At 61.0% G+C, this 54,330-nt stretch carries 61 protein-coding genes and 1 tRNA gene (2 of these 62 cut by a window edge); 27 read left to right on the forward strand and 35 right to left on the reverse strand.

Translation table 11 applies throughout. From position 1 onward, the window contains the following. The 3 genes from PSEST_RS14755 to ttcA all read right to left on the reverse strand — a co-directional run. A protein-coding gene (locus tag PSEST_RS14755; RefSeq protein WP_015277773.1) for a 3-deoxy-7-phosphoheptulonate synthase crosses the window boundary here: on the reverse strand, positions 1-321 show its start. 753 nt of this gene lie to the left of the window's left edge; 321 of the gene's 1,074 nt are visible here — the first part of the coding sequence; it begins with the start codon at positions 319-321; its stop codon lies beyond the left edge, outside the window. 265 nt (positions 322-586) lie between these two features. After that, positions 587-715 carry a hypothetical protein gene (locus PSEST_RS22495; RefSeq protein ID WP_017244708.1) on the reverse strand — a complete coding sequence of 43 codons (129 nt, stop codon included), beginning with the start codon at positions 713-715 and terminating at the stop codon, positions 587-589. 95 nt (positions 716-810) lie between these two features. Continuing rightward, positions 811-1,635 (reverse strand): tRNA 2-thiocytidine(32) synthetase TtcA, encoded by an 825-nt coding sequence (gene ttcA / locus PSEST_RS14760; RefSeq protein ID WP_015277775.1) that lies wholly within the window; start codon positions 1,633-1,635, stop codon positions 811-813. Positions 1,636-1,768: 133 nt separating this feature from the next. On the opposite strand from ttcA, the gene PSEST_RS14765 reads away from it, so the two are divergent. The 4 genes from PSEST_RS14765 (at position 1,769) to PSEST_RS14780 (ending at position 4,546) form a co-directional block, all read left to right on the forward strand. Further along, the gene (locus PSEST_RS14765; protein WP_015277776.1) at positions 1,769-2,362 is read left to right on the forward strand and encodes a DNA-J related domain-containing protein; all 594 of its coding nucleotides are present in this window, start codon (positions 1,769-1,771) and stop codon (positions 2,360-2,362) included. A gap of 139 nt (positions 2,363-2,501) precedes the next feature. Next, positions 2,502-3,101 carry a Yip1 family protein gene (locus PSEST_RS14770; RefSeq protein WP_015277777.1) on the forward strand — a complete coding sequence of 200 codons (600 nt, stop codon included), beginning with the start codon at positions 2,502-2,504 and terminating at the stop codon, positions 3,099-3,101. A gap of 187 nt (positions 3,102-3,288) precedes the next feature. Next, positions 3,289-3,990, forward strand: coding sequence for a Yip1 family protein (locus PSEST_RS14775; protein WP_015277778.1), 702 nt, complete (start codon positions 3,289-3,291; stop codon positions 3,988-3,990). A gap of 61 nt (positions 3,991-4,051) precedes the next feature. Beyond that, a complete protein-coding gene (locus PSEST_RS14780; protein ID WP_015277779.1) occupies positions 4,052-4,546 on the forward strand; it encodes a SprT family zinc-dependent metalloprotease in 495 nt (164 codons plus the stop codon). A 16-nt stretch (positions 4,547-4,562) separates the two neighbouring features. Here the strand turns inward: PSEST_RS14780 and PSEST_RS14785 are convergent, their stop codons facing one another. Next, positions 4,563-5,741: an MFS transporter gene (locus PSEST_RS14785; protein ID WP_015277780.1), complete on the reverse strand. Its 1,179-nt coding sequence runs from the start codon at positions 5,739-5,741 to the stop codon at positions 4,563-4,565. A gap of 198 nt (positions 5,742-5,939) precedes the next feature. Here PSEST_RS14785 and napE point away from each other — a divergent pair, with 198 nt between their 5' ends. Genes napE through PSEST_RS14810 form a run of 5 tightly spaced genes read left to right on the forward strand, consistent with a single transcriptional unit; the run spans position 5,940 to position 10,036 of the window. Further along, the gene (gene napE / locus PSEST_RS14790) at positions 5,940-6,119 is read left to right on the forward strand and encodes a periplasmic nitrate reductase, NapE protein (RefSeq protein WP_015277781.1); all 180 of its coding nucleotides are present in this window, start codon (positions 5,940-5,942) and stop codon (positions 6,117-6,119) included. A gap of 49 nt (positions 6,120-6,168) precedes the next feature. Continuing rightward, the gene (locus tag PSEST_RS14795) at positions 6,169-6,423 is read left to right on the forward strand and encodes a chaperone NapD (protein WP_015277782.1); all 255 of its coding nucleotides are present in this window, start codon (positions 6,169-6,171) and stop codon (positions 6,421-6,423) included. Continuing rightward, positions 6,423-8,927: a nitrate reductase catalytic subunit NapA gene (napA, locus tag PSEST_RS14800; RefSeq protein WP_015277783.1), complete on the forward strand. Its 2,505-nt coding sequence runs from the start codon at positions 6,423-6,425 to the stop codon at positions 8,925-8,927. The genes PSEST_RS14795 and napA overlap by 1 nt, the downstream gene beginning before the upstream one ends. Positions 8,928-8,940: 13 nt before the next feature. Next, positions 8,941-9,429, forward strand: coding sequence for a nitrate reductase cytochrome c-type subunit (locus PSEST_RS14805; protein ID WP_015277784.1), 489 nt, complete (start codon positions 8,941-8,943; stop codon positions 9,427-9,429). Positions 9,430-9,439: 10 nt separating this feature from the next. After that, positions 9,440-10,036 carry a cytochrome c3 family protein gene (locus tag PSEST_RS14810; RefSeq protein ID WP_015277785.1) on the forward strand — a complete coding sequence of 199 codons (597 nt, stop codon included), beginning with the start codon at positions 9,440-9,442 and terminating at the stop codon, positions 10,034-10,036. Positions 10,037-10,138: 102 nt separating this feature from the next. Here the strand turns inward: PSEST_RS14810 and dcd are convergent, their stop codons facing one another. Then, complete coding sequence (dcd, locus tag PSEST_RS14815) at positions 10,139-10,705, reverse strand: dCTP deaminase (RefSeq protein WP_003302346.1); 567 nt, start codon at positions 10,703-10,705, stop codon at positions 10,139-10,141. Positions 10,706-11,035: 330 nt separating this feature from the next. Here dcd and PSEST_RS14820 point away from each other — a divergent pair, with 330 nt between their 5' ends. Further along, positions 11,036-11,245, forward strand: coding sequence for a cold-shock protein (locus tag PSEST_RS14820; protein ID WP_003282211.1), 210 nt, complete (start codon positions 11,036-11,038; stop codon positions 11,243-11,245). Between the two features lie 104 nt (positions 11,246-11,349). Here the strand turns inward: PSEST_RS14820 and apbC are convergent, their stop codons facing one another. After that, entirely contained in the window at positions 11,350-12,444 is a 1,095-nt protein-coding gene (gene apbC, locus PSEST_RS14825) for an iron-sulfur cluster carrier protein ApbC (protein WP_015277786.1), read from the reverse strand. Between the two features lie 179 nt (positions 12,445-12,623). Here apbC and metG point away from each other — a divergent pair, with 179 nt between their 5' ends. The 4 genes from metG to PSEST_RS14840 all read left to right on the forward strand — a co-directional run bounded on the left by metG (position 12,624) and on the right by PSEST_RS14840 (position 15,778). Then, positions 12,624-14,666, forward strand: a complete 2,043-nt coding sequence (metG, locus tag PSEST_RS14830; protein WP_015277787.1) for a methionine--tRNA ligase — start codon at positions 12,624-12,626, stop codon at positions 14,664-14,666. Between the two features lie 63 nt (positions 14,667-14,729). Then, positions 14,730-14,942, forward strand: coding sequence for a cysteine-rich CWC family protein (locus tag PSEST_RS21850; RefSeq protein WP_015277788.1), 213 nt, complete (start codon positions 14,730-14,732; stop codon positions 14,940-14,942). Next, positions 14,932-15,624, forward strand: a complete 693-nt coding sequence (locus PSEST_RS14835) for a pseudouridine synthase (protein ID WP_015277789.1) — start codon at positions 14,932-14,934, stop codon at positions 15,622-15,624. The genes PSEST_RS21850 and PSEST_RS14835 overlap by 11 nt, the downstream gene beginning before the upstream one ends. An 80-nt stretch (positions 15,625-15,704) precedes the next feature. Then, positions 15,705-15,778: transfer RNA gene (locus PSEST_RS14840), tRNA-Gly, on the forward strand. A 95-nt stretch (positions 15,779-15,873) separates the two neighbouring features. Here the strand turns inward: PSEST_RS14840 and PSEST_RS14845 are convergent. From PSEST_RS14845 to PSEST_RS14905, 14 genes are all read right to left on the reverse strand, one after another. Then, positions 15,874-16,545, reverse strand: a complete 672-nt coding sequence (locus PSEST_RS14845; RefSeq protein ID WP_015277790.1) for a YkgJ family cysteine cluster protein — start codon at positions 16,543-16,545, stop codon at positions 15,874-15,876. Positions 16,546-16,607: 62 nt separating this feature from the next. Then, positions 16,608-17,597: a tyrosine-type recombinase/integrase gene (locus PSEST_RS14850; RefSeq protein WP_232422556.1), complete on the reverse strand. Its 990-nt coding sequence runs from the start codon at positions 17,595-17,597 to the stop codon at positions 16,608-16,610. Beyond that, positions 17,597-18,874 (reverse strand): hypothetical protein, encoded by a 1,278-nt coding sequence (locus PSEST_RS14855; protein WP_015277792.1) that lies wholly within the window; start codon positions 18,872-18,874, stop codon positions 17,597-17,599. Before PSEST_RS14855 ends, PSEST_RS14850 begins: the two co-directional genes overlap by 1 nt. Positions 18,875-19,021: 147 nt before the next feature. Then, entirely contained in the window at positions 19,022-20,206 is a 1,185-nt protein-coding gene (locus PSEST_RS14860; RefSeq protein ID WP_015277793.1) for a zonular occludens toxin domain-containing protein, read from the reverse strand. 12 nt (positions 20,207-20,218) lie between these two features. Beyond that, on the reverse strand, positions 20,219-20,545 hold the full coding sequence (locus PSEST_RS14865) for a DUF2523 domain-containing protein (protein ID WP_015277794.1): 327 nt from the start codon (positions 20,543-20,545) through the stop codon (positions 20,219-20,221). After that, entirely contained in the window at positions 20,545-22,038 is a 1,494-nt protein-coding gene (locus PSEST_RS22410) for a virulence factor TspB C-terminal domain-related protein (RefSeq protein ID WP_015277795.1), read from the reverse strand. The genes PSEST_RS14865 and PSEST_RS22410 overlap by 1 nt, the downstream gene beginning before the upstream one ends. Before the next feature lie 150 nt (positions 22,039-22,188). After that, positions 22,189-22,398, reverse strand: a complete 210-nt coding sequence (locus tag PSEST_RS14875; protein WP_015277796.1) for a major capsid protein — start codon at positions 22,396-22,398, stop codon at positions 22,189-22,191. 10 nt (positions 22,399-22,408) lie between these two features. Next, a complete protein-coding gene (locus PSEST_RS14880) occupies positions 22,409-22,624 on the reverse strand; it encodes a hypothetical protein (RefSeq protein WP_015277797.1) in 216 nt (71 codons plus the stop codon). Further along, the gene (locus PSEST_RS14885; RefSeq protein ID WP_015277798.1) at positions 22,621-22,800 is read right to left on the reverse strand and encodes a hypothetical protein; all 180 of its coding nucleotides are present in this window, start codon (positions 22,798-22,800) and stop codon (positions 22,621-22,623) included. Before PSEST_RS14885 ends, PSEST_RS14880 begins: the two co-directional genes overlap by 4 nt. A 15-nt stretch (positions 22,801-22,815) precedes the next feature. Next, on the reverse strand, positions 22,816-23,175 hold the full coding sequence (locus PSEST_RS14890) for a hypothetical protein (protein WP_015277799.1): 360 nt from the start codon (positions 23,173-23,175) through the stop codon (positions 22,816-22,818). Between the two features lie 681 nt (positions 23,176-23,856). Continuing rightward, complete coding sequence (locus PSEST_RS22320; RefSeq protein ID WP_080602182.1) at positions 23,857-24,195, reverse strand: DUF5447 family protein; 339 nt, start codon at positions 24,193-24,195, stop codon at positions 23,857-23,859. Positions 24,196-24,253: 58 nt separating this feature from the next. After that, complete coding sequence (locus tag PSEST_RS21865) at positions 24,254-24,397, reverse strand: Arc family DNA-binding protein (protein ID WP_041756723.1); 144 nt, start codon at positions 24,395-24,397, stop codon at positions 24,254-24,256. A gap of 4 nt (positions 24,398-24,401) precedes the next feature. After that, positions 24,402-24,545, reverse strand: coding sequence for a hypothetical protein (locus tag PSEST_RS22325; RefSeq protein ID WP_015277801.1), 144 nt, complete (start codon positions 24,543-24,545; stop codon positions 24,402-24,404). Further along, entirely contained in the window at positions 24,542-24,757 is a 216-nt protein-coding gene (locus tag PSEST_RS14905; protein ID WP_014819553.1) for a hypothetical protein, read from the reverse strand. The genes PSEST_RS22325 and PSEST_RS14905 overlap by 4 nt, the downstream gene beginning before the upstream one ends. A 127-nt stretch (positions 24,758-24,884) precedes the next feature. Between PSEST_RS14905 and PSEST_RS14910 the strand changes: the two genes are divergently transcribed. The 4 genes from PSEST_RS14910 to PSEST_RS14920 all read left to right on the forward strand — a co-directional run bounded on the left by PSEST_RS14910 (position 24,885) and on the right by PSEST_RS14920 (position 28,109). Further along, positions 24,885-25,160 (forward strand): helix-turn-helix domain-containing protein, encoded by a 276-nt coding sequence (locus PSEST_RS14910; protein ID WP_015277802.1) that lies wholly within the window; start codon positions 24,885-24,887, stop codon positions 25,158-25,160. Positions 25,161-25,236: 76 nt separating this feature from the next. Continuing rightward, on the forward strand, positions 25,237-26,277 hold the full coding sequence (locus tag PSEST_RS22150) for a hypothetical protein (protein WP_015277803.1): 1,041 nt from the start codon (positions 25,237-25,239) through the stop codon (positions 26,275-26,277). A 41-nt stretch (positions 26,278-26,318) separates the two neighbouring features. Beyond that, complete coding sequence (locus tag PSEST_RS14915; protein WP_015277804.1) at positions 26,319-27,029, forward strand: hypothetical protein; 711 nt, start codon at positions 26,319-26,321, stop codon at positions 27,027-27,029. Between the two features lie 114 nt (positions 27,030-27,143). Next, a complete protein-coding gene (locus tag PSEST_RS14920) occupies positions 27,144-28,109 on the forward strand; it encodes a hypothetical protein (RefSeq protein ID WP_015277805.1) in 966 nt (321 codons plus the stop codon). Between the two features lie 382 nt (positions 28,110-28,491). Here the strand turns inward: PSEST_RS14920 and pcaD are convergent, their stop codons facing one another. The 5 genes from pcaD to PSEST_RS14945 form a co-directional block, all read right to left on the reverse strand. Further along, entirely contained in the window at positions 28,492-29,280 is a 789-nt protein-coding gene (gene pcaD, locus PSEST_RS14925; RefSeq protein WP_015277806.1) for a 3-oxoadipate enol-lactonase, read from the reverse strand. 211 nt (positions 29,281-29,491) lie between these two features. After that, a complete protein-coding gene (pcaF, locus tag PSEST_RS14930; protein WP_015277807.1) occupies positions 29,492-30,697 on the reverse strand; it encodes a 3-oxoadipyl-CoA thiolase in 1,206 nt (401 codons plus the stop codon). Further along, positions 30,694-31,491, reverse strand: coding sequence for a CoA-transferase subunit beta (locus PSEST_RS14935; protein ID WP_015277808.1), 798 nt, complete (start codon positions 31,489-31,491; stop codon positions 30,694-30,696). Before PSEST_RS14935 ends, pcaF begins: the two co-directional genes overlap by 4 nt. Continuing rightward, the gene (locus tag PSEST_RS14940) at positions 31,491-32,348 is read right to left on the reverse strand and encodes a CoA transferase subunit A (RefSeq protein ID WP_015277809.1); all 858 of its coding nucleotides are present in this window, start codon (positions 32,346-32,348) and stop codon (positions 31,491-31,493) included. Before PSEST_RS14940 ends, PSEST_RS14935 begins: the two co-directional genes overlap by 1 nt. Positions 32,349-32,588: 240 nt before the next feature. After that, a complete protein-coding gene (locus tag PSEST_RS14945; protein ID WP_015277810.1) occupies positions 32,589-33,431 on the reverse strand; it encodes an IclR family transcriptional regulator domain-containing protein in 843 nt (280 codons plus the stop codon). 206 nt (positions 33,432-33,637) lie between these two features. Between PSEST_RS14945 and PSEST_RS14950 the strand changes: the two genes are divergently transcribed. After that, the gene (locus tag PSEST_RS14950) at positions 33,638-34,453 is read left to right on the forward strand and encodes a DUF1206 domain-containing protein (RefSeq protein ID WP_015277811.1); all 816 of its coding nucleotides are present in this window, start codon (positions 33,638-33,640) and stop codon (positions 34,451-34,453) included. Between the two features lie 102 nt (positions 34,454-34,555). Here the strand turns inward: PSEST_RS14950 and putP (PSEST_RS14955) are convergent, their stop codons facing one another. After that, on the reverse strand, positions 34,556-36,040 hold the full coding sequence (gene putP / locus PSEST_RS14955; RefSeq protein ID WP_015277812.1) for a sodium/proline symporter PutP: 1,485 nt from the start codon (positions 36,038-36,040) through the stop codon (positions 34,556-34,558). A 209-nt stretch (positions 36,041-36,249) separates the two neighbouring features. Then, entirely contained in the window at positions 36,250-38,265 is a 2,016-nt protein-coding gene (locus tag PSEST_RS14960; protein ID WP_015277813.1) for a TonB-dependent receptor, read from the reverse strand. Between the two features lie 228 nt (positions 38,266-38,493). Between PSEST_RS14960 and PSEST_RS14965 the strand changes: the two genes are divergently transcribed. Then, positions 38,494-38,718: a DUF3203 family protein gene (locus PSEST_RS14965; RefSeq protein ID WP_015277814.1), complete on the forward strand. Its 225-nt coding sequence runs from the start codon at positions 38,494-38,496 to the stop codon at positions 38,716-38,718. Between the two features lie 113 nt (positions 38,719-38,831). Here the strand turns inward: PSEST_RS14965 and putP (PSEST_RS14970) are convergent, their stop codons facing one another. The 3 genes from putP (PSEST_RS14970) to PSEST_RS14980 all read right to left on the reverse strand — a co-directional run bounded on the left by putP (PSEST_RS14970) (position 38,832) and on the right by PSEST_RS14980 (position 44,683). Next, positions 38,832-40,316, reverse strand: a complete 1,485-nt coding sequence (putP, locus tag PSEST_RS14970; RefSeq protein ID WP_015277815.1) for a sodium/proline symporter PutP — start codon at positions 40,314-40,316, stop codon at positions 38,832-38,834. A 198-nt stretch (positions 40,317-40,514) separates the two neighbouring features. Continuing rightward, positions 40,515-43,676, reverse strand: a complete 3,162-nt coding sequence (putA, locus tag PSEST_RS14975; RefSeq protein WP_015277816.1) for a bifunctional proline dehydrogenase/L-glutamate gamma-semialdehyde dehydrogenase PutA — start codon at positions 43,674-43,676, stop codon at positions 40,515-40,517. 251 nt (positions 43,677-43,927) lie between these two features. Then, positions 43,928-44,683 (reverse strand): AraC family transcriptional regulator, encoded by a 756-nt coding sequence (locus PSEST_RS14980; protein WP_015277817.1) that lies wholly within the window; start codon positions 44,681-44,683, stop codon positions 43,928-43,930. Positions 44,684-44,856: 173 nt separating this feature from the next. Between PSEST_RS14980 and lon the strand changes: the two genes are divergently transcribed. The 5 genes from lon (at position 44,857) to cmoB (ending at position 50,210) form a co-directional block, all read left to right on the forward strand. After that, positions 44,857-47,244 carry an endopeptidase La gene (gene lon, locus PSEST_RS14985; RefSeq protein ID WP_015277818.1) on the forward strand — a complete coding sequence of 796 codons (2,388 nt, stop codon included), beginning with the start codon at positions 44,857-44,859 and terminating at the stop codon, positions 47,242-47,244. Between the two features lie 145 nt (positions 47,245-47,389). After that, the gene (locus PSEST_RS14990; RefSeq protein ID WP_015277819.1) at positions 47,390-47,791 is read left to right on the forward strand and encodes a protease inhibitor I42 family protein; all 402 of its coding nucleotides are present in this window, start codon (positions 47,390-47,392) and stop codon (positions 47,789-47,791) included. Between the two features lie 86 nt (positions 47,792-47,877). Beyond that, positions 47,878-48,447 (forward strand): hypothetical protein, encoded by a 570-nt coding sequence (locus tag PSEST_RS14995; protein ID WP_015277820.1) that lies wholly within the window; start codon positions 47,878-47,880, stop codon positions 48,445-48,447. A 60-nt stretch (positions 48,448-48,507) separates the two neighbouring features. Then, positions 48,508-49,251 (forward strand): carboxy-S-adenosyl-L-methionine synthase CmoA, encoded by a 744-nt coding sequence (cmoA, locus tag PSEST_RS15000; protein WP_015277821.1) that lies wholly within the window; start codon positions 48,508-48,510, stop codon positions 49,249-49,251. Further along, positions 49,248-50,210: a tRNA 5-methoxyuridine(34)/uridine 5-oxyacetic acid(34) synthase CmoB gene (cmoB, locus tag PSEST_RS15005; RefSeq protein WP_015277822.1), complete on the forward strand. Its 963-nt coding sequence runs from the start codon at positions 49,248-49,250 to the stop codon at positions 50,208-50,210. The genes cmoA and cmoB overlap by 4 nt, the downstream gene beginning before the upstream one ends. Positions 50,211-50,222: 12 nt before the next feature. On the opposite strand, the gene PSEST_RS15010 is transcribed toward cmoB, so the two are convergent. Then, entirely contained in the window at positions 50,223-50,498 is a 276-nt protein-coding gene (locus PSEST_RS15010) for a hypothetical protein (RefSeq protein WP_015277823.1), read from the reverse strand. Between the two features lie 134 nt (positions 50,499-50,632). Between PSEST_RS15010 and PSEST_RS15015 the strand changes: the two genes are divergently transcribed. Beyond that, entirely contained in the window at positions 50,633-51,589 is a 957-nt protein-coding gene (locus tag PSEST_RS15015) for a LysR family transcriptional regulator (protein ID WP_015277824.1), read from the forward strand. Next, positions 51,574-51,780: a DUF2905 domain-containing protein gene (locus tag PSEST_RS15020; RefSeq protein ID WP_015277825.1), complete on the forward strand. Its 207-nt coding sequence runs from the start codon at positions 51,574-51,576 to the stop codon at positions 51,778-51,780. Before PSEST_RS15015 ends, PSEST_RS15020 begins: the two co-directional genes overlap by 16 nt. Before the next feature lie 127 nt (positions 51,781-51,907). Here the strand turns inward: PSEST_RS15020 and pdxJ are convergent, their stop codons facing one another. The 4 genes in view from pdxJ to rnc are tightly spaced (at most 48 nt apart) and all read right to left on the reverse strand, a layout consistent with a single transcriptional unit that may run on beyond the window. Beyond that, positions 51,908-52,654 (reverse strand): pyridoxine 5'-phosphate synthase, encoded by a 747-nt coding sequence (pdxJ, locus tag PSEST_RS15025; RefSeq protein ID WP_015277826.1) that lies wholly within the window; start codon positions 52,652-52,654, stop codon positions 51,908-51,910. Further along, complete coding sequence (gene recO / locus PSEST_RS15030; RefSeq protein ID WP_015277827.1) at positions 52,647-53,336, reverse strand: DNA repair protein RecO; 690 nt, start codon at positions 53,334-53,336, stop codon at positions 52,647-52,649. The genes pdxJ and recO overlap by 8 nt, the downstream gene beginning before the upstream one ends. 48 nt (positions 53,337-53,384) lie before the next feature. Beyond that, positions 53,385-54,296: a GTPase Era gene (era, locus tag PSEST_RS15035; protein WP_015277828.1), complete on the reverse strand. Its 912-nt coding sequence runs from the start codon at positions 54,294-54,296 to the stop codon at positions 53,385-53,387. Then, a protein-coding gene (gene rnc / locus PSEST_RS15040; RefSeq protein WP_003302298.1) for a ribonuclease III crosses the window boundary here: on the reverse strand, positions 54,289-54,330 show its 3' portion. 648 nt of this gene lie beyond the right edge of the window; the window shows 42 of its 690 coding nt (coding positions 649-690); the start codon falls outside the window, past its right edge; its stop codon occupies positions 54,289-54,291. The genes era and rnc overlap by 8 nt, the downstream gene beginning before the upstream one ends.

The following is a 54,330-nucleotide window of genomic DNA, read 5'->3' on the forward strand; positions in this document are numbered from 1 at the left end:
TTCCACATAGGCGCGCATCACCAGCAGCAGCTGATCGCTGACTTCGGGCGCGAGCGCGGCCAGGCGCTCGGCGTACTCCAGCGCGGCGACAGGATCGTGCAGGGAACAGGGTCCGACGACGACCAGCAGGCGCGGATCGCGACCGTCGAGCACGGTGCGGATGGCGTTGCGGTCGTTGTCGATGCGTGCAGCAAGGGCGTCGCTCAAGGGCAGACGCTGGCGTAGAACGGCAGGGCTTGGCAGCGGCTGCGCGCTGCGACGGGCGACGCTGGCTTCGGCGGTAGCGGGTTGTTTGGCAAGTACGGTGGCGGATGCATTCATGATCTGGCGGTTCCTTCTGCCGGCGCGGGTGGTCCGCGGCGGCGCTAGTCGGGTGTTCGTTCGCGAGCTGTCTGTTGGGCGTCGAAGCGGCTAAATCGCCAGTCGTAGCGGTAATAACGGTCGGTGCGGTAGGTGGTCATGGCGTGTTCCTCGTTGCGTTGGGCCATCAGGTGGCCGAAAAAACAAAACCCCCGGTCGGGTGGCCGACCGGGGGTTCGAAAACTGCTCTGGTGGCGACCCTGCTTGCTAGGGCGCCTGTGGGGTATCAGGCGCGCCTGTGGCTAAACCAATACCCAAAGTAATAACCAGCGGCGGCAACCTGCTGCCCACGAACGACCACGGTGCGAATGGCACCGGCATCGACAACGTTGAGGGCTACAGGGTTCAGGGACATGCTGATCTCCAGAAGATGACCGAACCATACTCCGCCGGGGCTGCGCCTTTCAACCGGCACGGCAAAGAAAGTGACTGATTCGGCTGAGGGCCTGGTTACAGACTCATCACATCGACGAAGCGCGGCGTGGCACTGTCGTCGATACGCAGGCTCTTGAAATCGAACAGGTTGCGGTCGGCCAGTTGCGAAGGCACCACATTCTGCAACGCGCGGAACATGATCTCGGTGCGGCCCGGCGACTTGCGCTCCCATTCCTGCAGCATTTCCTTGACCACCTGGCGCTGCAGGTTCTCCTGCGAGCCACAGAGGTTGCACGGGATGATGGGAAATTCCTTCATCTTCGAGTACGCCTCGATGTCCGCCTCGTTGCAGTAGGCCAGCGGACGAATCACCACGTTGCGCCCATCGTCGGAGAGCAGCTTGGGCGGCATGGCCTTCAGCGTGCCGCCGTAGAACATGTTGAGGAAGAAGGTCTCCAGAATGTCGTCGCGATGATGCCCGAGCGCCATCTTGGTCGCGCCGATCTCGTCGGCGAAGGTGTACAGCGTGCCGCGGCGCAGGCGCGAGCACAGCGAGCAGGTGGTCTTGCCTTCCGGGATCTTCTCCTTCACCACCGAGTAGGTATCTTTCTCGATGATGTGATACTCAACGCCGATGGACTTCAGATACTCGGGCAGCACGTGCTCGGGAAAGCCCGGCTGCTTCTGGTCCATGTTCACGGCAACGATCTCGAACTTGATCGGCGCGACCTTCTGCAGATAGAGCAGCACGTCGAGCATGGTGTAGCTGTCCTTGCCGCCAGACAGGCAGACCATGACCTTGTCGCCATCCTCGATCATGTTGAAGTCGGTGACGGCCTCGCCGGCCAGGCGGCGCAGGCGCTTCTGCAGTTTGTTCTGGTTGACCGAGAGGTTGCCCATGTCAGGTGTCCGGGTGAGATGCGAAAGGCGCGCATTTTACGCGCAAACGGTCACCGGCCCCAGCCCGTTCGCCGTTTGCCCATTGTGAACCAGCCACGTTCGAGCGCCTCGGGTGCTGTGCTAGGCTCGGCCGATGGACGACCTCTCCCCCGCACTGGATCTGCCAGACCACCTGCTCATATTGCTGCAGGACCAACCCGAAGGCTGCAGCGAATACGCGCTGATTCAACAGCTCAAGCGCCGGCACAGCACGCACATCCCCAATCTGCCGCTGACCGACAAGCTGGTGCTGTTTCGCACGCACTTTCTGGTCTTCAACGCACTTTATCTGTTGCGCGACCGCCTCTGGGCCGAGGCCAGCGGCCACCTGCAGATCAGTCCGCTGCACATCCAGTTACTGCCTTATACGAGTGCCAGCGCCGGACTCAGCGAGCAGGACGCCTTGCGCGAGTACTATCTGGATCTGTCCAATCTGAAAGACACCGACGAAGACGACGTCGAGCGCCTGCTGGCGAGCTTCTGGACGCGCATGCAAGGCAGCGATGAGAAGCGCGCAGCACTAGAACTGTTCGAGCTAGATCGCTCCACACAACCGCTTACGCTCGACGTCATCAAGCGGCGTTATCGTCAGTTGGTGGGGCTGCATCACCCTGATCGAGGCGGCAGCACGCAGCGTTTGCAATCGATCAATCTGGCGATGGAAATACTCCAGCGCTATTACCGATGACGCGATAGCTTCGAAACGCTCTAACCCCGCTGATGCATCGGCGATTGGCATTCCTATACTGCGACATAAGGTCGCACGCGCCGTCCTCGATGACGACCGCCAGGCGAAGCGACCCTCCATAAACAGAGGAGACGCTGGCATGATCAATCACGTTTGGGGTTTGTTCACTCACCCTGGCCAGGAGTGGACCGAAATCCGCGGCGAGGAAGAAACCGTCAGCCACATGTACCTGACGCACGTGCTGCTGCTCGCGGCAATCCCGGCCGTGTCGGCTTACATAGGCGCCACGCAGGTGGGCTGGAGCATCGGCGGTGGAGAGCCGGTCAAGCTGACGCAAGCCAGTTGCATGCAGCTGGCGATACTTTCCTACTTCGCCATGCTGGCTGGCGTTGCTGTGATGGGGGGCTTCATCCACTGGATGGCGCGCACCTACGACGCCAACCCGACACTTACCCAATGCATCGTCTTCGCCGCTTACACCGCAACTCCACTTTTCATCGGCGGGCTTGCCGGACTCTACCCCCACCTGTGGCTCGGCATGCTGGTCGGTACGGCGGCGGTCTGCTACACGGCCTACCTGCTTTATGTGGGGCTACCGAAGTTCATGAACATCCCCGAGGACGAGGGATTCATGTTCTCCAGCTCCGTACTTGCCGTGGGGCTGGTGGTGCTGGTGGCGATCATCGCGCTGTCGGTGATTACCTGGGGCATGGGCATCGGCCCGGTATACGTGCGCTAACTAACTGCAATCTTCAGCCAGGCCGCCTTCGGGCGGCCTTTTCGTTTGCCCAGCAGGCCCCGCATCGTGTCCCGTGACGAAACGCTCGAGCTGAACAGGGAAACCCTCACCGCATCTGCCGTTCTAAAGCCATAACGCCGCTGCCGACTTTTTCTCCAGCGGCCCTCAAGGCAGACGGAGACTCGGTATGATCCCGCACTTAGTAACTTTGCTCACCCGCCCCGATCAGGCGTGGGCCGACATTCGCCGCGACGAAGAGAAGAACAGCTCCAACTACCTTGTCCACTTGCTGCTCTGGGCCCTGTTGCCGGCGATCTGCATGTTCATCGGTACACGCTACGTGGGCTGGAGCCTGGTAGAGGACGAGCGAATCTGGCTCGATACCCGCAGTGCCTTTCAGCTCAGCGCGCTGATCTACATCACCATCATTGTAGGCACCTTCATCATGGGGTTCTTCCTGCGCTGGATGTCGCGAACCTTCGACGCTCGACCGACGTTCAATCAGTGCGTGGGCTTCGTTGCCTATGTCATCACCCCGTTCTTCCTCGCCGGGCTTGGCGCGCTTTACCCGACACGCTGGATTGCGATCCTCGTGCTGGTAGCCGCCGGCGCCTACTCGACCTACCTGCTGTTCGTCGGCCTGCCGAAGTTCATGCGCATCGACAACCGCAACACCTTCCTCTACGGCGCATGCACTTGGGGCGTTGGCTTGCTGGTATTGGTCAACCTTAAAGTGCCGATGATCCTGTTCTGGATGCTCGCGCTGGACCCGACCTACGAGCGCGATGCTCCCCAGAATCAGAGCTATGGCTTCGAGGAAAACCGCCCGCAAGAGGAACCGGGCGGCGTGGATAACGAACGTCGTTTCAATGAACGCCCCACCGAGTGACGAGCGATACTGCTCGGCCCGGGATGGTTTGGCATAATGCGGCGCTCTCAGGAGTTGCCCAATGCCCGAGCGTCTCAATGCCCGTGTCGAAGCCTGCTATGCGCTGGCCGAGCAGTTTTTCAACCGACGCTTCCCGCGTCCCGAAGTGAGCTTCAAGCTGCGCGGCCAGAAGGCGGGTGTGGCTCACCTGCAGCAGAACCTGCTGCGCTTCAATGAACAGCTGTACCGGGAAAACACCGAGCACTTCCTGCGCCAGACCGTCGCCCATGAGGTGGCGCATCTGGTGGCCCATCAGATGTTCGGCTCACGCATTCAACCTCACGGTGAGGAGTGGCAATTGATTATGCGTGGCGTGTACGAACTGCCGCCGGATCGCTGCCATACCTACGCTGTCCGCCGTCGCGCCGGCACTCGCTATGTCTACCGTTGCAGTTGCGTGGATCAGGACTTCGACTTCACCGCCCAACGCCACGCGCTCGTGGCCAAGGGCCGTCGCTATTACTGTCGACGCTGCAAGACAACGCTGACATTCACTGGCGAGCAGCGCCGCGAATAAAGCCGCCCTGGCCTTGCTAAAGCGCTCTGGCCCGCCAGCCGGCAATGACGAACAGCGCCGCCAGCAACGCCATCAGCGGCAGCCAGCCGGCATGATCCCAGACGTAGCCTGCGCCATAGCCGACCACACTCGACCCCAGGTAATAGGCGCACAGATACAGTGCCGAAGCCTGGGCCCGCGCCTGCTTGGCGTGGCTGCCGACCTGCCCGCTGGCCACCGCATGTGCGGCGAAAAAGCCGAGGGTGAACAGCCCAAGCCCGAGCACGATTGCCGCCAGCCAGGGTGTCGCACACAGGCCGACGCCGAGCAGCATCAACACCACGCCACCACGTAGCACCTGTCGTGCGCCAAAGCGAGGTACCAGACGTCCGGCCCAGCCGGCGCTGAAGATGCCGCCGAGGTAGACCACGAACAGCAAGCCGATCAACGTCGAGGACAGCCCAAACGGCTCACCAGCCAGACGAAAGCCGATGTAGTTGAACAACGCGACGAAGCCGCCCATCAGCAGGAAGCCCTGCAGGAACAAGCTGCGCAGCGTGGGGTTGCGCAGATGCAGGCGAAAATTCGCCAACAGGTTACGTAGCGAGAGTGGCTGCGCCTTGAAATGCCGCGACGCCGGCAACAGCCAGACGAACAACGCCAGCGCCAGCAGGCCCAGCGACGCGATACCGCCAAGGGCCAGCTGCCAGCCGCCCAGATCGCTCAGCAGACCGGACAGCAGACGCCCAAGCATTCCGCCCAGAGCCGTGCCGCCGATATACAGCCCCATCGCGGCCGGCAGCGACTGCGGCTCGAACTCCTCGCCAACGTATGCCATTGCCAGCGCCGGCAACCCACTGAGCGCCAGCCCCAGCAATGCGCGCAGCGCCAGCAGCAGCTGCCAGGAGTCGACCAGAACGCTGGCCAGCCCGAGCAGACTGGCCAAACCAAGCGCAGCAGCCATCACCGGTTTGCGCCCCCAGCTTTCAGCAAGCGCACCCGAAATAAGCAAACAGAGCGCGAGCGACAGGGTCGTCAGCGACAGCGCCAGGCTACTGCTGGCGGCGGACACCGAAAAGTGTGCGGCCAGCATCGGCAGCAACGGCTGAATGCAATACAGCAAGGCGAAAGTGGCGAACCCGGCGCAGAAAAGCGCCAACGTGGCACGCCGATAGGCAGGCGTACCGCGTCTGAGGTGAGCGCTATCGTCAATCATCAGAACCTCTTCGCGAGCACCGACCGCCCGCAAAAAAGCCGCGCAGGCTAGCACAACCTCGCGCGATAGCGCATACCAGAGCGCCCGAAGCGAGCCGCTGATCGCCAATAAAGAGCGAATCCGTGTCAACGGTCGAAACGAACTTTGCCCTACGCGGGTCTCTGACTAGACTCCCCATATGCCAGTCGGAGTAAAACAATGACAGTAACGCCGAATGACACCCGCCCCACCCCTACTTCGATCAAGCGGGATGAAACCCGCCTCTTCGTTTTTCTGATCGTCTTCCTGTTTCCCATCCTCAGCGTCGTGCTGGTGAGTGGCTACGGCTTCATCGTCTGGATCGTGCAGATGATCTTCGGGCCGCCAGGCCCGGCGTAAACCGATCGCTGCCGTCATCGCCCTGCCCCCAATAAAAACGGAATAACTGATGGGTACCCCCCTGCAAATCGCCAGTCTGCTGGTGCACTGCCGCCCTGAGTGGCTGGCCGCGGTAAAAGCCAACCTGCAACTATTGCCCGGCCTCGAGCTGCACCAGGAGAACACCAACGGCAAGCTGGTGGTGGTCCTGGAAGCCGAACACGAGTCACGCATCCTTGCCGCGATCGACCACATCCAGCAATTGCCTGGCGTGCTTAATGCCGCATTGATCTATCACGAAGAACTCCTCGAAGGAGACGCCTGATGAGCCTTACCCGACGCCAATTCGCCAAGGCCAACGCCGCTGCTATAGCAGCAACGGTTGCCGGCATGCCCATCGCTTCGACCGCGAGCAATCTCGTAACCGAAGCGGACGCCACCAACCTGAAGTGGGACAAGGCCCCCTGCCGCTTCTGCGGTACCGGCTGTGGTGTCATGGTGGCGACTCGAGAGGGTCGCGTCGTCGCCACCCATGGTGACGTCAAAGCGGAGGTCAACCGCGGCATCAACTGCGTCAAAGGATACTTCCTGTCGAAGATCATGTACGGCTCGGATCGCCTGACCCAGCCACTGCTACGCATGAAGGACGGCAAGTTCGACAAGCAGGGCGAGTTCCAGCCGATTACCTGGGACCAGGCCTTCGACATCATGGAGGAGAAGTACAAGGCCGCGCTCAAGCAAGGTGGCCCGGAAGCCATCGGCATGTTCGGTTCCGGCCAGTGGACAATCTGGGAAGGCTACGCCGCGAACAAGCTGATGAAGGCGGGCTTTCGCTCGAACAACATCGACCCCAACGCCCGCCACTGCATGGCCTCGGCCGCGTTCGGCTTCATGCGCACCTTCGGCATGGACGAGCCCATGGGCTGCTATGAGGACATCGAAGCGGCAGATGCTTTCGTGCTCTGGGGCTCGAACATGGCGGAGATGCACCCGGTACTCTGGACCCGCGTGACAGACCGCCGCCTCAGTGCGCCGAACGTCAAGGTTGCGGTCATGTCGACGTTCGAGCATCGCAGCTTCGAGCTGGCCGACATCCCGATGATCTTCAATCCGCAGACTGACCTGGTCATCCTCAACTACATCGCCAACCACATCATCCAGAGCGGTGCGGTAAACAAGGACTTCATCGAGAAGCACACCAAGTTCGCCAAAGGCGCGACGAACATCGGCTACGGCCTGCGTCCGACCGACCCGCTCGAACTCAAAGCCGAAAACGCTGCGGTGGCCAACACCTGGAGTGACATCAGCTTCGAGGACTACGCCGAGTTCCTGAAAACCTACACGCTGGAATACGCAGCGAAGGAATCCGGCGTGCCGGCCGAGCGGCTCCAGGCGCTGGCCGAGCTCTATGCCGACCCGAAGGTGAAGGTCATGTCGTTCTGGACCATGGGCTTCAACCAGCACACCCGCGGTGTCTGGGCGAACAACATGATCTACAACATCCACCTGCTCACCGGAAAAATCAGCGAGCCGGGCAACAGTCCTTTCTCGCTCACCGGCCAGCCTTCGGCGTGCGGCACCGCGCGCGAGGTCGGTACTTTCTCCCACCGCCTGCCGGCGGACATGGCGGTCGCCAATCCCAAGCACCGCGCCATCGCCGAAAAGATCTGGAAACTGCCGGAAGGCACCATTCAGGAGAAGCCCGGATTCCACGCAGTGGAGCAGAGCCGCAAGCTCAAGGATGGCGTATTGAAGGTCTACTGGACTCAGGTGACCAACAACATGCAGGCCGGCCCCAACGTCATGCAGGAAATCCTGCCAGGCTGGCGCAATCCGGAAACCTTCATCATCGTTTCCGACGTCTACCCTACCGTCTCCGCGCAGGCAGCGGACCTCATCCTGCCCAGCGCCATGTGGGTGGAAAAGGAAGGCGCCTACGGCAACGCCGAGCGCCGCACCCAGTTCTGGCATCAGCTGGTCACCGCGCCAGGCGAAGCACGTTCGGACCTCTGGCAGCTGGTCGAATTCTCCAAGCGCTTCAACGTCGACGAAGTATGGCCGGCCGAGCTGCTCAGCAAAGCACCCGAACTGAAGGGCAAAACGCTGTACGACGTCCTGTTCAAGAATGGCCAAGTCGACAAGTTTCCCAGTGACGAGATCACGAAGGGCTACGCCAATCAGGAAGCCGAAGCCTTTGGGTTCTACCTGCAGAAAGGTCTGTTCGAGGAATACGCCGAATTCGGCCGCGGCCATGCCCATGATCTGGCGTCTTTCGAGACTTACCACGAGACCCGCGGTTTGCGTTGGCCTGTGGTCGACGGCAAGGAAACCCAATGGCGCTACCGCGAAGGCTACGACCCCTACGTCGAGGCCGGCAGCGAGGTGCAGTTCTACGGCTACGGCGACAAGAAGGCGATCATCTTCGCGCTGCCCTATGACGTGCCGGCCGAAGTGCCGGATAAGGACTACCCCTTCTGGCTCAGCACCGGACGGGTTCTCGAGCATTGGCACACCGGCAGCATGACCCAGCGGGTCGACGAACTGCACCAGGCGGTGCCCGATGCGCTCGTCTACATGCACCCGGAGGACGCGCGCAAGCTCAATGCCCGGCGAGGCAGCGTGGTGAAGGTCATCAGCCGGCGCGGAGAAATGCAGGCACGGATCGAGACTCGCGGTCGTAACAAGCCACCGATGGGCCTGGTCTTCGTACCGTTCTTCGACGCCAACAAGCTGATCAACAAAGTCACCCTCGACGCCACCGACCCGATCTCCAAGCAGACCGATTACAAGAAATGCGCCGTGAAGATCGAAGTGGTCAGCATCGCCTGAGAGGAGAGTCGCCATGAAATTTCGTTTACTGCCGCTGACTCTGCTTGCGGTGTTCGGCCTGGCCATCGCTGCCGAAACCAACTATCCGCTGGACGCTCCGGCCCCGGACGGACGCCGCCCAGGCGGGACCATCACCCAGGAGTTCACCCCACCGAAGCTGCATGACGAGGAGAACAAGGACATCCGGCGCGAGCGCAACTATCCGGAGCAACCGCCGACCATCCCGCACAGCATCCGCGGTTATCACGTCGACAAGAATGCCAACAAATGCCTGAGCTGCCACAGCAGGGCCAACAGCGCACGCGCCCAGGCGCCGATGATCAGCATCACCCACTACACCGACCGCGACCAGCAGACCCTGGCAGCCGTCGCACCGCGGCGCTATTTCTGCACGCAATGTCACGTGCCACAGCATGATGTGAAGCCGCTGGTGGAAAACCGCTTCAAGAACATCGACGAGCTGCTGTACCGGGAAACCTCACCATCCACCAGCGGAAACTGAGGGGGCCTGGATGAAGTCGATCAAGTCGTTTTTCAAACGCTACTGGGGCGTTCTACGCCGACCCAGCGTCCATTACAGCCTGGGCGCGCTGACGCTCGGTGGTTTCATCGCCGGGATCATCTTCTGGGGCGGTTTCAACACCGCGCTGGAAGCCACTAACACGGAGGCCTTCTGCATTTCTTGTCACGAGATGGAAGACAACGTGTACATGGAGATCAAGGACACCATTCACTACAGCAACCGCTCGGGCGTACGGGCAACCTGTCCGGACTGCCACGTACCGCACAAGTGGACCGACAAGATCGCGCGCAAGATGCAGGCCTCCAAGGAGGTCTGGGGCACGATTTTCGGCACCATCAACACGCGCGAGAAATTCCTCGACAAGCGTCGGGAGCTGGCAGAGCACGAGTGGGCGCGCCTGAAGGCCAACGATTCGCTGGAATGCCGCAACTGCCATGACTTCGGCTTCATGGACTTCACCCGGCAAGGCAAGCGGGCATCGGAGTTCCACTCCACCGCCCTGGCCAATGGCGAAGCGACCTGCATCGATTGCCACAAGGGCATCGCGCACAAGCTGCCCGATATGCGGGGAGTGCCGGGCTGGTGATAGCGAGATAGGTGCCACGCCGCCTCGCGGCGTGGCGTCTTTTCCAGAGCAGCAACAAAAAAGCCCTGACCGATGGCCAGGGCTTTTTCATGCGTAGCGTAATCAGGCCTTGGGCAGCGTCACGCCGCGCTGGCCCTGGTATTTGCCGCCGCGATCGCGGTAGGACACTTCACACTCTTCGTCAGATTCAAGAAACAGCATCTGCGCCACGCCTTCGTTCGCATAGATCTTCGCCGGCAGCGTGGTGGTGTTGGAAAATTCCAGCGTCACGTGCCCTTCCCACTCAGGCTCCAGCGGCGTGACGTTGACGATGATGCCGCAGCGCGCGTAGGTGCTCTTGCCAAGGCAGATGGTCAGCACATTGCGCGGAATGCGGAAGTACTCGACGGTACGCGCCAAGGCGAAGGAGTTCGGCGGAATGATGCAGACGTCGCTCTTGATGTCGACGAAGCTTTTCTCGTCGAAGTTCTTCGGGTCGACCGTCGCTGAGTTGATGTTGGTGAACACCTTGAATTCATCGGCGCAGCGCACATCGTAGCCGTAGCTCGAGACACCGTAGGAAATCAGCCGATCATTGCCTTCGGTGCGCACCTGGCGCTCGACGAAGGGCTCGATCATGCCGTGTTCCTGGGCCATGCGGCGAATCCACTTGTCCGATTTGATGCTCATGGCTGGCGTCCTGAATAGCTGAAGTTGGGCGTGCGAAGACGCGCATCTTACCGAGCCTCGTGCGCGTGTTAAAGCATAGCCACCATGCGCAGCGTAGAGCTCGTCACACCCGGGCAACGCCGCTTGGCGAAGAAATTCAAAATAAAGCTCGCTTTGCTCCAGAAAAAAGGTATTGTTACTGGGCTGCTGCTGCATGTGTCACCGTGAATCGCTACATGTTTAGATTTCGATCCAAATATCGATACGACTCCTATCTCCTTGCACACAGTGATGTTCGGACCCTTTCAGTCCGCACTTTATTTTCAAAAACTTGGTTCAAGGAGACATCAAATGTCCAATCGCCAAACCGGTACCGTTAAGTGGTTCAACGATGAGAAAGGCTTCGGCTTCATCACTCCGCAATCCGGTGACGACCTCTTCGTACACTTCCGCGCCATCCAGGGCGACGGTTTCAAGAGCCTGAAAGAAGGCCAGCAAGTTTCCTTCGTCGCTACCCGCGGCCAGAAGGGCATGCAAGCTGAGGAAGTTCAGGTTATCTAACCTGAGTCTTCTCTGAAAAAGCCCCGCTTCGGCGGGGCTTTTTTATTCCTGCGATTTATCACCCGGACGCAGGCGGTGACGCTTGGCGCCACCGCCGCTACTGTTCAGTCCTCGGAAATCACGATCTTTGGCATCGACTGGGCGATGATCTGCCCGCTCTGCGCAATCCGAGCACCGACGGTACGCGCCACTTCCTGGTAGATCATCGCGATCTGGCTTTCCGGGTCGGCGATCACCGTCGGTTTGCCTGCATCCGCCTGGCTGCGGATCGCCATCGACAGCGGCAGCGATGCCAGCAGATCGACGTTGTACTGCGCTGCCAGCTTCTCACCACCACCCTCGCCGAACAGATGCTCCGCATGGCCGCAATTGGAGCAGATATGGATGGCCATGTTCTCCACCACACCAAGCACCGGAATGTTCACCTTGCGGAACATCTCTACGCCCTTCTTCGCGTCGAGCAGCGCTAGATCCTGCGGCGTGGTTACGATCACCGCACCGGCCACCGGGACCTTCTGCGCCAGCGTCAGCTGGATGTCGCCCGTTCCCGGCGGCATGTCCACCACCAGGTAATCGAGATCGTTCCAGGCAGTCTGGGTAATCAACTGCAGCAGCGCCCCGGACACCATCGGTCCGCGCCAGACCATCGGAGTCTTGTCGTCAGACAGGAACGCCATCGACATGACCTGCACGCCATGGGCTTCCAGCGGAATGAATGCCTTGCCATCGCGAATCTCTGGGCGAGTGCCCTCGGCAATGCCAAACATGATGCCCTGGCTCGGGCCATAGATATCGGCGTCCAGCACCCCCACCCGCGCACCTTCCCGCGCCAGCGCCAAAGCAAGATTGGCCGCCGTGGTGGATTTGCCGACGCCACCCTTACCCGATGCCACTGCGATGATGTTCTTCACATTCGCCAACGCGGGCACCTGATCCTGCGCTTTGTGCGCTCGGACTACGCAGTCGACCTGTACATCCGCGCGGCTTACACCTTCCAGCTGCTCGATTGCCATCGCCAACAGCTGCGCCCAGCCGCTGCGAAACAACCCAGCGGCATAACCCAACTCCAGCTGCACGCTGACCCGATCACCCTGTACGTCAATTGAACGCACGCAACCGGCGCTTACCGGATCCTGATTCAAATGGGGATCGGTGTACTGACGCAGTACGGTTTCCACAGCTTCACGGGTGACGGACATGGTTACTCCTAGAAAGACCGAGCAAATCAGACAGGCATCTTACCCCGCCCGCGAGTTCCGAGCCCACCGACGACCGGACGACACTGCTATAGCGGGGCGATCGGGCAGCGCGGATGAAAAATGCGCGCCGGACCTTTATAGTTGCAGACTTTCCTTCGCAATTCCGACTGCAGATTCCCATGTCCGAAGCTCGCCAGATTCTCGTTACCAGCGCCCTGCCCTACGCCAACGGTTCGATCCACCTCGGCCACATGCTCGAGTACATCCAGACCGACATGTGGGTGCGCTTCCAGAAGCTGCGCGGCAACCAGTGCATCTACGTCTGCGCCGACGACGCACATGGCTCGGCGATCATGCTGCGCGCTGAAAAGGAAGGCATAACGCCCGAACAACTGATCGCCAACGTGCAGGCCGAACACAGTGGCGACTTTGCCGACTTCCTGGTGGATTTCGACAACTTCCACTCCACCCATTCGGAAGAAAACCGCGAGCTGGCCGAGCTGATCTATACCCGCCTGCGCGACGTTGGCCACATCGCCACCCGCTCGGTGACCCAGTATTTCGACCCCGAGAAAGGCATGTTCCTCGCCGACCGTTTCATCAAGGGCACCTGCCCGAAGTGCGCGGCCGAGGACCAGTACGGCGACAACTGCGAGAAATGCGGCGCGACCTACGAGCCGACCGAGCTGAAACATCCGCGCTCGGCGATTTCCGGCGCCACGCCGGTGCTCAAGGACTCCAAGCACTTCTTCTTCAAGCTGCCGGACTTCGAGGCCATGCTCAAGCAATGGACCCGCGGCGGCGCGCTGCAGGAGTCGGTTGCCAACAAGATCGCCGAATGGCTCGACGGCGGGCTGCAAGAATGGGATATCTCCCGCGACGCGCCTTATTTCGGCTTTGAGATTCCGGGTGAGCCAGGCAAATACTTCTACGTCTGGCTGGACGCGCCGATCGGCTACATGGCCAGCTTCGAGAACCTGTGCAAGCGCCGCCCCGAGCTGAGCTTCGACACCTTCTGGAGCAAGGACTCGACTGCCGAGCTGTACCACTTCATCGGCAAGGACATCATCAACTTCCACACCCTGTTCTGGCCCGCCATGCTCGAAGGCGCCGGTTTCCGCAAGCCCACCGCCGTCAATGTCCACGGCTACCTGACCGTGAATGGGCAGAAGATGTCCAAGTCCCGTGGCACCTTCATCAAGGCGCGCACCTACCTCGACCATCTCAATCCCGAGTACCTGCGCTACTACTATGCGTCCAAGCTCGGCCGTGGCGTCGACGATCTCGACCTGAATCTCGAGGACTTCGTGCAGAAGGTCAATTCCGACCTGGTCGGCAAGGTGGTCAACATCGCCAGCCGCTGCGCGGGCTTCATCCACAAGGGTAATGGCGGAGTGATGGTCGATGCCAACCCTGAGCCCGAACTCTGGGCCGCCTTCCAGGAAGCTGCACCAGGTATCGCCGAGGCCTATGAAGCACGCGACTTCGCCCGCGCCATGCGCGAAATCATGGCGCTCGCTGACCGTGCCAACGCCTGGATCGCCGACAAGGCGCCCTGGGCTCTAAACAAGGTCGAAGGCAAGCAGGCCGAGGTGCAGGAAATCTGCGCCTTCGGTGTCAACCTGTTCCGCCAGCTGGTTATCTTCCTCAAGCCGGTGCTACCGAACCTTGCCGCCGCTGCCGAGCAGTTCCTCAATGTTAAGCCGCTGCGCTGGAACGATCACGCAACGCTGCTGGCCAATCACCAACTCAACGCCTTCACCCCACTGATGACTCGTATCGAGCCGGCGAAGATCGAAGCCATGATCGAAGCTTCCAAAGAAGACCTCGCCTCCAGCGAAGCCTCAGCTGCCCCGGCAGGCAATGGCGAACTAACCAAGCAACCGATCGCCACGGAAATCAACTTCGATGCGTTCGCCGCGGTCGATCTGCGTATTGCCCTGATCGAAAAGGCCGAGTTCGTCGAAGGCGCCGACAAGCTGCTACGCCTGACGCTGGACATCGGTGATGCCAAGCGCAACGTGTTCTCTGGCATCAAGAGCGCCTATCCAGATCCGGGCAAATTGGAAGGTCGTCTGACTCTCTACGTTGCCAACCTGGCGCCACGCAAGATGAAGTTCGGCATGTCCGAAGGCATGGTCCTGGCGGCGGGCCCTGGCGGCAGCGAGATCTACCTGCTGAGCCCCGATAACGGCGCCAAGCCGGGCCAACGCGTCATGTAAACCGGCTATTGCGTGCCGGCCTCGCGACCGGCACGCAATAGCCCGACGCTTAACGGAAACGCCATGAGCGAGCCTGTAGATTCTTCCCGCTGCCCACTCTGCGGCCAGCCCAACCAGTGCGGCGAATGCAACCCGACCGCGGCTCAGCCGTGCTGGTGCTTCAGCGCAGATATTGCCGACGATGCACTTGAGCGCATTCCTGCAGCCCTGCGGAACCGCGCCTGCATCTGCCCCCGCTGCGCCCGCGGCGAAACCGCAAACCCCGATGCGCCTTGACCGCTACCTCGGCAACCGCGCGCGCTTAAGCCGTCAGGATGTCCGGCGCCTAGTGGCCGACGGCCGAGTGATGGTCAACGGCAAAGTCAGCCAGGCCATGGACCAGGAAATTCGTGTCTTTGATCGCATCGAGCTGGAGGGAGAATCGCTGCAGGCCGGAAAGGCGGCCCGTTACCTGATGCTGCATAAGCCGGCAGGCTGCGTCAGCGCTACCCAGGATACGGCGCATCGCACCGTGCTGGACCTGATCGACGAACCGGACAAGCAGGACCTGCACATCGCCGGCCGTCTCGACTTCAATACCACCGGCCTTATGCTGCTCACCAACGACGGTCAGTGGTCCCGCCGCCTGACTCAACCAACCAGCCTGCAGGGCAAGGTCTACCTGGTTGAAACCGAAAACGAAATTGACCCAGCGTGCGTCGACGTTTTTGCCCGAGGCATGTACTTCCGTTTCGAAAACCTCACCACCCTTCCCGCCGAACTCGTGATACTCGCTTCAGACAAGGCCCGCCTCACCCTGCACGAGGGCCGCTACCATCAGGTCAAGCGCATGTTTGGCCACTTCAACAACAAGGTTACCGCCCTGCACCGCGAAAGCATGGGCCCTCTGATGCTGGACCCAGCACTTGAGCCGGGCCGGTATCGATCGCTGACTGACCACGAGATCGCGCAAATCTAGGCCGTTTTCGCCTGCCAGCCAGAAAAACCCGGGGTCGCCCTTCATTTCACCCAAACCTTCTGGTACAAAGGCACCCCTGAGCGGGCGTCGTATAATGGCATTACCTGAGCTTCCCAAGCTCATGACGAGGGTTCGATTCCCTTCGCCCGCTCCAGACACCTATCGTTAAGGCCCTGTTTTTACAGGGCTTTTTCGTTTCTGGCTTTTGGTGGTGTCGAAAAAGTGTCGAAAGCAGCATACAACCCTGCCTTAAGACGCAACCATTTCAGGAATTCTGGGAAAGACTTCCTGCCCCTGCGACCAAGCACTGAGCGCGCCCTCATCCGTCAATGCCACAAGCAATGCCTGCCCGAACTCGTGCGGAATGGATGAAAGACCCTTACCTTCGTACGCCAACCCGACACTATGGCCGATAGCCGCAGTCATCGTCACTAGGGCGTCAGCCTCGGGAATTGATGCGAGGTGTTCTTTACATGGCTCAATATCTATCGAGTTGAACTTGCGACACATGAACGGTCGGTAACTGTAAATTGAGCAAATGCCATCCTTCAGCAACGGACATGGGATTTTGTAATCCTCCATCCGCACCCCGTAGGCCTTTACCGCATGATGCTCAAGCGCCTCAATTAGCTGCGGCAAATCGTCAGGCTTGTTTTCTTTCAATTTCTTCGCAATATAAAAAGCTTCAGCCGGCAAAACCTCCACCCTGGTAGAGCAACAGTGGTTGCATCCCTTGCCGCAAGCGAACCTTACTCCCTGCCTCTTGACGTCATCGACAGCGTCTTCCGCATCACGATGTAGAGTCGCCACCAAATTTACGGCAAAGATAAGGCTCCCGTTCTCGCGAAGCTTCTTCTTGTATTTCTTGAGCGTTGCTTTTTCGTACTTTTGAAAAAGCATGGCCCTTTGCATCTCGTTCATAAATTTCCCTTTCGTTAATGATCGAACCTGACCAACAGCGGATAAGGTAAAGCGAAACGCCATTACTGCAACCCACCCAAGGGGCTCAGCCTAATGGCGTCGCTCAAATGCTCAGGCGCAAGGTGTGCATAGCGCATTGTCATGTTCAGCGACGCATGGCCCAGGATCTCCTTCAGCGTCACGATATGGCCACCGCCCATGATGAAGTGAGCCGCGAAGGTGTGGCGCAGGATGTGGCTTGCCTGTCCGCGTGGTGGCTTGATCGAGGTCGAGAGCAGGACCAGCCGAAACACGCCAATGCAGTTGGTGAACGGCCCGTAGGTTTGCCAGTGCTTCTTGATCGCCGCCGCCAGCTCGGGCGTAACCGGGACCATCCGCACCCGTTTCGACTTCGTATTGGCGAACACCAAGGCGTTGCCTCTGATCCGCTCCAGTCGCAGCGCTTGAGCCTCACCCCACCTCGCCCCGGTCGCCAAGCAGATACGCGCCACCATCGCCGGGTGCGGAGACGTGGTCCGCGCCTGGAGTGCATCGAGCAGCTCGGAGATCTGCGGCTTGGTCAGGTAGGCCAAGGGGCGCTCCTGCAACCGAACCGGACGAATACGGGTGAAAGGACAGGGATAGTCGATCACGTCGAGTTTATGCAGCTCGTTGTAAACGGCTTTCAGGTAGCCAAGGCGATTGTTCGCCGTCTTGCCGGTGACGCCAGCTAACATCCAACGCGCGCGTGTGGCGGCGATCTTCGCGCCATCCACCATACGAGCTATCGGATCGCCCATCGCCTTTGCACACGCTCGCAGGATCGCCACACGACGAACGCCATCGGAGAGCGAGACGCCGTGAAGGTCGAACCATAGCTCGACCAGCTCTGACAGCCTGCGCTTGTCCTTTGGCCGCGGTGCCCAATCGTTCGATTCGCTGCACTTGGCGCGACAGGTCGCCTCGAAGCGCATTGCCTCGGCCTTGGTCTTCAGCGTCTTGCGGAAGCGCTTGCCTTTGACCGGCTCAACATCGACCCGCCAGCGACCATCTGAGAGCTGCTGAATCGCCATCAGACCGCTCTGCCCCATCGAACGTGGCGTTCTTGAAGCAACGTCTTGATGTGCTTGTACAGATCACGCTCGCTCATGTCCTTGGCGGCGTAGTGGTCACGAATGACCGGCCAGCATTCCCACTCCTTCAGTCGATCAAATGCGGTTTTAGCGCCCACTCGCTCCCGTGCCAGCAGGCTTACGAAGTTTCCCAGGAATAGCTCCACGTTCTTGCCCGAGAAGCCCCGTGAGGTCTTGTAGTAGCGCTTGTATTCCGTTTCATCGACCAGGGAATCGACCGCCACGTCGACCCGCACGTCATCACGCATCAGCGTCCAGATCGGTTCGTATTGCCCTGGGCGATGCAGCAACTTGAACTGGCACAGCCCGTAGCGCCACAGGCCGTCCAAATGGGCGGAGAACGCCGCAAACGAATCCGTTTCAATGGCCTCGCCGGTCTTGGCACTGATCGACCCGCTGGCGAACTGCTGGATGACCGAATGGTGATAGCGCAGCTCGACCCGCCACACGTCCGCCTCGGGATCGTAGTTATCAGGATCGGCCGTATCGAACGAATCCCGGCGACGCCAGACGCTTTCCCAGAAGTCGAGCTTATCGGTTGCGCGGGCCTGTTCGGTTTTGTTGTAGATGCAGAGCTGAACGCCACCGGCTGAGCCGAACATGGACGTTTCGCCACGACCGTAGACGCTGGACTTGGTCGCCCAGTTGATCTCGTTGATCCCCGAGATATCCCGGTGCGTCCGCGCACGACAGTGCAGGCGTGCCACCAGATCCACCGGAGGCTTCCAGCCCTGGAGATCCAACGCCAGATGGACAGCGCACTGGTTTCGTTCGCGGTGCGTCATCACGGCTGCGGCGTAGTAGTCCATGCGCTCTTGCAGGCGCTCAGGCGACAGAGCGTCGATGGCGTGCGGCGACACCTCGATTTTCAGGTGCGGCCCGATGTTCTCCAGCTTGGCGTTGAAGTTCTTGATCAGCAGAATGAAGCCAAGGTCGGCGTTCTGCAGCTTGTACTGGTAACCCGAGTCCCGCCCTACCCGTCCCGCGTGCCAGAACTCTCCAGCGAATTCGACCATGACGCCCGGTTTCTCGAACAGCGCCATGATCTCCGGACGGATCAGCCCGCGATACAGCTGGCGGACCGTATCGACGCCGCAACGCAGCAAGCGAACGCCCGACAGGTCAGTCAGCTTGGCCGAATGGCTATCGAAGAACAGTCGCCCGGCTGGGGTTTCCTGAAAGTTCTGATCAACACGAATTTGGTCTTTAACGCTCATCTTCTTCTGCTCCAAATTGCAACGAATTGACACTGTTCAGTTGGGTTTATCTGACGTGTTACAGGGACGTCAGCGCGCGCGTTTGCACGCCGGCTCGTGCCTCGCCGCGCGTGCAAAGAGCGCGGAGCGCACGCGCGCTGACGGTCATCACCACAGGAATTGCCCCTTCTGGTACGGCACGACGGTCATGTTCGCGCCACCAGCGGGTTGCGCTGCTCCAGGGCGCGGCTCATGCATTGCCGGAGACTGGTTGTTCTGGACTTGCTGGGTTCGCTCGCCGGTGGAGCGATCAGGAAGGGTCGGATCGAAGAAGCCGTTTTCGACCACGCGCATGCAGAAGGCGAAGTCGGTTTCGACCCGCGTGCTCTGCTGCGTGTAGCACTGGCAGACGGTGGGTGTGCCGTTGACTACGGCATGCGCCATTCGCCCGAACTCGCGGGCATAGGTCGCAGGGTCGGTGCTGGACATGCAGTAGAGCCTGGGAAACGACACGGGCCGCGTCAGCTCGTCGTAGATCGGCGCCGACGATGGGACCTGTGGTATTCGAGGCACGCGCCGTCCGATGTAGCTGGCGACGCTTTCAGGCGCATCGGTCTTCGCTTCGCCCACCGGCTTGATGAACGCCCCGACCGTATCGCGTACCTGATCGACCATGCTGCCGGCCGGCGCGCTGGTAGCCGTCGCGGCTTGAGCTTTTTCGGCTGCATAGCGTTCATAGGCGCGATAAACGAGGATGCCGGCACCGACCAGCACGCAGATGGCCAAGACGAACTTGGTCGGCACCTTGGCCTGAAAGTGGTGCTTGGCGTTGCTGCTGGTGTAGGCACCGAAGTAGCGCTTATCCAGCCGCAGCGACTTCTTGTCGGCATCCTTGAAACTGGTTTTCAGCTCAACCTTCTCTACGACGACTTCAGATTCGAAGCGCAGTAGCTGGGCGGACTTGAAGACGCGCCAGTAGTGGATGTGCGTGTTGCACAGCCGACGAAGGTGCACATCGAGATAGCGCGGGTCCTGAGTGACGAGGTGCACCTCATGGCCCTGGTGGCGCATGGTCTCGAAGCGGGTGATGTGCTCCGGTGGCCGCGCCCTGGGATCGCGTGAGCCGAACCAGCCCTGCGCTTCGTCGACGACGATGATCGAGTCATTGGGCAGCTCAAACCATTTTTCAGGATCTTCGAACTCGAACCACTGCGCTTGCAGCTGATCGGGCTTGAGACCGTTGATGTTGTGGAAGTAGACGACGCGGCCTTCGGCGTGGGCCTTCTGGTCGACCTCGCGGATGGTGTTCAGGGTCTTGCCATGGCCGGGCTTGCCGGTGCGGATAACGAGCATGACGGCGCCTCCTTATGCGTCGATAGAGGTGCCGCCCGGCTTATGCCAGACCTGATTACGTTTGCGGTCGGTGGCCTTGTCGATGCCGGCGAGGATGAAGCGCGTGGAGATCGCGGCGAAATACAGGTTCACCACCACATCGAACTTCGCCAGTCCGAGAATCCCTTGGATGACCGGCCCGACATCGCCCATCAGCCCGAACAGGTAGTCCTGCGCCTGGCCAATGATGAGGTTGAAGCCCATGTAGGAGACGAAGCCGAAACCGATCATCTTCAGCACCATCTTCACCAGCGGCCCGACGATGATCACGAGCATCTGGACGATGAATAGAAACTGCATCATTGACCTCCTACGGCGCGGCCCACATACAGGGCGGCAAGAACGGTGGCCACGGCCACGAAGAGGCCGCTCAGGTCACTGGCGGCGCGGCATAGCGGTTCGTAGCTGAGCTGGAAAGTGCGACCGCCTGCTGTGGTCAGGCTGAAGCTCTCGGCGGCGGGACAGGCAGACGGCAGAAAGCGGGTGCCCTGGTTGATGAACGAAGGCACGTCGATGACGCCGTTACCTTCATCCAGCTGGAATCGGTCACCGGTAACAGCCGCCTCGATGGCGGACTGCTGTTTGGGGAAATCGGCCATTTCCTCAGCGAGGCACAGCTGTTCCTTCTGCTGCCGCAGGACTTCGCAATCAATCGGGTCACCACTGCACGAGAACGCCGCATCGCAGGAGCCGGCCGAGGCCAAACGCTCCGGGCCTTCTTCGCCTTCGCCTTCACCTTCCTGGCTTTCCTTACAACCAGACCCTTTGCATTCCTTGCTCTCATCGCCCGGGGTGCCATCAGGGTTGGTGCCAGAGGTGGCTTTTTCTTCGGCCGTGGTGGAGGTACAGGGCTTGGTGCCAACGCAGACGGTCTTGTCGGTGGTGGTGTTGGTTTCCGTCTTGGTGGAGCCGTCCGGGTTGGTGGTCTTGGTGGTTTCTTCGGTTTTCGTGGTGTCCTCAAGCCGTGGCGCAGGCTTGCCAGTGGTGCAGTGCAGGTAATCCCCGGCGTTGTCGCAATTGAGCTGGCCGGGTTCTTTCAGCTTTTCGCTACTGGTGCAGTTGCGCGATTGGGAGCCGTCCGGATTGGTGACCCAGTCACCGCATTGGCTTTCGCTGGTGAACTGCGGTGTGCTGTCGGCCGGGGGCTTGGACGGTGGCTGATCAAAGACACTGCCGGGAGGTGGGTTGTTTGAAGTGCATTGCGAGCCGGCGCCCTGGTAAAAAACCTTGCAATAAACGGAGTTCAGGTCCTTGCCGGTGGTGTCTTCCAGAAAGCGATTGCAGCCTTTGACCGTGGCGGTGCGGCTGTAGAGGCAGCCGCTTTCGCAGATCGAGGACGGCGGCAGAGAAGGCGGCACGGACGGGTCCAGGGAGCCGGCGTTGTACTCGTGGACGAACTCGCCGGTTGCGGTGGCGCACTGGTCGGGTTCAGGGGCGACACACTCGCCAGTCGAAGGGTCGTAAGTGGAATCAGGAGCGCAAGAATCGCCGCGTCTAGCTGCTGCGTTGTACCAAGAACCGTAACGCTCAAGCTTCCCGGAATAGGGATTGATATTTAATCCATATGTACGACAGGTAAAAGACGCTGTACCTTTTTCAATCTCCTGCTCAAACGAAACATATTGCCCGGAGTTTAATTGCTTGTAGTAGGCATGGTTTGCATTACAGGCGGCGACACCGCTGGAATATCTTATTAGCGGGTCCGGAAATTGAATGGTCCAATAATAATCTTCGGCGCTAGCGGGCAAGTGCCAGAGCAGCAAAGCCAAAAAAGCCCCAAAAATCCTTTTCATAATCACACCCGCCCAAAAAACACGAGATAAAACGCCAGGGTGGTGAGGATCAGGACGTACAGTTCGTAGCTCATGGCGTTTCCCTGGAAGAGAAAACCCCGCCGGAGCGGGGTTTGTTTGCTTCGGCACATGCAGTGCGCAATACCTTGGTTACAGGGCGCGGCGCATGTACTTGAACGCCATCGCGGCGATGATCACCGCGAACACCGCCCAGCCGATGGTTCCAACGTCAGTGCCGGCGGTATCCAGCGCCGCGGTAGCTTCAGCCGGGACGGCGGCGTAGACGGAGCCGGCCAGGGTGGACAGCGCGACAGCAGCGCCAACGCCGATTTTCTTGATGAATTGCTTGTTCAGTTGCATGGGTGATACCTCACTGTTTCAGGGCTTTTTTGAGGACCAGGAAGCCGAACACGGTGGCGAACAGAACAATCGCTTCGCCTTGCAGCTCGGAGACTTGGTCCCAGGTCAGTGCAGAGCCGTAGAGGCTTTGCATTTCCTCGACCGTGAGGGCGACCAGCGAGCCGGAGCAGATGGGCGAGCCGTCGGCGCCTTGCAGCCAGTCACCGTCACAGGCGAGGAAATTCATTCGCCGGCCTGCTCGAGGTCGGCGGGTTGTTCGGAGGGTTCGCAGTCGGGGCAGACGGCGAAATGGGGCGGCAGGCTGAGGTCGGGCAGCAGGTCGCTTTGCGGCGCGGGCAGCGCCATGAGCTTGCCCATGTCGTTTCCGCAGCAGTCGCAGTACACCCGGTCATCAATCAGCATGGCCGCCCCTCCCGGTTAGTTGGCTTTGGCCGGGTCGCCGGCTTTGGCCTGGGGTTGAGCTGGGGTGCGCGGGGTATCGGCTGCGGCGCGGGTCTGGACGGCTTCGAGCTGGAGCGCCAGATTCTTGCCCTTGTTCTGGCCACCCCGGGCAATCTCGAAGTGAATGCGCACCAGTTGCAGCGGCTCGAACTTAGCGCCGGCTGCGAATATCTCGTCGGCTACTTCGTCTGCTGCTGCCATGCCGATGATCGACAGGCCGTGTTCGGTCTTGCCGTCCGGCTCGTCGCCGTAGAAGACTTTGATGTACTTCTGGCCCGCTTCACCGTCGAAGCGTTGAGTGCCGAGAAATGCAACTTCCATAGTCGAACGTGCCATTTGTGTTTCCTCTTTCTAGTTGCGCTTAATTGCGCTGCTTTGCTTTCTGCAGGCCGAGCGATCCCGAGCGAGTGAAAAAGTAATTTCACTGCGACCGGCTTGTTACTTGGCTTGCGGGTTATCTATAGCTGTATTTGAACGCTCTTGGAACAACTATTTAGCAAGTATTAAAACAATCAATACTTCATTTTTTAATGAGACGAATAGTGCTGAATTGACACTTTCCATCTGAGCAAACATTAATTTAATTAATCATCCGCAACGCTGTTTAACACCAAGGGCTCTGCCCTTGTCATCCCGCTCTTGCCGCCGAGGGCTCGGGAGCGCGGGAGGGAAAAGCGCTCCCGCACTCACGAGCGGAGGCTGTTTCAGTTCGTGCAGGGTCAAGGGTGCGCTCCGCCCGTGCTTCCGTTCGCCGGATCGGTGAAGCGTGATCCGACGAGCCGGGAGCGCGGCCCCTGACCTGTTCGGCCACGCGCTCAGCCTGATAACGCTCAGCGACATAGCGACGCAGCTCGACGAGAGACCGGTGTTTCGTTGGCTCGCTACCGTCCAACGGAATGAACAGAGGAACGTCGCGGCGATAGGTAACGTGCCCATACAGCTCCCCGCCTACGGTCAGCTCCCGCCCGATCTCATGCCAGTTAGGCGACGCGATACGAACCTGCATCCGCTTACGCCCTACCCCACCAGCTCGAACGGTTCGTGAATCGGCACGTAGGGCGTTGGCTTGCCCGAGTCGTAGATAATGCTCCACCACTTCGCGGGGCGCTCGGGTGGCGTGTGCTTCTCGCAGATATAGGCCGGTTCCACTGTCCAGTCCGAGAGCAGAGGCTTCCAGATTCCACCAACGCACCCCATTTGCAGTGTGCGAATCGGCCGCGCATAGGCGGGGCGGCATTGGGCGCATGGTGTGGACCGGGAGGGATCGGATTTCGCCATTTCGCGTCTGGACCAGCAGACAGAGCAGTCGCAGTCCTGGGCGTGCGGAAGGCGTTGATAGCTGGCCGGCTTCTGCATAGGCCATCCCCTCCCCTGGCTTTCCGTAGACGGCGCGGATCATGCGGAGCGCTCCTGTTCATTGGTGCTGGGCGAAGGACGCTTCCAGGCGGATGACGATTTCGGCGTTCAGGGAGCGGCGTGCAGCCCAAGCGGACCGTTCGACCTGGGCGCGGAGTGCCGCAGGCATGCGCAGCTTGAATTGCGGGTCTGTGCGGCTCATTGGTTCACCCCCCCGGAAAACGCACCAAACGGGTTTTGCCCAGCTTCACGCTCTCGACAGCGCCAGTCCTGACCCAGCCAGCGACCATATCCACGGGCACACCGGCCAGAGCGGCGAATGCGGCTTGCGTATAGAAAGGAGGATTCATGCGGTCCACTCCTGTTCCAGCAGCCAGCTACGCAGCAGCGCGCTGTTAATCATGCGGCGCTTGCCGAGCTTTACGGTGGGGAGTACGCCCCGGTAGACCCAGGCGCGGGCCATGGAACACGTCAGACCGTTACGTTCCGCCCAGGCTTCGACGGTTTCCACGTCCTGCTGTGGGGCGATCAGCTTTGAAGGTTCTAGCTCTTCCAGTTCCATGCTCGTTCCGTCACTATTCGTGGCAATGCCAGTTATTCAGCACTGCGTTATCCATAACGGATAACCTCGAAACGGATAATGCCATTGCTAATCCAAATTGGATACATCACATATAGATCAAGTAGCTATGATTAAAGAGCGCGTTATAACTATTCTGAAAAGCTCAGGTATTCGGCTGCCCGAGCTGGAAGAGCGCACTGGCATCAGTCGATATACCTGGAACAACCTGAAGAACACAGCGCGAAAGCGCGAGATTAAGGCTGAGGAGATCGAAGCTATCGTTAAGCTCTTTCCTCAATATGCCTTATGGGTCGTCAGCGGAGAGATAGCGCCAGAAGCGGGGCAGATTAGCCCTGATTACGCTATTGCCGATTCAAACTTGCCGAGTCAAAGCGCGGGATAGCGATCACAACGGAAGTGACTAGGCGCTGGTATGCCCGCTTAAGACGTTAGAACAGCTTTTTGGAGCAGTATTAAGAATGGGAATCTTCGCAGAAAATTTAAATGATATTGAATCCTACTGCGCCAAGCTAGAAATGCTTTTATCGAAGCAAGAACTTATAGATCAGCGTGTCTCTTTATGCGTGCCCATGCTGAAGAAAATTTCAGATGAACCTGACGCTTATGATAAATCAGCAAGATTAAATGCTCAGTGGATCGGCGGAGAGTTACTTAGCATTATTGCCAACCGAAGAACCGACGATAGCTCACTGCAAGAATTAACACGTTACCTGGCTCGAATAGCAAGAGAAACCACACTTCGAACCCCTTACATACCAAAAACACCTGAAAAAGAGCTTCTTGATTTTTTCGACTATTCAAAAAATCATGAAACAACCGAAGACAAGGAAACTTCAGATCTTATTTGGGCCTCCATTCCAAAATACATAGTAAGGGAGCATCTAGATGAAGTTTCTAAAAAAGAGGATGATGTAACCAACCAGGTTAAAAGCTGGGAAGACCAACTCAAAACATATAAAGTAACCATAGACTCATATATCAGCGAACTTAAAGAGCAACAAGGAAAATTCAACTTCGTTCGACTATCAAAAGCCTTTCACGAAATGCACAAGAATAAGCAAAAGGAGCTTAAATCAAACTTTATCGCTTTGATTTCTCTAGGCGCTTTAGTGCTTTCCCCACTAATTTTTCAATTTGCAGTAAAGACACTCACGAACACAGACACCACACTCAACACCCTGAGCACGACGGAAGCATGGAAGCTAATATCTTTAGTTGGCTTAGAAGTGGCTCTACTTTATTTCTTTAGAATTGCACTGAAAAGCTACTACTCAACCAAAGCTCAACTTCTGCAAATTGAACTCAGGCTTTCATTATGCGCATTTATAGAAAGTTATGCGGACTTTGCAAAATCAAGAAAAACGAAAGACGCTGACCCCTTACTTAAGTTTGAATCAATAATTTTTTCCGGCATTACACCTGACGATAACAATGTTCCCAGCACCTTTGACGGCATAGATCAGATTTTCCGATTAGCAAAAGAACTTAAAGGAAAGTGATCACCGGCAACCTCCATTGACTCAAGTGCACGGAAGCAAACATGAAATCAGATTGGGATGATGCACCGAAATATCTACGCAACAGAAAGCAACCTAGCCCCTGGCGCTTCCTAGCGATCCTCGGCATCGGTTCAGTGTTGCTTTCAGGACTTGCGTTTACGTTCGGCAAGCCGGTCGTACTGGACGTAAACCAGATCAAGCAAGGCATTCATATTGGCGGCAACCCTTGGTTTAACCAAGAGCCAGAGCAGCCCATACAGCTTGCTAGCCAGCCTTCCATTGCAAGCTACGAAGCCCCAGAAGCAGAACCGACACCAGCTCCTCAGCAACGCCCGTTGACCCAGGAAGAAATCGAATGGTTCGAAGAAGGCACCGCCCGAGCGCTTCAGCAGCGTCAAACATCGTTCAACGATAGCAACTACACGCCACGCCCCTTCGCCAACACGATACAGCCACCACCGGCCCGCTACTACGCAGCCAACTCCACCAGCAGCACTCAGAAGCGCTCCGTTACCCGCCAGACTCACCTCAGCAACTGGAGCTGGGAGAATGGCCACAACAAACAGCGCATCAGCGGTCAGTTTGAGTGGACAGCGGTAAACGGCCAGATCGACTACAACAGCGTGTGCCAAAACTACAAACGAGGCTCGCTGATCTACCGCGACTGCCGAAAAGGGGCGAAGGTTGCGTTCAAGAAAATATGCAGCCGATACGAGCCAGCGTGCGCTGCCGAAAATAATTTTTTGCCCTAAATCTTGACAATGCTTATGGTAAATTACAAATAGTCGGATATGTATTCAGCATCGTCATCAGTAAGTCCGTATTGCCACAGCAACCAAATAAAAAATTTAGCCCGGAGATCAATCATGTGGCAGCTACTCAACAGAGCAATTATTCAGCCAGCAAAACAATATATTCCCTTTCTACTCTTAACCAGTGGGATTTTCTTAATTACTGCTGGCTCCATCTTCGGAGGCTATATAGACGGCCTGCCTTTAATACCGCATGGCACCGGAGAAGTCATGTCGAAAGCGGGCGGTGGTATCTTAGGTGCTGGAGTTTTTGCCGTAATCATGAAGTCCGCCCAATTCACAGAATATTTCCAGCGCAACATACATGATGTATTTTACAGACCTGACTCACTCGACAGCGTTGAATCCACACGATACAAGTGGGAAAAAATAACAAAGCACTTACTAAAAGATACCTTACCAGCATCACACCAAGATGCAACTTCCGTCATAATGAAGAAATTCTTCGACAACGAACTTGCGTTTCACTTTGAGAGATTCGAAGCAGCATACGACATAAGTCTTTCAGAAGATAAAAGATACGCCAATATAACCCATACAATAAAAGCCGATGTTGTGATTTCTCCAGGGCATGAAAGCGTCGAAATCAATCAACAAATATCTACTGACGGCAGCCTCAAGCTCACTTCGCTAGTCATTGACAATAAGCCAGTTGATATTGCAGCACATTTATCTAAGGATTGTGACAATGATGGCTTTTATAATTTCAGCGTAACCGTTCGTCCTTCTACCTCAAGTTGCCAGCCAGCGTCAGACCGACGAGTGACTATTGAAAGAAGCTATGAACACGTGCAGGATTTGGAAAAAGAGCCATATCTGATGGCCGCATTTGTACGTTACGTAAAAGGTTTTGTCCTGCAAGCAAAATGCCATAATTGCAACGTATTTTTTAGTACCACCGGAACCATAGATGACCCAGAAATGTCGATGGATGCACAAGGCAACATGCGATGGGTGCTAGCCGATAGGGATACCTTGCTTCTGCCCGGCGAAGGGTATATCTTCATCATCACAGTCTAATTGGAGGGGTGTCATGCTTCAGTCGAAGGAAACCATCTGATAGAGCGAAGCTCTAGGCTATCTAATCCCAAGCCCGCATTCGAAAGAATGTGGGCTTTTTTTTAGGCCTAAAGGTGCCGTTCAAGCTTACGCGCGAAATGTCGAAAAAGTGTCGAAAACACTGTGCCGAATTGTGCCGAAACGAGCAGACGGATCAGCCCGGAAACCGCATAACGACACGCTTTGCGACGGAACGACACACTAAGCAAAAGGGTTCGATTCCCTTCGCCCGCTCCAGTCATCGAAGGCCCTGCTTATGCGCGGGGCCTTTTCATTTGTGCCGGCGGATAGGCTGAGTTCGGCTACGAAGGGGCTTCATCGTCAGGTTGCTCTATCACCGTACTCAGCCGCGCAAGAACGTCAGCACTCGCTGTGTAAAGGCATCGCCAGCTTCGACGTTGGATAGGTGCGCAGCCTCGAAGGCGACGAGTTCGGCGCCGGGGATATTGGCCTGGATGAACTCGCCGTGCTCGACGGTCGTCACCGGGTCTTTGGCGCCGCAAACGATCAATGTCGGTGTCTTGATCGTGGCAAGCTGCTCACGATAGTCGGCGTCTCGCACCGCCGCGCAATTGGCGGCGTAGCCGTCCGGTGAGGTGCTGGCGATCATGTCGGTGATGCGTGCCGCAACCGCCGGGTTGGCCTGAGCGAAATCTGCGGTGAACCAGCGCGCGATGGACGCATCACGCATGTCGCGCATGGTCTGTTCGCGGCCGGCCAGGACGCTGTCTATCCGCGTGTTCCATACCTCGTCGGTACCGATCTTTGCTCCGGTGTTGCACAACACCAGACGCTGTAGACGCTCGCCAGCGTGGATGCCCAGCCACTGGCCGATCAGCCCGCCCATGGACAGACCGCAGAAAGCAAAACGCTCGATACCGAACGCATCGAGCATGCCGAGCACGTCCTGGCCCAGCTGTTCGATGCTGTAGGGACCAGGCGTCACGCCGGAGCCGCCGTGTCCGCGAGTGTCATAGCGCAGCACGCGAAAATGCTCGGCAAACGCCGCAATCTGGTCGTCCCACATCTGCAGGTCGGTGCCCAGTGAATTGGAGAGCACCAGTACGGGCGCATTTTCCGCGCCATCGAATCGATAGTTCAGGCTGACATCAGCCAGTTTTACGCTCGGCATTGTTCTTCTCACTTTGCGTTATGTTCGGCAGGCCGCTCTCTCAAGAGCCGTGCTCTCACCAAGTGTGGGCCAATCACGCAGGCCGCTTGATACGCGCTTGCATGTCGAGCGGGTGGAGCTCAATCCGCCTGCGCACATGGCCCAGCCGCCACTACAACCTGCTTGCGCGCGCGCAAAACTGCTCCCGCGCGCAACCGGTACTGCTTCGCTGTCAGACCCGCTCCACGACCAGCGCCAGCCCCTGCCCCACGCCGACGCACATGGTCGCCAGACCGAGACGGCCACCGGTTTTCTCCAATTGATGGACTGCCGTCAGCACCAGTCGCGCGCCGCTCATGCCCAGTGGATGGCCGAGCGCGATGGCACCGCCGTTGGGATTCACTTTCGGGCTGTCGTCGGGCACGCCGAGGTCGCGGGTCACGGCCAACCCTTGCGCGGCAAAGGCTTCGTTGAGTTCGATCACGTCAAAATCACTCACCGCGATGTTCAGCCGCTCACACAGCTTGCGTACTGCCGGCACCGGACCATAGCCCATGATGCGCGGCGCAACGCCTGCGCTGGCCATGCCGAGCACCTTGGCGCGCGGCTTCAGTCCGTACTTCTGCACGGCTTCGGCGCTGGCGAGAATCATTGCCGCAGCACCATCGTTGACGCCCGACGCGTTGCCGGCGGTGACAGTCTTGTCCGGGCCGTTGACCGGCTTGAGCTTGGCCAGCGCCTCGGCGGTGGTGTCGGCGCGCGGGTGCTCGTCAGTGTCGACGACCGTTTCGCCTTTCTTGCCCCTGATCACCACCGGGACGATTTCCTCGGCAAAGAAGCCGGCTTGCTGCGCGGCCGCGGCTCGCTGTTGGCTGCGCAGGGCAAAGGCATCCTGATCGGCACGGCCGACCTGCCATTCATCGGCGACGTTGTCGGCCGTCTGCGGCATGGCGTCAACGCCGTAGAGCTCCTTCATCTTCGGGTTGATAAAGCGCCAGCCGATGGTGGTGTCCTCGATCTTCTGAATGCGACCGAAGGCCGTATCAGCCTTGCCCATCACGTAGGGCGCCCGGGACATCGACTCGACGCCCCCGGCAATCGCCAGCTCCAGCTCGCCGCTGGAAATGGCACGGAAGGCGGTGCCGACCGCGTCCATGCCCGAGGCGCAGAGGCGGTTGAGCGTCACGCCCGGAACCGTCTCCGGCAGACCGGCAAGCAGCAAAGCCATGCGCGCGACGTTGCGGTTATCCTCGCCGGCCTGGTTGGCGCTGCCCATGAAGACCTCATCGACCGCTGCCGGGTCAAGGCCCGGGTTGCGCTCGAGCAATGCACGCAGCGGAATCGCCGCCAGATCGTCGGCGCGCACTGCAGCCAGCGCACCGCCGAAGCGGCCGATGGGCGTGCGCACGGCATCACAGATAAATACGTCGCGACTCATTCCTCACCTCCCAACTGACCATGAGCAGCAGCCGTGCGTGCTTCCAGGGCGCGCAGCGCCACCAACTCCTCGGCACGTGGCGCCTCGGTGACGGCCACATTGTCGGCAAAACGGATCTGCCAACCGGTGTTCTCGATCACCTGCTCACGCGCAACACCCGGGTGCAACGAAGTGACCACGAATTCATTGGTGCCTTCTTCCGGCTCCATGATGCACAGATCGGTGATGATCGCCACCGGGCCTGCCCCTGGCAGACCGAGCTGCTTGCGGTGCTCACCGCCCTCGCCATGCCCGACCGAGGTGATGAAGGCGAGCTTTTCGACGAAGGTGCGATGGGACTGCTTGAGGATGATCAGCACCTTCTTCGCACTGCCGGCGATTTCCGGCGCACCACCGGCACCCGGCAGGCGCACCTTGGGCTTGTGATAATCGCCGATCACCGTGGTGTTGATATTGCCGTACTTGTCCACCTGCGCAGCACCGAGGAAGCCGACGTCGATGCGCCCGCCCTGCAGCCAGTAGCGAAAGATTTCGCCGGTCGGAACCACGGTGTCGGCGGTTTCGGCCAGCTCGCCATCGCCGATGGACAATGGCAGCACCGACGGCTTGGCGCCGATCGGGCCGGATTCGTAGATCAGCACCACTTCCGGTGCATGGGTCAAGCGGGCCAGATTGGCGGCCTTGGACGGCAGTCCGATGCCGACGAAACACACGCTGCCGTTGCCCAGATTGCGCGCCGCGGCCACCGTCATCATTTCGTTGGTGCTGTAGTCATTGCTGAGATGAGCGCTCATCAGTTGGCCTCCTGCTGCTGGGCAATCTTCGCGCGGTAGGCGGCGAAATCGGTGGTGCCGCGAATATAGGTATCAATCCAGGCGGTGAACGCGTCGCGGTCACGGGCGATCGGGTCCCAAGCCTGGTAGAAACGGTTGTCGCGCTCGTAGTAGCCATGCGCGTATGACGGATGAGCGCCGCCTGGCACCAGGCACACGGCGGTCAGAGCCCAGGTCGGCAGCACGCAGGCATTCATCGGCGCTTCGAGGTCGTCGACGATTTCCTCGACGGTGACGATGCACCGCTTCGCCGCCAATGCCGCTTCCTTCTGCACGCCGAGGATGCCGCGGATCAGCACGTTGCCCTTGCGATCAGCCCTCTGCGCATGGATGACGGTGACGTCCGGACGCACGCTCGGCACGGCGGCCAGTACCTCACCGGTGAAGGGACAGGTAACCGACTTGATCAGCGGGTTGACCTTTGGCAGATCGGAGCCGGCGTAGGCACGCAGCACCGCAAACGGCAGACCGGACGCTCCGGCGACATAGGCATTGGCGAGATCCGCGTGGCTGTGTTCCTCGATCTCGAGGGCCTGCGGCCAGCCCTTCTCCACCGCATCGCGCAGGCGATGCAGCGAACCGACACCAGGATTGCCACCCCAGGAAAAGATCAATTTCTTCGCACAGCCGGCGCCGATAAGCAGGTCATAAACCAGGTCGGGCGTCATGCGCACCAGCGTCAGGTCCTGCTTGTTCTGGCGGACGATTTCATGAGCGGCAGCCGTGGGGATCAGGTGAGTAAAGCCTTCCAGCGCGACGGTGTCGCCGTTCTGGACGAAGCGCTCGACGGCGTCGCGGAGCGAGAGAAATTCAGCCATGAGTCGGATCTCGAGTTGTTTTCAGTACGCTGATTGCGTTGGGGAAAACGTTAACGGTCCGACCACGGCGCCACAATCCGATAATCGACATACTGTTCGATTATCGAACAGATACCTGACCAACTTCGAACGCTACGCTAATAGCGTGAAACGGCCCCGGCAAAAAGGTGCCGGCGCGCGTGTTGTAGGCGCGCCAATTGTCCGAGACAGCCGTGAAACAAGGCCTAGCCACCTTCGCGGTCAATGGAACAACCGCGTGCTGAGTTCACGACTGGCCTCCAATAGCACCGGCAGGAAGCGGGTTTCCAGCTCTTGGCGCGAAACGCGTCCGGCATGGGTCCCAACGTTGAGCGCAGCCAGAACCTGGCCGGCGGAGTCCTTGAGCGGCACCGCCAGCGAGCGCAATCCTACTTCCAGCTCTTGATCGATGATGACCCAGCCCTGACGACGGATATCGTCGATGCTGCTGCGCAGCGCTTCCGGTGTATGCAAAGTGCGACTGGTCTTGATCTGCAGGTCGGCGCGGGCGAGATAGTCGTCCAGCGCCGCGTCATCCAGCGCCGCCAGGAGGATGCGGCCCATGGACGTACAGTAGGCCGGCAGCCGGCTGCCCACCGACAGATCCACCGAGATCAACCGTTGCGGCGTCGCCGAGCGCGCCACGTAGAGCACCTCGTCGCCCTCCAGCGCCGCCATCGAGCAGGCCTCGTGCAGCTGCTCGCTGAGCCGGTCGAGGATCGGTTGCGCGGTCACCGCCAGCGGGGTCGACGAGAGATAGGCGTGACCAAGCGTCAGCACCTTCGGCAGCAGCGAGTAGGTACGCCCATCGGTGGTGACGTAACCCAGTTTCATCAGCGTGTGCAGGCAGCGGCGCACGGCTGCCCGGGGAATCTCGGTGCGATGGCTGATCTGCGCGATGGTGAGGTGGCGCTTGCGCTCCTGAAACGCATGGATCACCGCCAGGCCACGTGCCAAGGACGTCATGAAGTTGGGATCACCTGTCAGTGCGTCGATGCGCTTGGCTGGCGAGGCGATGATGGGTGGTGCCATCGGGGGAAAGTGGACGCGCTGGTCGTCAGTCATGGCAGTAACTCTGAGCTGGCAGTTCGGGCGATTATCGGCACAGCGACCGATTATCGCCAGCACCGGCGCAGGGCCGGTGTCAGCACTCCCGGACCATCATGGCCGTAGCGAGTGAACCCATATCCGAACCGAGCCGCGCGCCGGACGTCTACTGAACAGGCGGCCGAGACGGGGCCACTCTCTCTTGGCGCAATGGAGGATGGTGGATGAACGTAACCCGCGGGGTGATCTGGCTGGCACGCAGCGGCTATGCGGCAAGAGGCGTGGTGTACGTGATCATTGGATTTTTCGCGATCATGGCCGCGATCGGCGCAGGAAAGACTGTAGATACCAAAGGCGCAGTCCAGCAGCTGCTCGGGCAACCCTTCGGGAGCATGCTGCTCTGGCTGGTGGTGATCGGCCTGCTCGCGCATGTGGCCTGGCGATTGACTCAGGGTATCGGCGATACCGATAGGCACGGTCACGACGCCAAGGGCGTATTGGTACGTACTGGCCTGGTGAGCAGCGGCATAGTCAACCTGCTGCTCGCGCTGTTCACCCTGAGCCTGTTGGTGAGCGGGCTGGATCGTTTCTCCGAGGGTGGCGGCGGCTCTGGCAGTGACAAGACCGATAGCCTGATGCGCCTGCTGGGCCTGGAGCATTCCCACTGGCTGATCTGGACGATCGCGCTTATTCCACTGGGGGTTGGCATTGCGCACCTGATCAAGGCCTGGCGCGCGCATTTCGAACGCTACTTCCAGTGCGATGAACGCACCATGCGCCTGGTCAGTCCCGTTTCCCGTGTTGGGCTGGCTGCCCGGGGCTGTTCATTCCTGATCATCGCCGGACTGCTGTTCATGGGTGGCAGCCGCTACGAGCCCACCGATCCACCGGGCCTCAAGGAAGCACTGGAAGCCCTTCAGGGTCTGCCCGCAGGCGGCGTGCTACTGCTGGCAATTGGTGTCGGCATGCTCGCCTTCGCCGTGTACAGCTTCGCGGAAGCGCGCTGGCGGCGGATCGACCTTTCGGAAGTGACGGATTGAAGCCTGGCGGCCGAAGAGGTAGCCAAGTAGAGACGATGCGCTGAGCGGACTGGCGAAGGCGCCGTGCAGGTCGAGCAGCCACGCTCGACCTGCACTGTCTGATCAACCGGCGTGATAATCCGCGTCGGCTTCCTCGAAGCGCTTGACGATGCTCGGGGCCGGCTCGGCGCCCAGCTTGCTCACCACGAAGATGGCGATGCTGGCGAGGATGAAGCCAGGGATGATCTCGTACAGGCCCAGACCGATGAATTCCTTCCACACCACCACGGTGACCGCACCAACCAGCATGCCGACCAGCGCGCCGTTGCGGGTCATGCGCTTCCACAGCAGCGAGATCAGCACCACCGGACCGAACGCCGCGCCGAAGCCGGCCCACGCGTAGGACACCAGCCCCAGCACCTTGCTGTCCGGGTTGGAAGCGATGCCGATGGCGATCAGTGCGATCAACAGCACCATGCCGCGGCCGACCCAGACCAGCTCGGTCTGCGAGGCGTTCTTGCGCAGCATGGCCTTGTAGAAGTCCTGCGTCAGCGCACTGGAGCTGACCAGCAGCTGCGCACTGAGCGTACTCATCACCGCCGCCAGTACGCCGGACAGAATGATGCCCGCAACCCAGGGGTTGAACAGGATCTTCACCAGCTCCATGAACACCCGCTCGCCGTTCTGGCTGACCGCACCAGCCTGCTCCGGATGGTCGGCGAAGTAGGCGATGCCGAGGAAGCCCACCGCGACGGCGCCCGCCAGAGTCAGGATCATCCAGGTCATGCCGATGCGGCGGGCGTTGGGGATGGTCTTGATCGAGTCGGCGGCCATGAAGCGCACCAGGATGTGCGGCTGGCCGAAGTAACCCAGGCCCCACGCCAGCAGCGAGACGATCGCGACAAAGGACAGCCCGCGGAACATGTCGAAGTTGGCCGGGTTCTGCGCCTCGATAGTGGCCATCGCAGTGCCCATATCGCCGAGGGCGAGGATGACGAACACCGGAGTGACCAGCAGCGCGAAGATCATCAGCGTGGCCTGCACGGTGTCGGTCCAGCTCACCGCGAGGAAACCGCCAATGAACACATAGAGGATGGTCGCCGCTGCACCGACCCACAGTGCGTATTCGTACGGCATGCCAAAGGTGGACTCGAACAGGCGCGCACCAGCGACCACGCCTGAGGCGCAGTAAATCGTGAAAAACACCAGGATTACCAGCGCGGAGAAGATCCGCAGCATGCGGCTCTCGTCCTCAAAACGGTGCGAGAAGTAGTCCGGCAATGTGAGGGCGTTGTGGTTGTGCTCGGTGTGCACGCGCAGACGGCCGGCGACGAACAGCCAGTTGAGCCAGGCGCCGACGATCAGGCCGATGGCGATCCAGCTTTCCGACAGGCCGGCGACGAAGATCGCGCCGGGCAGGCCCATCAGCAGCCAGCCGCTCATGTCCGAGGCACCGGCCGACAGCGCGGTGACGAAACTGCCGAGGCTGCGGCCGCCGAGGATGTAGTCAGAGAAATTCTTGGTAGCGCGGTAGGCAATGAAGCCGATCAGGATCATCGCCGCAATGTAGATCACGAAGGTGATCAGAGTGGGAGTGCTGACGTTCATGGGACTTGTTTTCCTTGTTGGTCCTGACGCTCCGCCACAGCCCGGGATGCGACCGGCACCCGTAACGGAGCAATCGAGGAGCGCAAGGATAGCGCGTCGCTGCCATCCGCGCCCGTGGCTGCGAAGGTCCCTAACGCAGGGTCTGGCCTCTGCAAACGAAAAAGGGCCGGCAACCGGTGCCGACCCTTGCGCTGTGACAATCAGCCTTATCAGAACGCCAGGCGCATGCCTACGGTCAGGTTACGTCCGGGCAGCAACACGTCGTCCTTGATGAAGGAGGTGTGCTGGCGGGCCTTCTCATCCAGCAGGTTATTGGCCTTGAGGTAGAGCAGGTAGTCGGTCTGGTTCAGCGAGCCGCTGTAACCCAGGCTGGCACCGAGCATGTTGTAGCCACCGGTTTCACTCTCGTAATCGGCCAGCTCGTCCTGACGCTGCACGCGATAGAACTCCAGCTGACCATTGAGCGCCGGGGTAAAGCTCTGATCCAGCCGCACGCCCAGGCGATCGGCCGGGATGCGCGGCAGGTCGCCACCACCGTCGCGCAACTTGCCACGCACATGGTCGCCGAACAGGGTGAAGGCGGTGGCGTCGGTGGCCTGGAAGCGCACCTCTCCTTCGGCGCCAGTGAGCACGGCATCCTGCTGGCGGTATTCGATCTCGCGGTAGCCACCACCGATGTCGTTGCCGGTGTCAGCGGCATAGATGAAGTCATCCACCTCGTTGCGGAAAACGCTGAGGCTGAAGGTGGTACGGCCGGCGAACTTGCGCAGGGTGATCTCGGCGTTGTGCGAGGTTTCTTCTTCCAGATCGACATTGCCCAGCTCAACGGTACGGGTCGCCGCATGTGGGCCGTTGGCGTAGAGCTCCTCGGCACTGGGCAGGCGCTGCGAGCGCGTCAGCGAGAAGCCCAGCGAGTACTGCGGCGCGAAGGTCCAGACCGCACCAGCGGACATCGAAGTGCCGCTGTGATCGGTATCCGGACGGCCATCGGCATCGATGTCCTGCCATTCGTGGCGCAGGCCGAGTTCGTAGCGCCAGGCGCCGGCGGTGTACTCCTCAAGCAGGAACAGGCCGTGGTTGCGCGTCAGCGTCTGCGGCACGTAGGCCTCCTCGCCGAGGGCTTCGAAGTCGCGACGCAGGGTCTGCGCGCCGAGCACACCGCGCCAGCCGAACAGAGGCTGATGGGTCAGTTCCAGACGCGCGTCGGTGGCGTCGTTGTTGAAGCGGGTGCCCACTTCGCCGCCTTCGATTTCCTTGTGCTGATAGTCGCTGTGGCCGATGCGCAGCCGCGCCAACTCGAAGCCCGGCAGCGGATCGCTCAGCTCGCCGCGCAGGTCCCAGCGCTTCTGCCGCATGTCGACGTAAGGCACGCCGCCGCCCTCCTCGTCATGATCATCCTCATCTTCGTCATCATGCTCACCGCAGTGCCATTGAATGCCGTCCAGGTGACACTCGGCGTGCTCGTGGCCCAGCAGCCCGTAGCGGTTGTTCTGTTCGCCATAGGCCATGCCGATGTAGCCGCGCTCGCCGATGAAACTGGCACCCAGATTGAAGCTGTCGGTGTCGTTGTAGGAGCCTTCCTGCTTGTTCGACGAACCGGGGATTTCATAGGGGTCGGCCTGCCGCTTGGTGCCCTCGGCGCGCACAGCGAAGTTGCCACTGCCCGCCGTGATACCGAACACCCCTGCCCCTTCATTGGCGACGCTGTTGGCGCGCAGTTCCAGCTCGCCTTCGTAGCCCTTCTCCGGGACGCGGGTGGGAATCTTCTTGTCGATCACGTTGACCACACCGCCGATTGCGCCGCCGCCGTAGAGCAGGGTTGCCGGCCCCTTGAGCACTTCGATGCGCTCGGCCAGTAGCGGTTCGCTGGTCACCGCGTGGTCGGGGCTGATGGTGGAGGCGTCGAGCAGCTCGACGCCATCGCTCAGCACCTTGACCCGCGCGCCGTCCAGCCCGCGAATCACCGGACGCGCCGCACCGGCACCGAAACTGCTGGAGCGTACGCCTGGAACAGTCTCCAAGGTTTCGCCCAAGGTCGCCTCGCGACGCAGCACCAGTTCGTCGCCCTCCATCACAGCAGCCGGGGTGGTCATCTCATGGCTTTGCTTGGCCAGGCCGCTGGCGCTGACCACGACGGATTGCAGTTCGACCGGCTCGGCGGCCCAGGCAGCCGGAACCAGGGCCAGGCTGATCGACCAGGCCAGGGGGTGACGCTTCAGTTTCATGTGACTCTCCAGACAGTGGCGGTTGCCTTCCGAGCAACCGGGGACGGCTGTGCGCCGGCGCCTTTCGCTTTGGGCGCAGCTTCGCGGGGGGAGAATCTAGCATGTTATATCGTAACGTTTAACTCTGTTTTTACTGTATGAAGTACAACGGATCTGACTTGTCCGTGGTCGAAAGGGAAATGCCGTGCGGCCTTCGCGCGGCTCTGGCACCGCTTCGGGAGACAGATCATGACCGTAGACATCGACACCACCACCGGTACCTGCTGCGTGGTCATCAGTGGCAATACGCACCGCAGCGCCCTGATGGACGTCCGCATCACCACCGATCCACAGGCACGCATGTCGGTTATGAATATCGACGGCACCAGCATCCATGTGCCGGAAGACGAAGCCGAACACCTGATCGCGGCGGGTGCGGTGGACGACCGCTCCAACCTGGTAGCGGACGACTGACCACGACCAGAAACGCAGAACCCCGGCTAGCCGGGGTTCTGGTGCTAGGGTGGATGGCCGGAACCGGCCACCCGCCTATGCTGGTCTAGGCGGTCATAGCCACCCTGCGCAGGTCAACCGGCGTGATAATCCGCGTCGGCTTCCTCGAAGCGCTTGATGATGCTCGGGGCCGGTTCGGCGCCCATCTTGCTCACCACGAAGATAGCGATGCTGGCGAGGATGAAGCCAGGGATGATCTCGTACAGGCCCAGACCGATGAATTCCTTCCACACCACCACGGTGACCGCACCGACCAGCATGCCGGCCAGCGCGCCGTTGCGGGTCATGCGCTTCCACAGCAGCGAGATCAGCACCACCGGACCGAACGCCGCGCCGAAGCCGGCCCAGGCGTAGGACACCAGGCCCAGGACCTTGCTCTCCGGGTTGGAGGCGATGCCGATGGCGATCAGCGCGATCAGCAGCACCATGCCGCGGCCAACCCACACCAGCTCAGTCTGCGACGCGCTTTTGCGCAGCATCGCCTTGTAGAAGTCCTGGGTCAGCGCGCTGGAGCTGACCAGCAACTGCGCACTAAGCGTACTCATCACCGCCGCCAGTACGCCGGACAGAATGATCCCCGCAACCCAGGGGTTGAACAGGATCTTCACCAGCTCCATGAACACCCGCTCGCCGTTCTGGCTGACCGCACCAGCCTGCTCAGGATGGCCAGCGAAATAGGCGATACCGAAGAAGCCCACCGCCACGGCGCCCGCCAGCGTCAGGATCATCCAGGCCATGCCGATGCGGCGGGCGTTGGGAATGGTCTTGATCGAGTCGGCGGCCATGAAGCGCACCAGAATGTGCGGCTGGCCGAAGTAACCCAGGCCCCAGGCCAGCAGCGAGATGATCGCAACGAAGGAGAGCCCGCTGAACATGTCGAAGGCGGCCGGGTTCTGCGTGGCAATGGTGTCCATCGCCGCGCCCATGTCGCCCAGGGCGAGGATGACAAACACCGGGGTGATCAGCAGGGCGAAGATCATCAGCGTGGCCTGCACGGTATCGGTCCAGCTCACCGCGAGGAAGCCACCGATGAACACATAGAGGATGGTCGCCGCGGCGCCGATCCACAGTGCGTACTCGTACGGCACGCCGAAGCTGCTCTCGAACAGCCGCGCGCCAGCGACCACACCGGAAGCGCAGTAGATGGTGAAGAACACCAGAATCACCAGCGCGGAGAAGATCCGCAGCATGCGGCTCTCGTCCTCGAAGCGGTGCGAGAAGTAGTCCGGCAATGTGAGGGCGTTGTGGTTGTGCTCGGTGTGCACGCGCAGACGGCCGGCGACGAACAGCCAGTTGAGCCAGGCGCCGACGATCAGGCCGATGGCGATCCAGCTTTCCGACAGGCCGGCGACGAAGATCGCGCCGGGCAGGCCCATCAGCAGCCAGCCGCTCATGTCCGAAGCACCGGCCGACAGCGCAGTGACAAAGCTGCCGAGGCTGCGACCGCCGAGGATGTAGTCGTCGAAGTTCTTGGTAGCGCGATAAGCGACGAAACCGATCAGGATCATCGCCGCGATGTAGATCAGAAAGGTGATCAGCGTGGGTGTACTGATGCTCATGTGTGTCCCTCGTTAGTTGTTGTTCGGCACAACGCGAGCGGACCCGCATCGCACCTTGGCAGAGGGCGATGGCGCCAAGGCCATCACCTGTGACAGACCCAACGGGGCCCGTCAGTGGCGGAAGAGCGTCCGCCAACTGTCCATTTGTTGTTGTGATCCGCCCGCGCGTGCGGCCGGTGACGAAGCACTGGCGGGTTTTCAGTCGTCGCCCAGCGACAGCAGCGAGGCGTTGCCGCCCACCGCGGTGGTGTTGGTGGAGGTGGTGCGTTCGTTGGCGAAACGCAGCAGATAGCTGGGCCCACCCGCCTTCGGGCCAGTACCCGACAGGCGACATCCGCCGAACGGCTGCACGCCGACCACCGCACCAATCTGGTTGCGATTGACGTAGAGGTTACCGACCCGCGCCAGTTGCTCGATGCGTTCGGCGGTTTCCTCGTTGCGGCTGTGCACGCCGAGGGTCAGGCCGTAGCCGGTACCGTTGATCGCCGCGACCACCTTTTCCAGATCCGCCGCGTCGTAGCGCACCACGTGCAGCACCGGACCGAAATGTTCCTTCTTCAGCTGGTGAATGCCGTCGATCTCGAAGGCCACCGGCGCCACGAAATGACCGTTCAGACCAGCCGGCACTGTCGCTTCGGCGATCAGGCGCCCTTCGCTCTTGAGCTGCTGGATGTGCGCCAACAGGCCTTCGCGGGCTTCCTGATCGATCACCGGACCGATGTCGTTCTCGCGCAGATGGGTCGGGCCGACCCTGAGCTCGGCCATGGCGCCCTTGAGCAGGTCGATGACCCGGTCGGCGATGTCGCGCTGCACGTAGAGCACGCGCAACGCCGAGCAGCGCTGGCCGGCACTGGTGAAGGCAGAGCCGACGGCATCCTTGATGACCTGCTCGGGCAGCGCTGTGGAATCAACGATCATCGCGTTCTGCCCACCGGTCTCGGCGATCAGCGTGGCGATCGGGCCTTCCTTCTCGGCCAGCTGGCGGTTGATGATGCGCGCCGTGTCGGTCGACCCGGTGAAGCACACGCCGACCACGCGCGGATCGCGACAGAACACACCGCCCAGGGTGGCGCCGTCGCCGGGCAGGAAGGCGATCGCCTCCTGCGGCAGGCCGGCCTCGAACATCAGCTCCAGTGCGCGCGCGGCGATCAGGCTGGTCTGCTCGGCCGGCTTGGCCAGCACGGTGTTGCCGGCCACCAGTGCCGCGGTGATCTGGCCGAGGTAGATCGCCAGCGGGAAATTCCACGGGCTGACGCAGACGAACACGCCGCGGCCTTCATGGAACAGTTCGTTGCGCTCGCCAGTCGGGCCCTTGAGCTCCTCACGGCCAAGCTTCAGCCGCGCCTGCTGGGCGTAGTAACGGCAGAAATCCACCGCCTCGCGTACTTCGTCGATACCGTCCTGCAGCGACTTGCCGGCTTCCACGGTACACAGCGCCATCAGCTCGGCGCGGTGCTGCTCCAGCAGATCACCCAGACGCTCCAGCACTGCGGCACGGGCTTCCACCGGCGTGGCATTCCAAATCGGCCAGTAGGCTGCCAGGCGATCGATGGCCTGGCGCGCCTGGTCGGCGCTGGCGAACTGCGCCTGGCCGACGACCTTGTTCAGCTCATAAGGGCAACGCACCTCGGACGGCGTACCGGCAAGGGTCCGGCCGCTGATGACCGGTGCGGCTTGCCACTGGCGCTCGAGGAAGGGCTGATAGGCGCTGGCCAGTTCGGTCCATTGATTCTGGATGTTCATGTTGATCCCTTGAGAGTTCTTGCGGTTGCCGAACAGCGCCGGCGGCAGCGGAATGCGCGGGTTGCCCGGCGCGGCGAATCTGCGCAGCTGGGTGACCGGATGATCGATCAGCGATTCGACCGGCACGCGCGGGTCGACCAGCTGGTGAACAAAGGACGAGTTGGCGCCGTTCTCCAGCAGGCGACGCACCAGATAGGGAAGAAGATCCTTGTGCGCACCGACCGGTGCGTAGATCCGTACGTTGCGGGCGTACTTCTCGATCACCGTGTCGTACAGAGCATCGCCCATGCCGTGCAGGCGCTGGAACTCGAACTCACGCGGCTGCGCCGTTTCCTCGGCCATGGCCAGGATGCAGCTGACGGTGTGCGCGTTGTGGCTGGCGAACTGCGGGTAGATCACGCCACGGGTGTGCTCGGACAACAGGTAGCGCGCGCAGGCGAGGTAGGAGGTGTCGGTGCCCTCCTTGCGGGTGTAGACGGGATAGCCGTCCAGCCCCTGCACCTGGCACTGCTTGATCTCGCTGTCCCAGTAGGCGCCTTTTACCAGGCGCAGCGGAATACGCTCACCGAGTTCGCGGCCGAGCAGCGTCAGCCAGACCAGCACCGGCAGGCAGCGCTTGGAGTACGCCTGGATCACCAGACCGAACTCGCCCCAGCCGGCGATGGCCGGGTCGCGCAGGAGCTTTTCGTACAGCTCCAGCGATAGCTCGAGGCGATCGGCCTCTTCGGCATCGATGGTGATACCGACGTTCAACCGCCGCGCAAGAATCGCCAGTTCGCGGACACTGCCAAACAGCTCGGTGAGCACGCGCTCGCGCTGGGCGAGTTCGTAACGCGGATGCAGCGCCGACAGCTTGATCGACACCGACGGACGCGGGCCCTTGCCGACCTGCGGCTCGGCACCGACGGTTTCCACGGCCTGACGGTAGTCGGCCATGTACTTGGCGGCGTCTTCGGCGGTCAGCGCGGCCTCGCCGAGCATGTCGAAGGAGTAGGTGTAGCCCTTCTCGCGCTCGGGACGACCGTTCTTCAAGGCTTCGGAAATGGTCCGGCCAAGCACGAACTGCTTGCCCATCAACTTCATCGCCTGATTCATCGCGCCGCGGATCACCGGTTCGCCGGAGCGTTTGAGCAGGCGACCGATGACGTTCTTCGGCCGGCCATCGGCGGTTTCCGGATCGACCACCTTGCCGGTCATCACCAGCCCCCAGGCGGCGAAGTTGACCAGCACGTTGTCGCTCTGGCCGAGGTGACGTTCCCATTCGGCGGCGTTGAGCTTGTCGCGGATCAGCGCGTCGGCGGTGGCGGCATCCGGCACCCGCAGCAGCGCTTCGGCCAGACACATCAGCATCAGCCCTTCCTGGGTATCCAGGCTGTACTGGCGCAGCAGCGCATCGAGCGTGTCGACGGCATTGTCGCGCCCGCGAACCGCTTCGATCAGGCTGCGCGCACGCTCGCGAATGGCGGCAATGCCTGCCTCGCCGGGATCGGCAAGCTGCAACAGTTCGGTGAGATATTGCGCCTCGTCAACGCTGTAGTTGGCGCTGATGGCGGGAAAGAATTCCGCGGCTTTCTGGTTGGCGAAGGCGCCATCCAGCACGTGACCGGCCTTGAACATGCGCCGCTCCTCTTGTGATTGTGTCTGCTTAAAGGTCTAGTCCACGGCCAGGCTGTTGGTGCAGCACAAGACAATGAGCCAGGTCGGGAGACGGAATGTAGGGGCAGCACAGCGCGTCGTTCTTGCGCAAAACTACGGAAGTTTTACAAAAAACTACGAAAGCCGGACGCCGAAACACGGAGGTAATGAAAGCGCAACAGAATGGCGCAGGAATATGTGCCTGGTAGCTGAAGAGCCCGAAAACAGGGCGATCAGCAGTCGGACTTGCGCAATCCGCGAGGGGTCAGACCCAGATAGCGACGGGTCGCCGTGGTCAATGCGCTCTGGCTGGAGAAGCCGCACTCCTCGGCAATCCGCACCAGCGGCAGCGGCGTTTCGCGCAGCAGGCGGGCAGCACGGTCGAGGCGGGTCTTGAGCAGGTACTGGTGTGGCGTGAGGCCGACACAGTCCTTGAACTGGGCGTGGAAATGGCTGGGGCTGAGGCAGACGACCTGGGCTAGCTCGGCTACGGTGATGCGTCGCGCCAGGTTGTCCTGAATATGGCTGTCCAGCCGCTGGATATCGAGCGGGCCAACGGGGCGCTGCAGCGATTCACCAAATAGTCGCAAGTGCAGCGCCCGCAACAACACGCCGCCCAGCGCCCGGGCCAGCAGTGGATCGCTGCCATAGCGCGCCAGCTCGGCGCCGGCGTAGGCCAGCAGGTTCTGGAAATCGGCATCCAGCGCCGGATAGCGCGGCGCTTCGAACAGCCGAGCCAGCAGCTCCGGGTCTTCGGTGCCGACATCCTGCTCGTCCAGATCGATGATCAGCATGCGGTTGTCGCCCATGCCGGCGAAGCCGTGATCGGCATCGCCCGGCACCAGACAGGCGCGCATCCGACAAACCTCGCCGCCCGTGCCGTTGACCTCGAATTCCGCGCGCCCAGAAAGCGACATCACCAGCTGGTGATAGTCGTGGGCGTGCTGATGAGTCTGGTCATCCAGGCGAAGCAGACGGGCGTTGAGCATGGTTGGCACCTGAGGCTGGGTCTGTCGCCGCGTCGTTCGGAGGCCATGCCGAAAGGGAACAGACCGTCGGCACTTTACCGGACCGCACCCATGGTGCCCACCCCCGCGCGACGGCATTGAAATCATCCGCACCACCACCCATCTAAGGTGCACGTATTCGCAACGGGTGCCGCATGAACGACGACGTCAATCAGGACCATATCGAGCAGGAAATCATTTCTTCCAATGGCCTCGTACTGCCTGACCAGCAGCTACCGGACAAGCTCTACATCATTCCCGTGCACAACCGGCCTTTCTTCCCGGCCCAGGTGTTGCCGGTGATCGTCAACGAAGATCCCTGGGCCGAGACCCTGGAGCGCGTGGCCAAGACGCCGCACCAGCGGGTCGCGCTGTTCTTCGTCGACTCACCGGTGCTGGATATGGCGACCTTCGACCCTGACAGCCTGCCGGAACACGGCACCATGGTCCGCGTGCACCATGCCACCCAGGAAGGCGGCAAGCTGCAGTTCGTCGCGCAAGGCCTGGCACGGGTGCGTATCCGCGGCTGGCTGCGGCGCAAGCCGCCGTATCTGGTGGAGGTCGACTATCCGAAGAGCGATGACGATCCGCGTGACGAGGTGAAGGCCTACGGCATGGCGCTGATCAACGCGATCAAGGAGCTCCTGCCGCTCAACCCGCTGTACAGCGAAGAACTGAAGAACTACCTGAACCGCTTCAGCCCCAACGATCCGTCGCCGCTGTCGGACTTCGCCGCCGCGCTGACCACCGCGCCGGGCGTGGAATTGCAGGAAGTGCTGGATACCGTGCCAGTGTTGAAGCGCATGGAGAAGGTGCTGCCGCTGCTGCGCAAGGAAGTGGAAGTCGCCAGGCTGCAGAAGGAGCTGACCGGCGAGGTCAATCGCAAGATCGGCGAGCGCCAGCGCGAGTTCTTCCTCAAGGAACAACTGAAGATCATCCAGCGCGAGCTGGGCATCACCAAGGACGACAAGAGCGCCGATGCCGACGAGTTCCGCGCGCGACTGGAAGGCAAGGTGGTGCCGCCCGCCGCGCAGAAGCGCATCGACGAAGAACTGAACAAGCTGTCGATCCTCGAGACCGGCTCACCGGAATATGCCGTCACCCGCAACTACCTGGACTGGGCCACTGCCCTGCCCTGGGGCGTTTACGGCCAGGACAAACTCGACCTCAAGCGCGCGCGCAAGGTGCTGGACAAGCATCACGCCGGGCTTGATGACATCAAGAACCGCATCCTCGAATTCCTCGCCGTCGGTGCCTTCAAGGGCGAAATCGCCGGCTCCATCGTGCTACTGGTCGGCCCGCCGGGCGTGGGCAAGACCAGTATCGGCAAGTCGATCGCCGAATCCCTGGGGCGGCCGTTCTATCGTTTCAGCGTCGGCGGCATGCGCGATGAGGCGGAGATCAAGGGCCACCGCCGCACCTACATCGGCGCCCTGCCCGGCAAGCTGGTGCAGGCGCTCAAGGATGTCGAGGTGATGAACCCGGTGATCATGCTCGATGAGATCGACAAGCTCAGCAGCAGCTACCAGGGTGATCCCGCCTCAGCGCTGCTGGAGACGCTGGACCCGGAACAGAACGTCGAATTCCTCGACCATTACCTGGACCTGCGCCTGGACCTGTCCAAGGTGCTGTTCGTCTGCACGGCGAACACCCTGGACTCGATTCCCGGCCCGCTGCTCGACCGCATGGAGGTGATCCGCCTGTCCGGCTACATCGCCGAGGAGAAGCTGGCCATCGCCAAACGTCACCTGTGGCCCAAGCTGCTGGACAAGACCGGCGTGCCCAAGCAGCGCCTAGCCATCAGCGACAGCGCCATGAAAGCGGTGATCGAAGGCTATGCCCGTGAAGCTGGTGTGCGTCAGCTGGAGAAGCAACTGGGCAAGCTGGTCCGCAAGGCAGTGGTGCAGTTGCTGGAAGACCCCCAAGCGGTGCTGAAGATCACGCCGAAGGACCTGGAAAGCTACCTCGGCAAACCGGTGTTTCGCAGCGAACAGGTGCTCTCCGGGGTCGGCGTGATCACCGGCCTTGCCTGGACCAGCATGGGCGGCGCCACGCTGCCGATCGAGGCGACGCGCATCCATACGCTCAACCGTGGTTTCAAGCTCACCGGCAAGCTCGGCGAGGTGATGAAGGAGTCGGCGGAAATCGCCTACAGCTACGTCAGCTCGAACCTGAAGACCTTCAAAGGCGACCCGGAGTTCTTCGACCAGGCCTTCGTGCACCTGCACGTGCCGGAAGGCGCGACGCCCAAGGACGGCCCCAGCGCTGGCATCACCATGGCCAGCGCGCTGCTCTCACTGGCGCGCAACCAGCCGCCGAAGAAAGGCGTGGCCATGACTGGCGAGCTGACGCTGACCGGCCATGTGCTGCCGATCGGCGGGGTACGCGAAAAGGTGATCGCGGCGCGGCGGCAGAAGATTTTCGAGCTGATCTTGCCGGAAGCCAACCGCGGCGACTTCGAAGAGCTGCCGGACTACCTGAAGGAAGGGCTGACGGTGCACTTCGCCAAGCGCTTCGCCGACGTGGCCAAGGTGCTGTTCTGAAGGCAACGCCAGGTAAGTGGCACCCTTGCCTGGCCGCCACCACCAGCAGAGCCGAGCATTCGTAGCCTCGGCAACAGGGTCAAGACTTGGGCTGAGGCACCGGGGCAGCTATCCTCTCGGCAACCAATCCGACTGGTGCCGCTCCATGCTCTTCGTCCGTCGCGCGTTATTGCCTGCCGCCGCACTTCTGCTCAGCGCTTGCGCACAGCAGGCGCCCAATACCCTTACGCTGGATAATCAGGCCCGCAGCTGCCAGCCCATGCAGCTGAGCCAGGGTCAGGAATTCAACCTGCGACTGCCGAGCAACCCGACCACGGGCTTTCGCTGGTCGCTCCGTTCCGACGGCGCACCCCAGCTGAAGCTGCTCGGCCCCGAGGTCTACACCGTTCCCGAGAAAGCCGGAGTCGTCGGCGGTGCCGGGGTGTCGACCTGGCGTTTCCGCGCGGCCACCAGCGGCGAGGCCAACCTGGCACTCGAGTACGCCAGGCCCTGGGAGCGGGAAGTCGCCCCGGCTCAGCGCTTCGACTGCCGTATCCGTGTGAAATAATCGATACCAGCGGCACGGATCCCCAGCGCCACAGCCGAAAATCGCCTATACCGATTACAGGGACAACGTAGTCGGGGGGACATGTCATGGACGGCTTCAGATTGTGCCTGCTCTGCTGTGCGCTGCCGCTGCTTGCTGGCTGCGGCAACCTGCTTCCCAGTGAACGCGCCGAGGTCAGCTCCGGTTTCCGCGACTATCTCGACGCCGAGACCAGCTTCGCCCGTGCCACCCCGGGCAGCACGACCCGCGTCGAGCTGTTCAAGCTGGGTTTCGACCCACAGCATGGCGGTAATGGCCGCATCCTCTCGTTTCTGGATGTCAGGCAGCTGTTCGTCCAACCGAACATTCCGATCGAATACCTGCCGGACAGCCTGGTGACCTGCCTCCAGGCCAAGGACCGCTGCACTGGCTACGCCTTCGAATATACCCAGACCGACAGCCAGCGCGTCGGCAGCTTCTGGGCCGACGTGCTGAACTTCCGCAAGAACCGCCAGGTGCAGGGCTGGAACCTGCGAGCGGTGTTCGTACTGGTGGACGACACGCTGGTACACAAAGTCAGCAATGGCGAACCGCAGATCCGCCGCTATCAGGTACAGCGCAATCCGCTCGGGCCGCTGCAGGGTGCCGGTGAGTTTCTTTCCGACCAGCTGAAATAAGCGAACCTGGCGCGCACTTGGGCTAAAATGCGCGCCTTTTTGCTTCGCCGGAACACAGCCGTGACGCAACTTCCCGACCGAATCTATGCCAGCCCGCAGGCGCAGATCGCCGACTTCGTCTTCAACGAGGACGTGGTGCGCGTGTTTCCCGACATGATCAAGCGCTCCGTTCCCGGCTATCCAACGATTGTCGAAAACATCGGCGTGATCGCCGCGCAGTTCGCGCAGCCACATACCCACCTCTACGACCTCGGCTGCTCGTTGGGTGCGGTCACCCAGGCTCTGCGCCGCCACGTAAAGGTCGACAACTGCCAGGTGATCGCCGTGGACAACTCCGCGGCGATGGTCGAGCGCTGCCGCGAATACCTGCATGGGCAGGATTCGATGTTCCAGGAGCTGCTGCCGGTCGAGGTTATCGAGGGTGACATCCTGGCTCTGGAGTTCCGGCCAAGCTCACTGGTGGCGCTGAACTTCACCCTGCAATTCATTGCGCCGGAACAGCGTCCTGCCCTGCTCGGCCGCATCCGCCAGGCGCTGGTACCCGGCGGGGCACTGCTCCTGTCCGAGAAACTGCGTTTCGACGATGACAGCGAACAACAACTGCTGACCGATCTGCATATCGCCTTCAAGCGTGCCAATGGCTACAGCGAACTGGAGATTGCGCAGAAACGCAGCGCTATCGAGAACGTGATGAAGCCCGATAGCCTGGAAACCCATCGCCAGCGCCTGCTCGACGCCGGCTTTTCCAAGGTCGTGCCCTGGTTCCAATGCCTGAATTTCGCTTCGCTGATCGCCCTGCCATGAATCTCGACCTGACTCCTCTCGCCTGGCGCCTGGCCGGCACCCCTCTCGCGGCCTGGGCCAACAGCGTTCAGCAGCAGCTGGATGCCAAGCTTGCCGTCGGCCACGGCGACCTGCCGCGCTGGCGCCGAGCCGTCGATGCCCTGCCAGCGCTGGCGCCCGTGCAGGTCGAACTGCGTGACGGCTTCCGCCTCGACGCAATCTGTGACGACGCCACGCGCCAGGCCACCCGCGAGGCATTGATGGGCTTGTCGCCATGGCGCAAGGGCCCATTCGATGTGTTCGGTGTACACGTCGATACCGAGTGGCGCTCGGACTGGAAGTGGGAGCGGGTTGCACCGCACCTGGATCTCGCCGGCAAACGCATCCTCGATGTCGGTTGCGGCAACGGCTACTACATGTGGCGCATGCTCGGCGCCGGCGCCGACAGCGTGGTCGGGGTGGACCCGAACTGGCTGTTCTTCTGCCAGTTCCATGCAATGAAGCGTTACCTGCAGGAGCTGCCGGTCTGGCACTTGCCCTTCGCTTTGGAAGAGCTGCCGGCCAGGCTCGAAGGCTTCGAGACGGTCTTTTCCATGGGCGTGCTCTACCATCGCCGCTCCCCCATCGATCACCTGCTCGACCTGAAGGACTGTCTGGTCCGCGGCGGCGAGCTGGTGCTGGAAACACTGGTGGTCGAGGGCGACGAGAACACCGCACTGGTACCGGAAGACCGCTACGCACAGATGCGCAACGTCTGGTTCCTGCCCTCGGTGCAAGCGCTGGAATGCTGGCTGCGCCGCGCTGGTTTCGTCGACGTGCGCTGCGTGGACGTCAGCGTGACCAGCATTGAGGAACAGCGCAGCACCGAGTGGATGCGTTATCAGTCACTGCCCGACTTCCTTGATCCAGAAGACCACGGCAAAACCATCGAAGGCCTGCCGGCACCCATGCGCGCAGTGCTGCTGGCCCGCAAGCCTTAGTCGGCTAGTCGTTCAGCGCCGGCCCCTGGATGCTCGGCGCTGCGCCATCCGTTGCCGCAAGGGCATGTCGGCCATTGCGCTGATGCGTTGCCGATCCAGATCGCGCGCGACCAGCTCGCGATCATCCAATTGCAGCAATTGCCGATACAGCCGTCGTTGCCGCCAGGCGCAAAACCAATCGTGCAAGCTGCGCTGCATATCCAGCGGCCACATGGCTGGCATATAGAAATCCGGTACCTGGGGCTCGGCTTGTTGCCGCGCGGCGTTCTTGCGTTGTTCGACCGTCATGCTCACCTCCGCTTCGCTCGGGTGACCGCTCACTGGCTGTGGCGCCACCGGTTGCCGACAGGATGAGCGGGGGTTGATCGTTCAGACAAACGACTAATATGAAAGTCTTCGTTCAGAAAAACTGAAGCGCACACATGACAGCACCACTCGAGCAAACGCCTGCCCCCGCTACGCCGTTGCTGGAAAGCGATGTCCTGCGTACCTTCGTCGCGATCGCGGAAAGCGGCAGCTTCACCCGTGCCGCCGGACAGATCTATCGCAGTACCTCCGCCGTCAGCATGCAGATCAAACGCCTCGAAGAGACCCTCGGGCACTCATTGTTTGTACGCGAAGCCAGGCAGGTGCGCCTTACACCGGCCGGTGAGACGCTGCTCGGCTATGCGCGGCGCCTGCTCAAGCTCAACGAAGAAGCGGTCGCCCAGTTCCGCCAGCCGAGGCTGCAGGGCCGGGTACGCTTCGGCACCCCGGCGGATGTCGGTACACGTATCCTGCCCGGCCTGCTGGCGTTATTCGCGCGCAGTCATCCCGGCGTCGAGGTGGACGTCTCGGTAGCCCGCAGCATCGACATGATTGAGCGCATCGATGCAGGGGAACTGGACCTCGCTCTGGTCACCGTCGGCAACCTCGGGCAGGACGACTCCAGAGGCGAGCCAGTACATAGTGAAGCACTGGTATGGGCCGGGCGCAGCGGCGGTATCGCGGCGCTGCGCTCGCCGCTGCCTCTGGCGCTGGCCAGCCCCGATTGCGCCTGGCGTCGGCAGGCCCTGGATGCGCTCGATCGGATCGGCCGCCATTACCGTATCGCCTATTCGAGCGAGCAGACCTCCGGCCAGGAAGCGGCCATGATCGCCGATCTAGCCATCGCGCCCTACCCGGCGAGCCTGCTGCGCCCTCCCCTGCAATGCCTGGATGGGCAGTACGGACTACCGCAGTTGGGTGACTATCGAATCAACCTGCTGCGTGGCAGCAATCGGAGCGAAGCGGTCGACATCCTGGCAGAACAGGTAATCGCCGCCTTCGTCGAATATCGAAACCCGCGCGGCGGCCGTCGAGCCGAGCCAAACGAGGGAATGAAATGGCACGCTGGATGATCATCGCAGGCGCGGCACTACTCCTGCTTGGCGTTGCCTGGCACTACTTTCCCTGGTTGCTGAACTGGTTCGGCCGGCTGCCCGGCGACATTCGCATCGAGTCCGAGCGCAGCCGGGTATTCATTCCGATCACCTCAATGGTGATTTTGAGCATTGTGCTGAGCGTGCTGGTCAACCTGTTCCGTCGTTAAAGGTCGCTTTAGCACGGAAGCCTTCCTGGCTCCACAATGCCCTGAGCAGCGGGCTTGCCCGCGCACCACTCTGGCTACCCGTGCAACCAACCTCTTGGTATCTCCGAGACTGAAGCCCCTGGCTTTTTCAGCCCCGTGCCGCCGCGCTCAGGATCAAGTGTTTCATTTCCTTGACCGCCTGCTTGAAGCCAACGAACAGCGCATGGGCGACGATGGCGTGGCCGATGTTCAGCTCGTTGACGCCACGGATGGCAGCGATGGCCTCGGCGTTGTGGTAATGCAGGCCGTGCCCGGCATTGACGATCAGCCCATGGCTCAGCCCGGCTTCGACGCCATCGCGAATGCGCGCCAGCTCGCAGGCACGCTCGGCCACGCTGTGCGCATCGGCATAGCGCCCGGTGTGCAGTTCGATGGCCGGCGCGCCGATCCGTGCGGCCGCCTCGATCTGCCGCGGGTCGGCATCGATGAACAGCGAGACTTCCGCGCCACAGCCACGCAGACGCTCCACCGCCTCACGAATACGCGCCTCCTGACCGGCGACGTCCAGCCCGCCCTCGGTGGTCAGTTCCTGACGGGTTTCCGGAACCAGGCAGACGTGCTCCGGGCGCAGCTGCTCGGCAAAGGCCAGCATCGCCTCGGTCACGCCCATCTCGAAGTTCATTCGCGTCTGCAGAGCATCTTTCATCATCAGCACATCGCGTTCCTGGATATGCCGGCGATCTTCGCGCAGGTGCACGGTAATGCCGTCTGCGCCGGCTTCTTCGGCGTCCAGCGCGGCCTTGACCGGGTCCGGATAGCGGGTCCCGCGAGCCTGACGCAGGGTGGCGACATGGTCGACGTTGACGCCGAGCAGGATTCGATTGGCTTCAGTCACGCGGGGCCTCCTTCAGATTCATGAACAGTTCGCGGCTGACCAGCGGTCGGCCGCCCAGATGAGGTGCCAGGGCTTGGCGCATCAGTCGCTTGGCCGCCGCGAGCGCCCCCGGCATCTGCCAATCGGCCTCAGCCATTGCGAGAAGTTCCGCGCCGTTGAACAGCCCCGGCTGAAACCCGGCGACCGCTTCTAGGCCGGCATCAGGCAAAAGCTGGTACTGCCGCCGCGGGTCGATCGGCTCCCCGGCGATATCTACATCAAGGGCAAAACCATAGCCCAACTCGTCAAGCAGCCGCCATTCGAAGGCGCGCAGCAGCGGCTCGAGGGGGCGGTGTGCGGCCAGAGCCGGCAGGGTGGCGACGTAATGATCGAACAGCGCGGGGTGCGCGTCCTCCATCGGTAGCAGGCGTATCAGCAGCTCGTTGAGGTACATGCCGCTGAACAACGCCTGGCCATCGAGCCAGTGCGACGGCCCAGCGCTTTCGAGACGGGCAACGGTCTTCAGCTCCGATTTGCCGCGCAGCTCCACTTCGAGAGTCACGAACGGACGAATCAAGCTACCGGCCTTGCCTCGCGCTGCACGCATGACGGCACGCAGCCGACCCTGCGGGGTGAACAGGTCGACCAGCGCGCTGCTTTCCTTGTACGGGCGACTGTGCAGAACGAAAGCAGGCTGGTGCATGGCGGGCCAGAAGGTGCGCGATGCGCACGGGTGATTGCGGGTCGGCGCTTACTGGTAGCCCAGCGAATGCAGCGCACGCTCGTCGTCAGACCAGCCACCCTTCACCTTGACCCACAGGTGGAGCATGACCTTGGAGTCGAACAATACCTCCATGTCCTTGCGCGCTTCCTGGCCGATGCGTTTGATGCGCTCGCCCTTGTCCCCAATGATGATCTTCTTCTGCCCGTCACGCTCGACCAGAATCAGCGCGTGGATGTGCAGCACGCGGCCTTCCTGCTTGAAGTCCTCGATCTCCACGGTGATCTGGTAAGGCACCTCGGCACCAAGCTGACGCATGATCTTCTCGCGCACCAGCTCTGCGGCGAGGAAGCGGCTGCTGCGGTCGGTGATCTGGTCTTCCGGAAAGAAATGCTCGCTCTCTGGCAAGCGATCAGCGACCAGTTTTTCCAGCGTTTCCAGGTTCTGGCCGTGCTGCGCCGATATCGGAACGATCTCGGCATTCGGCAGCTGTTCGGCCAGCCAGCGCAGGTGCGGCAGCAGCTCGGCCTTGTCTTCGACACGGTCAGTCTTGTTGACCGCGATGATCAGCGGACCGGTGACGTACTGAACTCGCTCAAGCACCGCTTGGTCCTCGTCGGTCCAGCGGGTGCGGTCGACGACGAAGATCACCACGTCGACGTCCTTCAACGCCGATGCTGCCGTGCGGTTCATGTAGCGGTTCAGCGCGGTTTCACCGTTCTTGTGCAGCCCGGGCGTATCGACATAAACCGCCTGCACGCTGCCTTCGGTCTTGATGCCGAGCATGTTGTGGCGGGTGGTTTGCGGCTTGCGCGAGGTGATCGCGAGCTTCTGCCCGAGGATATGGTTGAGCAGCGTCGATTTGCCGACGTTCGGCCGGCCGACGATCGCCACGTAACCGCAACGGCTGACGTCTTCGGGTTGTAGCTGTTCGTCAGTCATGTCCGTTCTCCACGCCCAGGGCGATCAGTGCGGC

Source organism: Stutzerimonas stutzeri RCH2, assembly GCF_000327065.1.
Taxonomy (GTDB): Bacteria; Pseudomonadota; Gammaproteobacteria; order Pseudomonadales; family Pseudomonadaceae; genus Stutzerimonas; species Stutzerimonas stutzeri_AE.

What these genes read in the sequence shown, in the direction of transcription:
- PSEST_RS22495 (WP_017244708.1), bottom strand. Translation starts at nt 715, where the DNA reads ATGTCCCTGAACCCTGTAGCCCTCAACGTTGTCGATGCCGGTGCCATT.
- ttcA (WP_015277775.1), bottom strand. Translation starts at nt 1,635, where the DNA reads ATGGGCAACCTCTCGGTCAACCAGAACAAACTGCAGAAGCGCCTGCGC.
- PSEST_RS14765 (WP_015277776.1), top strand. Translation starts at nt 1,769, where the DNA reads ATGGACGACCTCTCCCCCGCACTGGATCTGCCAGACCACCTGCTCATA.
- PSEST_RS14770 (WP_015277777.1), top strand. Translation starts at nt 2,502, where the DNA reads ATGATCAATCACGTTTGGGGTTTGTTCACTCACCCTGGCCAGGAGTGG.
- PSEST_RS14775 (WP_015277778.1), top strand. Translation starts at nt 3,289, where the DNA reads ATGATCCCGCACTTAGTAACTTTGCTCACCCGCCCCGATCAGGCGTGG.
- PSEST_RS14780 (WP_015277779.1), top strand. Translation starts at nt 4,052, where the DNA reads ATGCCCGAGCGTCTCAATGCCCGTGTCGAAGCCTGCTATGCGCTGGCC.
- PSEST_RS14785 (WP_015277780.1), bottom strand. Translation starts at nt 5,741, where the DNA reads ATGATTGACGATAGCGCTCACCTCAGACGCGGTACGCCTGCCTATCGG.
- napE (WP_015277781.1), top strand. Translation starts at nt 5,940, where the DNA reads ATGACAGTAACGCCGAATGACACCCGCCCCACCCCTACTTCGATCAAG.
- PSEST_RS14795 (WP_015277782.1), top strand. Translation starts at nt 6,169, where the DNA reads ATGGGTACCCCCCTGCAAATCGCCAGTCTGCTGGTGCACTGCCGCCCT.
- napA (WP_015277783.1), top strand. Translation starts at nt 6,423, where the DNA reads ATGAGCCTTACCCGACGCCAATTCGCCAAGGCCAACGCCGCTGCTATA.
- PSEST_RS14805 (WP_015277784.1), top strand. Translation starts at nt 8,941, where the DNA reads ATGAAATTTCGTTTACTGCCGCTGACTCTGCTTGCGGTGTTCGGCCTG.
- PSEST_RS14810 (WP_015277785.1), top strand. Translation starts at nt 9,440, where the DNA reads ATGAAGTCGATCAAGTCGTTTTTCAAACGCTACTGGGGCGTTCTACGC.
- dcd (WP_003302346.1), bottom strand. Translation starts at nt 10,705, where the DNA reads ATGAGCATCAAATCGGACAAGTGGATTCGCCGCATGGCCCAGGAACAC.
- PSEST_RS14820 (WP_003282211.1), top strand. Translation starts at nt 11,036, where the DNA reads ATGTCCAATCGCCAAACCGGTACCGTTAAGTGGTTCAACGATGAGAAA.
- apbC (WP_015277786.1), bottom strand. Translation starts at nt 12,444, where the DNA reads ATGTCCGTCACCCGTGAAGCTGTGGAAACCGTACTGCGTCAGTACACC.
- metG (WP_015277787.1), top strand. Translation starts at nt 12,624, where the DNA reads ATGTCCGAAGCTCGCCAGATTCTCGTTACCAGCGCCCTGCCCTACGCC.
- PSEST_RS21850 (WP_015277788.1), top strand. Translation starts at nt 14,730, where the DNA reads ATGAGCGAGCCTGTAGATTCTTCCCGCTGCCCACTCTGCGGCCAGCCC.
- PSEST_RS14835 (WP_015277789.1), top strand. Translation starts at nt 14,932, where the DNA reads ATGCGCCTTGACCGCTACCTCGGCAACCGCGCGCGCTTAAGCCGTCAG.
- PSEST_RS14845 (WP_015277790.1), bottom strand. Translation starts at nt 16,545, where the DNA reads ATGAACGAGATGCAAAGGGCCATGCTTTTTCAAAAGTACGAAAAAGCA.
- PSEST_RS14850 (WP_232422556.1), bottom strand. Translation starts at nt 17,597, where the DNA reads ATGGCGATTCAGCAGCTCTCAGATGGTCGCTGGCGGGTCGATGTTGAG.
- PSEST_RS14855 (WP_015277792.1), bottom strand. Translation starts at nt 18,874, where the DNA reads ATGAGCGTTAAAGACCAAATTCGTGTTGATCAGAACTTTCAGGAAACC.
- PSEST_RS14860 (WP_015277793.1), bottom strand. Translation starts at nt 20,206, where the DNA reads ATGCTCGTTATCCGCACCGGCAAGCCCGGCCATGGCAAGACCCTGAAC.
- PSEST_RS14865 (WP_015277794.1), bottom strand. Translation starts at nt 20,545, where the DNA reads ATGCAGTTTCTATTCATCGTCCAGATGCTCGTGATCATCGTCGGGCCG.
- PSEST_RS22410 (WP_015277795.1), bottom strand. Translation starts at nt 22,038, where the DNA reads ATGAAAAGGATTTTTGGGGCTTTTTTGGCTTTGCTGCTCTGGCACTTG.
- PSEST_RS14875 (WP_015277796.1), bottom strand. Translation starts at nt 22,398, where the DNA reads ATGCAACTGAACAAGCAATTCATCAAGAAAATCGGCGTTGGCGCTGCT.
- PSEST_RS14880 (WP_015277797.1), bottom strand. Translation starts at nt 22,624, where the DNA reads ATGAATTTCCTCGCCTGTGACGGTGACTGGCTGCAAGGCGCCGACGGC.
- PSEST_RS14885 (WP_015277798.1), bottom strand. Translation starts at nt 22,800, where the DNA reads ATGCTGATTGATGACCGGGTGTACTGCGACTGCTGCGGAAACGACATG.
- PSEST_RS14890 (WP_015277799.1), bottom strand. Translation starts at nt 23,175, where the DNA reads ATGGCACGTTCGACTATGGAAGTTGCATTTCTCGGCACTCAACGCTTC.
- PSEST_RS22320 (WP_080602182.1), bottom strand. Translation starts at nt 24,195, where the DNA reads ATGCAGAAGCCGGCCAGCTATCAACGCCTTCCGCACGCCCAGGACTGC.
- PSEST_RS21865 (WP_041756723.1), bottom strand. Translation starts at nt 24,397, where the DNA reads ATGAGCCGCACAGACCCGCAATTCAAGCTGCGCATGCCTGCGGCACTC.
- PSEST_RS22325 (WP_015277801.1), bottom strand. Translation starts at nt 24,545, where the DNA reads ATGAATCCTCCTTTCTATACGCAAGCCGCATTCGCCGCTCTGGCCGGT.
- PSEST_RS14905 (WP_014819553.1), bottom strand. Translation starts at nt 24,757, where the DNA reads ATGGAACTGGAAGAGCTAGAACCTTCAAAGCTGATCGCCCCACAGCAG.
- PSEST_RS14910 (WP_015277802.1), top strand. Translation starts at nt 24,885, where the DNA reads ATGATTAAAGAGCGCGTTATAACTATTCTGAAAAGCTCAGGTATTCGG.
- PSEST_RS22150 (WP_015277803.1), top strand. Translation starts at nt 25,237, where the DNA reads ATGGGAATCTTCGCAGAAAATTTAAATGATATTGAATCCTACTGCGCC.
- PSEST_RS14915 (WP_015277804.1), top strand. Translation starts at nt 26,319, where the DNA reads ATGAAATCAGATTGGGATGATGCACCGAAATATCTACGCAACAGAAAG.
- PSEST_RS14920 (WP_015277805.1), top strand. Translation starts at nt 27,144, where the DNA reads ATGTGGCAGCTACTCAACAGAGCAATTATTCAGCCAGCAAAACAATAT.
- pcaD (WP_015277806.1), bottom strand. Translation starts at nt 29,280, where the DNA reads ATGCCGAGCGTAAAACTGGCTGATGTCAGCCTGAACTATCGATTCGAT.
- pcaF (WP_015277807.1), bottom strand. Translation starts at nt 30,697, where the DNA reads ATGAGTCGCGACGTATTTATCTGTGATGCCGTGCGCACGCCCATCGGC.
- PSEST_RS14935 (WP_015277808.1), bottom strand. Translation starts at nt 31,491, where the DNA reads ATGAGCGCTCATCTCAGCAATGACTACAGCACCAACGAAATGATGACG.
- PSEST_RS14940 (WP_015277809.1), bottom strand. Translation starts at nt 32,348, where the DNA reads ATGGCTGAATTTCTCTCGCTCCGCGACGCCGTCGAGCGCTTCGTCCAG.
- PSEST_RS14945 (WP_015277810.1), bottom strand. Translation starts at nt 33,431, where the DNA reads ATGACTGACGACCAGCGCGTCCACTTTCCCCCGATGGCACCACCCATC.
- PSEST_RS14950 (WP_015277811.1), top strand. Translation starts at nt 33,638, where the DNA reads ATGAACGTAACCCGCGGGGTGATCTGGCTGGCACGCAGCGGCTATGCG.
- putP (WP_015277812.1), bottom strand. Translation starts at nt 36,040, where the DNA reads ATGAACGTCAGCACTCCCACTCTGATCACCTTCGTGATCTACATTGCG.
- PSEST_RS14960 (WP_015277813.1), bottom strand. Translation starts at nt 38,265, where the DNA reads ATGAAACTGAAGCGTCACCCCCTGGCCTGGTCGATCAGCCTGGCCCTG.
- PSEST_RS14965 (WP_015277814.1), top strand. Translation starts at nt 38,494, where the DNA reads ATGACCGTAGACATCGACACCACCACCGGTACCTGCTGCGTGGTCATC.
- putP (WP_015277815.1), bottom strand. Translation starts at nt 40,316, where the DNA reads ATGAGCATCAGTACACCCACGCTGATCACCTTTCTGATCTACATCGCG.
- putA (WP_015277816.1), bottom strand. Translation starts at nt 43,676, where the DNA reads ATGTTCAAGGCCGGTCACGTGCTGGATGGCGCCTTCGCCAACCAGAAA.
- PSEST_RS14980 (WP_015277817.1), bottom strand. Translation starts at nt 44,683, where the DNA reads ATGCTCAACGCCCGTCTGCTTCGCCTGGATGACCAGACTCATCAGCAC.
- lon (WP_015277818.1), top strand. Translation starts at nt 44,857, where the DNA reads ATGAACGACGACGTCAATCAGGACCATATCGAGCAGGAAATCATTTCT.
- PSEST_RS14990 (WP_015277819.1), top strand. Translation starts at nt 47,390, where the DNA reads ATGCTCTTCGTCCGTCGCGCGTTATTGCCTGCCGCCGCACTTCTGCTC.
- PSEST_RS14995 (WP_015277820.1), top strand. Translation starts at nt 47,878, where the DNA reads ATGGACGGCTTCAGATTGTGCCTGCTCTGCTGTGCGCTGCCGCTGCTT.
- cmoB (WP_015277822.1), top strand. Translation starts at nt 49,248, where the DNA reads ATGAATCTCGACCTGACTCCTCTCGCCTGGCGCCTGGCCGGCACCCCT.
- PSEST_RS15010 (WP_015277823.1), bottom strand. Translation starts at nt 50,498, where the DNA reads ATGACGGTCGAACAACGCAAGAACGCCGCGCGGCAACAAGCCGAGCCC.
- PSEST_RS15015 (WP_015277824.1), top strand. Translation starts at nt 50,633, where the DNA reads ATGACAGCACCACTCGAGCAAACGCCTGCCCCCGCTACGCCGTTGCTG.
- PSEST_RS15020 (WP_015277825.1), top strand. Translation starts at nt 51,574, where the DNA reads ATGGCACGCTGGATGATCATCGCAGGCGCGGCACTACTCCTGCTTGGC.
- recO (WP_015277827.1), bottom strand. Translation starts at nt 53,336, where the DNA reads ATGCACCAGCCTGCTTTCGTTCTGCACAGTCGCCCGTACAAGGAAAGC.
- era (WP_015277828.1), bottom strand. Translation starts at nt 54,296, where the DNA reads ATGACTGACGAACAGCTACAACCCGAAGACGTCAGCCGTTGCGGTTAC.